This window comes from Chroococcus sp. FPU101, assembly GCF_017312365.1.
Lineage (GTDB): Bacteria > Cyanobacteriota > Cyanobacteriia > Cyanobacteriales > Microcystaceae > Chroococcus.
In genome coordinates this window covers 172,437-230,107 of sequence record NZ_BLJI01000004.1, presented here as the reverse complement: position 1 = coordinate 230,107, position 57,671 = coordinate 172,437, and the positions used below count along the sequence as shown (strand labels likewise).

Sequence of the window (57,671 nt, the reverse complement as noted above, 5' to 3'; positions counted from 1 at the left end):
GCCATAATTTAGAGGACACCATCGACGCTTCATCTAAAATCACGAGTTTGTATTTTTTGAGCTTAGAGTCTCGTCCTTCGACTAATGTACGTCCTCCTTCTTCGTCGTAGTCCAACGTTAATCCGAGAAGCTGATAAATCGTGGCAAAATCGACATTTTCAATTTTCCAAGTATCAGCCATATTTCTGAGGACTTTGACTGCTTTATGAGTCGGTGCCGCACACGCTATCCAAATATTTCTATTTTCGGTTTGCAGTTTTTGGATGAGTGCTTGGATGGTAAAGGTTTTCCCCGTTCCCGCATAACCTTTGAGCAAGAAAAAATGAGCATCAGATTTAAGAAACGCTTGCATTGCTGAAAGAGCCGATTTTTGTTGGTCATTCAATTGCGCCAACATGGGTGATTCTGGCTGTATTTTCACTCGTTGCTTTGTTTTCTGTTGTTTGAGGCTCATGCTCTTGGCAATATTTACGTTGATACGATTAACTCAATTCCAGTTTACTCTCGATCTTGACATTCCCTACATACACAAGAGTACAAATCTTAGAACAAATCAAAGTTAGTGGGGTTCAGTTGCCGTTTTCGATATATCGAGATATATTAAAAAATAACGATATATCGTTATGTATCAAATTTAGAGGAAATAAAGATGTTTCGATGTTCAAAATATTTCGCTCCAGTATGGGAGGGGGCTTATTTTGATCCCCGATTTGGAGAGTATCAATCGTTTAGACAAAGCAGAGGATCGAGAAGAGGATGGGGAGATCAACCTCGGATGCGACGCGGTGAAATCAGAATTATCTTATTGGAACTTCTATCCGAAGGGCCGAAACATGGGTATGAACTGATTAAAGAATTAGAATCACGCTTTTGTCGGGTTAGTCCAGGTTCAGTTATCCAACCCTTCAGATGCTAGAAGAGGGGAGTTATTTGACCAGTGAGGCAGTAGACGATAAACGGGTATATACCATCACAGAAAGCGGTAGACAGTTGCTTAATGAGCGTCAAAGACCCGCTACAGAGTCGATGCGCGGTCAACCTTCTGCTGAACTGATGGACTTACGAAAAGCGGTGACTGAATTAAATGATGCGATCGCAATTGTCGCTCGTAGTGGCACATCAGAACAAACCTTACAACTCCGCGACTTATTGATTCAGTTAAAGCGCGAAATTTATAGAATTCTTTCGGAGTAATTTAGAGGTTTTTGGGGTCGAGTTGAATTCTCCAAACATCCTCGGCAGTTCTTGGTGTAGGGGAACCGATCTCATTATTTGAGTCACCCGATTCTAATCCAAAACTGAAACCACGATTAATGGGGATAAATCCGATTCTCCCGTAGCCGATGATATTGTTAAGATCTGAAATACGCGGTGTTCCTAGATTTAGGATGACCTGACTATCATCAGTGAAATGGAGAATCGCTCGATTTCCTTTAAATTCCACCATTACATCATACACGCCACCAGTCTTTTGATAGTAGGCTTTTGCTGGAAACTTTTGATTATCAATGTTTTTTCCTTCGTATTCAGCCGCTATTACAGGTGTAGTCAATAATACAGTAGATAAAATGAGCGAGAATTTCATAGTGTTTTTTTCTTAGCTTATTTTTTATCTATGATATTTGCTTCTCTTAAAATGAATATTTTTTTTAAGAATTGGTTTTTAATTTTAGTCAAATCTAGGGTTTGGAGACCAAACCCCTACGGTTACCAGTAATCAGTTTGAGGGATGAAAGTTTTTTTGATTGATTACTGTTTACTGTTTATTGTACAAAACCCCTACAATTTCGGTATTATTCTTTTTTTTCACCGATATTAGGCAGTCTTCCAGGTACATTTTCAATTGCAGCCAGTGCAGCACGAGATCCCGCAAGTATATCGCGTTCCTCACCCCCTAAATAAAGTCGTCCAAAGCTTCCGACGGCGGTGACTTGTAGAATATTAATTAAAGCGGCTTTTTCAGCTTCATTGGCAGCTAATGCGGCATAGGCAGCAGGTTGGACTTCTAAGACATATAATGTTTGTCCTGCAAGTAACATTTGACCGCGACGATTTCGATTAATTAATTGACTTTGGTACGGATCTATGTTGCGGATGATTTGGCTGGAGACGACTTGCGGTTTGATACAGTCTCTGGTGGTGACTCCTAGATATTGTACGATCGCACTTCCTGCTGCTCTAACTTCCCCTTGATTGCTAGAATGAATTTCTAAGAGTCCGTACAGTCGTTCGATAAACAGTACTCCTGGACGCACGACAGCCGATTTAAGCGCGATATCTGTAATTTTATTAATTTCTATACCGGGCGAAACTTCAATCCACAGAGACGCATCCCCTGGTATGGGTAAATATCCTAGTGCAACAGTACCAATATAGGCGGCGTGTTGTTGCTGCAAGTTATCTAAATAAACGTAGCTACGAAGTTCGACACCCAAGTTAAATAATCTCCTTATTTCTCCCCTAGTTAGATTACCGTATTCTGAAGGGTTTTCGATTGAGTTGTGTTGGCAATTCACTCCACGCGATCAGATGCACTAGATTGTTATCATGGTAAGGTGATTTTTTTTAGCCGTTTGATGTAATGAAAATTCAATCCTTACCACTTGATGTCATTAATTTGATTGCTGCTGGTGAGGTAATTGATTCTCCAGTAGCAGTCGTTAGAGAATTAGTCGAGAATGCGCTTGATGCAACAGCTAATCGAATTGTGATCTCGATCTATCCTCAATTATGGCGCATCCAAGTATCTGATAATGGCGATGGTATGATCTTAGACGATTTAAAGGTCTGTAGTCAGCCACACAGTACCAGTAAGATTTATAGTCATGATGATTTATGGCGTATTACCAGTTTAGGGTTTAGAGGCGAAGCTTTACATAGTATTGCTCAAGTTGCTGAATTAGAGATTGCCAGTCGTTCGGTGTTAGATGATGATTTAGGATGGCGTGTGCGTTATACTCCACAAGGGGAAATCGAAAATCTCACAGCAGCAGCGATCGCATCAGGTACCATCATTACAGTCTCTAATTTATTTAGTAATCTTCCTGTACGTCGCAACGCTTTACCTGCAATTAATCAGCAACTCAAAGGGATACAATCTTTTATTCATCAAGTCGCGTTATGTCATCCTTGTGTCACGTGGCAAGTCTTTCAAGATGATACACCTTGGTTTAAGATTAGTCCGAGTACGAGTTCTCATCACATTTTACCGCAAATCCTCAAAAGCGTTCATCATACGGATTTACAGGCATTAATTCTAGAAATAGCAACCCCTCATGAGAATTGTTCTAATATTCAAAGAACTACCTCTAAAATTGAATTAGTGGTTGGATTACCCGATCGTTGTCATCGTCATCGTCTCGATTGGGTTAAAATTGCGGTTAATGGTCGCATGATCCGTAATTCTGATTTAGAACAGACGATTGTTACATCCTTTGCTAGAACTTTACCACGGGATCGATATCCTGTCTGTTTCCTACATTTACAAACCTGTCCCAGTTTGATTGATTGGAATAGACACCCGACTAAATCTGAAATATATTTGCAATCTCTTTCATTTTGGCAAGAACAAATTCAAAATGCGATTGATCAAGCTTTAAAAATTAGTTCGGCAACTCTTCCCACTGCTTTATACAATAGCCGTGTCAGTAATCTGATTAAAGCAGCAGAGGAAAAAAGCACTTATCACGTTGCACCCGCGCCAAAAAGCGAGACGATTAAATCTAAAGATGATTGGGGATTAATCGAATTAACAGCCGTTGCCCAAGTACGGAATACTTATATTGTAGCGGAACACGATAACGGATTATGGTTAGTTGAACAACATATTGCACATGAAAGGGTGTTATATGAAAAGTTACAGGATCATTGGGAGATTATTTCTTTAGAGACTCCAATTATTTTAAAACAACTCAATGCGCGTCAAGTTGAGCAATTAAAAGAATTAGGATTAGAAATAGAAACCTTTGGGGAACAACTTTGGGCCGTTCGTAGCGCACCGAAGATGTTAAGCGATCGTAATGATTGTCAAGAAGCGTTAATCGAATTAAGTTGGGGAGGAGACTTAGAAACCGCACAAGTTGCTACCGCGTGTCGAAGTGCTATTAGAAATGGAACTGCTTTAACTTTAGTTGAAATGCAGACGATCTTAAATCAATGGAAGATTACCCGTAATCCTAGAACCTGTCCTCATGGTAGACCTATTTACTTATCTTTGGAAGAATCTTCTTTATCGCGTTATTTCCGTCGTCATTGGGTAATAGGAAAAAGTCACGGTATTTAGTCTTGTTCTGGTTCAATTTCGTCACTTTCTTCAAATTCTACTCTAGAATATAGTTCATTAAAGGGAATTTGAAATTCAAGAGAAGATAATGTCAATATTGCTTCTTCTCCATCAAAGTAACTATAGAACCATTGTTCTTCAGTTTGTTTAACATATTTTTCAACGGAGTAACGATATTGATTAATCATAATATATTCATTTAAACTCAATAAAGAACGATACATTTTAAACTTTTCAGTTCGATCATAATCTTGTGTGGATTTAGATAAAACTTCGACAATCACTTGAGGATTTGTTACTGTTGTTTTGCTTTTGTTTGTATAATTTGGTTTTCCTTTAATAATCATGACATCAGGATAGGTATATAAATTGTAATCTGGAACTGATAACCGAACATCATTCATATAAATTTCATACTCTTGGTTATTGATGGTAATTAGAAATTTACTGTAGAAATTACCTACAATTTTATTATGATTTGTTGTTCCTCCAGTCATCGGGATGATTTCTCCATCGTGGTATTCACTTTTGTATTCTGCGGTTTCTTCGAGTACAAAGTATTCTTCTCGTGTGTAGTATTTTTTTTCGGTTTGAGTAATCATTGTTAATTTTTTGATTTTAATTGGGTTTGGAGACTAAACCCCTACATTGTTCAATTATAAAATCATTTCCCTCGATTAACCAATTAGCGAAATGTCTGGCTAATGGTGGTGCAAAAGCTAAAGTGCTGGTAAATCCTGAAAATGTATAGATTCCTGTCCATTCTTCGATTTTACCGACTAAAGGTTGTGTATTATTAGAAAATGCGACAAGACATTGTTCTAAGGTTCCTGGGATGTCTTTTAATTCTGGTAAAATCTGTCCTATTTCTTGACGTATTTCTTGTTCACTCAGTATCGAGTTAACTTTTGTATAGGGATCTGTAATAAATTGACTAATTTGACCTAAACATAAATGATTATCGATAAATTGAATTGCTCCTGCTTCACAAATGCTATCTAAAATATTTGTATTAGGATTAATCCATCGGTTTTCGTTTTCAGTTTGTGTAACTTTATTTTCAATCTCTAATCTTTTTAAAATGGCAGGCATTACTAAGGTTTTTAGTTTAATCTCAGTTGGTTTTGTCACAATAACTTGAGCGTTACTAAAATAAATTTTTAGATTGATTCCAATTTGTTTTAATAAACTACGTGTTAAACCACCCGCACAAATAATTATTTTATCTGCATAATATTTATTTTCTGATGTTTCTACACCGATAATTGTTTGCTCTTTTTCAAGAAACTGGGTCACTTGTTCATACTGAATTTTTCCACCCAAACGACAAAAAGCGTTTAAATATGCTTGATTTGTTTTTTTAGTATTTATATGTCCATGCGGTAATTTTAAAACTCCAGAAATCGCATCAGAGTTTAATAATGGTTCAATATCACACGCTTCTTGTACTGAGAGTAATTCGGGTTTTATCTCAAATTTATTATAGTTTTGTAGAATACTTTCTGGGTTAGTCTCTCGAGGAATATATAAGATTAAATCAATTTCTCTAAATTCCGTATCTGAACCTAATTCATCTGATAAGTTACGATGTATTTCTATTCCTTCTCGACAGAGTTGACGGTTTAAATCTGTAATTCCAGACCAATAGGCTAAACCACCATAACTATAGCGTGTTGCGTTATCAGAAATTGCATCTTTTTCGAGGAGTAAAACTTTAGCATTTTTTTTCGCTAATTCGTATGCTAATGCAGAACCCGTTATTCCACCACCAACAATAATAAAATCGTACATTTATTTAAGGAGAAGTCTTGAGAAAAAGTCCTATCCCATTATGAACTCTTGCTGCGGTTTGCGGATAACGATCAATTAAATTTCCCCCTAGATATAATGAAGTAGAACTCCCTCCATCTAAATTCAGTGCATTCACCGCACCTAATTGTTGTAAGATTTGAGCAAATTCTGTTAATGTTGCACCTTTTCCCGCAACACGGTTATGGACTGCGACTAGAATAATTCTATCAGATGATAGAGTAGCGATCGAACTTCGTGACGCACTTTGTTGTTGAAAGGGTTTACTGAATTTTTCTGCGTCTGGGTTTAAGACAATACGTCTATTCTGTAATAATAATGGCCCTGCACCGATAATATTAGAATATGAATCGAATTCTCTTGGAATAGTCGAACGATTAATTTTAACGGTTGTTCCTTTGGTTAAATAGGTTGCTGGAACATCATCTTTACGCAAAATAAGTAAATAGCCATTTGGGGGAATTGGAATAGAATCTTGTCCCGCTATATTTGCTTTATACTGAGCAGTAATTTGATTATTTTCTACGGTGATGATGGTTTCTTTGTCGGTGAGAGTTGTATAAGTATTTCCCCATTCCGAGGTATATCGCGCTATCCCTGTTTCTAAGTAGGCACTGTTGAGAAAATTTATCGTAAACTGTTGGTTAGGTGTAATTAGATTTTCTTGTAAAGTCAAACGATCAACTTTTATTTGTCCTTGATTGTTCCACGCAACAGCACCTCGATTTAGAATAGGACTAGAATACCATTTCCCATCGACTCGAATGGCACCTAATGGGAGTTGGTTGTTACGATTAAAAAATCCTGCGTTTATTGCTGCTATTGCTTCAGTATCTCTTCCCATTGTTGTGAGTGGAAGTATTCCTGTTAAACTTTCTTTTTTCGGTGTGATGGGTTTTAGGGTAAGTTTAGAGGAACGTAAGTCTATTTCTAACCATGTGACGGGAAAATAATCTTGCTGTAATTTAACATAACGTTGATGAAATGTGAGTCCATTTTGCCAAGTAATTTCTTTTTCTCGTAGGGTATCTGGACGAATATCAATGATTAAACGGTTAGGATTAGAAATAGTATACGCTTGTATTCCATAAGCAGTCTGTAAGTTTAATTTGAGTTGGGTTGTTGTTCCATTTTGTGTCAGTGAAAAGAGTTGCGGTTGTATTTTTGGTATTGTTGGACTTCCTAAATCATCTTCATCGATATTAGTGTTATTTTCTGTAATGATAGGTTGTGGTTGATATTGTGCGAGTAAAGTTGGGTCAGTTATTCCTTCTATATTCAAAGTTGCTTCATTTTTCACTTGACTAACTTGCCATGTCGTCGGACGATCTAAAGATAGTACCAGACGTTGTATTCCATTTTCTTGTAAGGTGTATAAATCATTAACTTGTGCTGTAGGATAATTAATCTGTAGAGTATCCCCAACGATATTAATTTCTGCTGCCATTTGTTGAATGAGTTGGGTAATATCTAAATAGCGATAAGGTGCAAGAAATTTTGTATTTAGATAAATAGGTTGATTGGGGTTTGCTAGATACCAATACACAGGTTGTTGGTTTGGGTTATTGGTACTGAGTAATTCTATTCCAAGTGTTGTACTTGCACCGATATCCGATAACCCTGTATGTGTCGTTGTTCCTTCTTTCCATTGACTCCACGCAACTGTAAATTTTTTTCCGTTAATTGATATTTCTTTTCCCTGTTGTTGGGTTGGGATGATGGTTGTATCTGAAACGAAAATAGGTTCAGCTTGTAGAGTATTAGAAAACGCTTGAGAGGTTTCTGGGGGAAAAAGGGAAAAGGAATAATAGAGAAGCGACACCACCAATGATGAAAGGGAAAATTGACTGATTAATATTAAATTCTCTCTCATTAATTGAGTCCTTTACTGTAAAGCATTGTAAAAAGACTTGACTTTTAGATCAATTCCTGTGATGGCGGTTCCGACAACAACTGAATATGCACCTAAGTCTAATGCTTTTTTTGCTTCATCGGGTGTAGCGATACCTCCTTCACAAATTATAGGAACCGATAATTGTTTGACCATTTCTGTTAATAATTCGTAACCAGGTGGGGTTAAATGTTTTGTTTCTTGAGTATATCCATAAAGCGTCGTTCCGATGATATCCGCACCTGCGTTTTGAGATACGATCGCATTCTCAATTGTATCCACATCTGCCATTACTAATTTGCCTAATTTTGTTTTAATTTGCTCAATAAGATTAGATAAGGTTTCACCGTTAGGACGGTTTCTGGATGTTCCATCAATGGCTATAATATCCGCATCCGCTTGGGCAATTGATACCGCGTGTTCAAACAAGGGTGTAATATAAACTTTACTCTCTGGGTATTGTCTTTTCCACAAACCAATAATGGGAATATCGGGTAACTGTTTTCTCACTGCTTGAACATGAGATGGGGTATCGACTCTTATTCCGACTGCACCTTGATTAACCGATGCTTTCGCCATTGCTGCTATTATTGTAGGATCATGTAGAGGAGAGTCTACAGGTGATTGACAAGATACAATTAATCCTGATTTGATCTGTTCTATGTTCATCGTTTGAGGGACTTTGGTTTTATTTATTGTAGAGACGAGATATGATGCGTCTTTACCTTACTTACTAGAATTACTTTAAATTTCTTTAAAATCCCAAAAATATATTATTTCTCAAGAAAAAAATTAAAATGCACCGCATCGCTGCTACACCTGGTGGATGGAACCCCGATACAGATGGAGTGATTATCATTGAACAAACTCCCGCTTCTATAATATTCTTATCCTCTGCTGATACAGATATTCAAACTTTAGCCGCTACTTTATCTAGTTTACCCCCACACTTTCCCTCAATTCGTGCCGTTAATCTTCTACAGTTACAGCAACCTTTTAGTATTGATAGTTATGCGGATACGGTTTTATCCAAAGCACAGATAATTATTCTTAGATTACTCGGTGGACGTTCCTATTGGTCATATGGTTTAGAAGTCGTCAAAGAAATAGCAGTAGAAAATAATATTGTCTTATTCGTTTTACCTGGTGATGATCATCCTGATACCACTTTGATGAGTCATTCCACTGTTTCTCTATCTATCGTCACTCAATTATGGCGTTATTTAACTGAAGGAGGAATTGAAAATTACTGCAACGGTTTAAAGTATATTTCTGATACTTGTTTGGAAAGTTCCTATCATCCTCCATCCCCCCAAATTGTCCCCAAAGTTGGAATCTACAAAGAAGGTAAAATCGGAAAAAGAGTCGGAATTTTATTTTATCGATCGCATTATCTCTCAGGTAACACCCTTCCCATCGATCATCTTTGTCTTGCGTTAGAAAAAAATTACTTAGCACCCGTAGCAATTTTTGTTTCATCACTCCGCGACACAGAAGTACAAGAGGAAATTTGGCAATATTTTTGTACTAACTCAGAACCCGTTCAAATTATTTTAAATACAACAAGTTTTTCTATCTCCCAACTCTCATCAGAAACCGATGTAGATCATACATATTACCAAAATTACTGGACTCGTTTTAATGTGAGTGTCTTACAAGTTATTCTTAGTGGGGGAACCGAAATAGATTGGGAAAATAGTTTAAAAGGACTTTCACCAAGGGATGTTGCGATGAATGTTGCTTTACCCGAAGTCGATGGAAGAATTATTACAAAAGCTATTTCTTTTAAGTCGGTACAAAAGGGAGATGAAAAATTAGAAACAGATGTAGTGATATATCAACCCAGAGAAGACAGAATTAAATTTATTGCCGAGTTAGCTGCAAATTGGGTCAGACTAAAAAACACTCCCCCAGAACAACGAAAAATAGCAATCATTTTAGCTAACTATCCGAACCGAGATGGAAGAATAGCCAACGGAGTCGGTTTGGATACTCCAGCAAGTTGTATTAATATTCTCCATGCTTTACAAGATGCGGGTTATTCTCTCAGTGATATTCCGAGTGATGGAGATGAATTAATCCAAAAGTTAACGACGGGTGTGACAAATGATCTTGACGCAAACGAATTAAGATCAGTCTATCAATCTTTATCGGTAGACGAATATCTAACTTACTTTCAAACTTTACCCCCAACCGTTCAACAAGAAATGACTAACCGTTGGGGAATGATTCAAGATAAAACTATTTTCCCTATTTCTGGAATACAACTGGATCATATTTTTATCGGTATTCAACCCTCTAGAGGCTATGATCTTGATCCAAGTTTGAATTACCATGCACCTGACTTAGAACCGACACACGAGTATTTAGCTTATTATTATTGGTTACGTCAAAACTTCGATGGGATTATTCATCTTGGTAAACACGGTAATTTAGAATGGCTACCAGGAAAAAGTATCGCTTTATCTGATGAATGTTATCCCGAAATTACTCTATCAACACTCCCGCATTTTTATCCATTTATCGTCAATGATCCAGGAGAAGGATCACAAGCAAAAAGACGCGCTCATGCAGTAATCATTGATCATCTTACTCCCCCGATGACACGTGCTGAACTCTATGGAGATCTACAAAAACTAGAAGCATTAATCGATGAATACTACGAAGCACAACAGTTAAATCCGTCTCGTTTGAAATTAATTAGCGCTCGTATTACCCAACTCATCACCCAATCTCATCTCAAAGAAGACCTCAACATTCAACAAATTACTTCCGAACTTCTCACCCAAGTAGATGGTTATCTCTGTGAATTAAAAGAAGCACAAATTAGAGATGGTTTACATATATTTGGTCAATGTCCCCAAAATGAACAACTCAGAGATTTAATTCTTTCAATTGCGCGTTCTCCGAGTTCTAATCGTCTTGGTTTAACTCGTGCTATTGCTCAAGATTTAGATCAGGGTTTTGATCCACTAACTGTAAAACCCGATGAACTTTTATCCCCAAGCGAAAAACTACCCAACTGTAGAACAACGGGAGATGCGATCGCTTTTCTCGAAACCACAGCAACTCAACTGATTGAAAATCTTCTTTTAGTCGATGAGTTTGAAGACCAAACCTTTGACAGTCATCAGTCATCAGTGACCAGTAATCAGTATGGTGTTGATTTGACTGTTTTACTGTTTACTGATTACTGTTTACTGAACCAAACCCCTACCGTTGGCAAAAATACACATATAGAACTGAATTGGATTAAAACTGCTTTACTTCCTGCCCTCCAAAAAACCAGCCAAGAACTTACCTATTTACTTGCAGGATTAAACGGCGAATATGTACCCAGTGGAGCATCAGGCGCACCGACGAGAGGAAGACCTGATGTATTACCCACAGGACGCAATTTTTATTCAGTTGATATCCGTGCTATCCCCACTCCTACCGCTTGGGATGTCGGACGAAAAGCAGCAGAAAACCTCATCGAAAAATATACCCAAGAACAGGGAGAATATCCCCAAACCCTAGCTATATCAATATGGGGAACCTCGACGATGCGTACAGGTGGAGAAGATGTTGCTCAAGTACTGGCTTTACTCGGTATACAACCCGTTTGGGATGGAATTTCTCGAAGAGTCGTGAATTTTGAAATTCTTACCCCGTCTGCGTTAGAGCGACCGCGTATTGATGTGGTAGTACGGGTATCGGGCTTTTTTAGAGATAGCTTCCCTAACTTACTACATATGCTTAATTCTGCCATAAATCAATTAGCCTGTCAAGAAGAAGAAAAAGAAATTAATCCATTAGCGGCGAAAGTGCTTACAGAAAGCGAGTTTTGGGAAAATCAAGGATTAACAAAAGAACAAGCGAAGGTGAGAGCAAGCTATCGAATATTTGGTTCTAAACCTGGGGCTTATGGTGCGGGTTTACAGGGTTTAATTGAATCACAAAACTGGGAAAATGATGATGATTTAGCTAGGGCTTATATGAACTGGAGTTGTTACGCATATGATGAAAAAGGTATTGGTCATCATGTACCCGAAATCTTCAAAACAAGAGTACAAGAATTACAGATTGTTTTACAAAATCAAGACAACCGAGAACATGATTTATTAGACTCCGATGACTACTATCAATTCCAAGGGGGATTAACTGCAAGTGTTAGATCGCTCACAGGAAAAAACCCGATCGTCTATTTTGGTAATAACTCCGTTCCATCTAATCCGAGAGTGAAAACATTAAATGAAGAAATTGCTAAAGTATATCGATCGCGTGTCATTAATCCCAAATGGATCGCAGGAGTCATGAGACATGGATATAAAGGAGCATTTGAAATGTCCGCAACCGTCGATTATTTATTTGCCTATGATGCTACTGCTCAATGTGTCGAAGATTATATGTATCAGGGTATTGCCGAAGCGTATCTTTTTGATGAAACCGTACAACAATTTATACAAGAAAAAAATCCTTGGGCATTGAGAGATATGGCAGAAAGATTATTAGAAGCTCATCAACGGGGATTATGGGAAAAAGTTGAACTTTCTGTTCTGGAGAAATTAAGAGCGATCGTTCACCAAGCAGAAGGTGTGATAGAAGGAAAGAATGCTTAAAATTCAAGTTTTAGGGGTAAGATAGGATTAAAAAATAATTATAAAAAGTTGTAATTATGATTTATGTATAATGAACACAATTAACTAGCTTTCATAAATCAGCAATAAAATATTAAGTTGATTAAAGTAAACACCGCTTATTCAGTCAATAAATAGTGATGTTTGAACAATTTAAAGATAGAAAGCATACTATATATCATGGCGATGCTCTGGAAATTTTGATTAAAGAGATTGGCTCAGAATCTATAGATCTTATTTTTATCGATCCTCCATACAATATAGGAAAACAGTTTTCAAATTTTTATGATAAATGGGAATCAGATAAAGATTATACAAAATGGGCTTATCAATGGCTTGATGAGTGCATTCGAGTCTTAAAGCCTAATGGAACTTTATATGTAATGGCTAGTACGCAAACAATGCCATATTTTGATATTTATTTAAGAGAAAAAATGGTAATACTTAGCCGAATCATCTGGCATTATGATAGTTCAGGAGTGCAAGCAACGAAATACTTTGGCTCTTTGTATGAGCCTATTCTTCATTGCGTTAAAGATAAGTATAATTATATCTTTAACTCAGAGGATATTAAAGTAGAAGCAAAAACAGGCGCACAAAGAAAGTTAATTGACTATAGAAATCCAATTCCAACTCAATACAATACTGAGAAAGTACCTGGCAATGTGTGGTATTTTCCTCGTGTCAGATATCGCATGAAAGAATATGAAAATCATCCTTCTCAAAAGCCAGAATCATTGGTAGAAAGAATTATTCTTGCAAGCAGTAATGAAGAGAGTATTGTACTAGATCCATTTGCAGGAACATTTACAGTTGCTGCTATGGCAAAAAAATTAGGAAGAAGTTCAATTAGTATAGAGTCACAGCAAGAATATCTTAGAATTGGGCTTAGGCGAGTTTTAGGTTGGCAGGAATACCAAGGAGAAAAGCTTGTATCTGTGCCAAAAAATAATACTATAAGAAATAAAATTGAGCAAAAGTTAGATATTAGACAGGGTAATCTTTTTAATGGCGATAGTACAGCATGAACTCACCCAGAAAATAATAGAAATTTTAAATTCTTATTTTCTTCGTCAAGGAAATGAAATTTTAAACTCTAGTGAGCTATTGCAATATCTGAACATTAAAACGAAAGCAACTAATCGAGGCTCTAAATCAAGAGCAGGCTTGGCAAATCTCTATGCAATTTATGTGCTTATTGAGGACTATTTGAATAAACAATTTCATCTACAAAATAACTATGAAGAATATGAAGGAGTTCAATTTTCTGTTCTTTTCTGCAGACAAAGAGAGCTTCCATTTGGCAGTAAATTACAAAATCATGCCCTAAATCATCGGTTGAATGAAGAATTTAAAAAATATTTTCCTATCTCAGTTTATGTTCCTATAATAAGAGATGTCAAAACAAATAGGTATTGGTTTAATGAAAATCTTATAAAGATTATTATTGAACACACAGAAATCAATCTTGCTCAAGCCATCAAAGATCTTATTGATGCGTATATAACAGCACGCCAAGAGGCATTTGATGAATTTATAGTTTATTGCCAAGAAATGCTTGTGATTCAACAACAAGAACCAACAAGGGCAATTGAATTTATTCGAGGTTTACTTAGACCAAATATAGATGCAAGAGTTTTTGAAATTGTAAGTTATGCAATTCTAAAAGAATACTATGCTGATCAACAAATATATTGGGGTTGGTCGCCCGATGAACTAAATGCTGAGTATCTTACTTTATATAAAACTGGTCGTACCAATGCAAATGATGGGGGTATAGATTTTGTCATGAAGCCACTGGGTCGTTTTTTTCAAGTAACAGAGACTATCGATGTAGGAAAATATTTTTTAGATATAGATAAAGTTCAAAGATATCCAATTACATTTGTTGTCAAAACTGAACAGCCAATTCAAAGCATTTTAAATAAGCTTATAGAACAAGCAACCATCAGATATAAAGTTAAAGCTATTGTCAGAAGATATATTGAATCCGTAGAAGAAGTAATCAACATTCCAGAATTAATGTGTCGTTTTGATTCAGTCCTTCAACAAGGTAGAGGGACAGTAGTAATTGAAGAAATAGTTTTACAAAGTTGTGTTGAATTCAATGTAGAAACAGAAGAACAGGACGTTATTATTGACGATGCTCCAATTGAAGAAGAGTAACTGTCAGTAAACTAATAATGCTTATGTTGTTTTACCGCCTGCTGCAATAAGGATAACGTGATCAATCTGAAATGATGCTTTTTGTCCAGCTTAAGATAATTGACACCGATCACTTGCTTATTATATTGGCAGAAAAATTATTCAAAGCTCATTAACAAAGCTAGAGAAAATAAGAACGATCTCGAAGAGATCCGCGAACGCGGTGCACATCATTAATATCGTACTCTAGGATCTAACCAACCATAAGCTAAATCAGCAATTAAATTAAAAATTACAATTAAAATCGCATAAATAAAAGTAATCGCCATGACTACTGGTGTATCACTACGATAAATAGAATCAATCAACAGTGAACCAATACCTGGAACTCTAAAGACTTGTTCAGTAATCAAAGCCCCTGTAAAAATCGCTGGAATATCCAAGGCAATTAATGTAACAACAGGTATCATTGCATTACGGATAATATGATTTTTAAAAACAGCAAAATAACTTAAACCTTTAGCATAAGCGGTTTTAATATATTCTTCATTGACTTCATCTAAAATTGCTGAACGAATAAAGCGCATTAACATCGCTCCTTGATAAAAAGCCAAAACCGCGATCGGCATAATTGACTGTTTAATTTGTTCAATCAAACTCGAAAAGCTATTAACGTTTAATGTGCTGTTATAAAAAGACGGCAGCCAACCAAGCTGAACATTAAAAATAATAATGAAAACTAATCCAGTAAAAAAAGTGGGTAAAGAAAAGCCCAATAGAGAAAAAGTATTAACCGCTTGCTCAATCCAAGTAAAACGTTTAACGACTGAAAGAACGGCTAAGGGAAAAGCAATCACAAGTCCTAAAAGATACGCTAATCCAACGACCCATAAAGTTGTCGGTAAACGCTGGAAAATAATCGCACTAACAGGACTTCTACTGGTAAACGAATAGCCCATATCACCCTGTAAAAAGGCAAAAACCCATTTAAGATATCTAATATAAATCGGTTGATCTAATCCTAAGCTTTTACGAATATTCTCGCGTACCGCCTCGGTCATCGATGGATTAGTCGCAAATTCACTCATCGGATCACCTGGAGCGAGCGCTAAGATCAAAAAAATAATAATACTAATCGCGATTAAAGTCGGAATGGAAAAAGCTAATCGTTTAATTAAATATTGAAACATATTAGCTATTTACTAGAAGGACGCGGAAACTTAGAAGGAGATGGGAAATATTTAACAGGTTCATTTTTCAATGCTTGTGACATAAAATCTCGCCAAATGGGAGCAACATAAACACCTCCCGTAATGCCGCGACCTAGAGGACGATTCTGATCATCACCCACCCACACCGCAGTTGCTAATTGAGGAACATAACCGACAAACCAAACATTTCTTTCTGTATCAGTTGTTCCTGTTTTTCCTGCTGCCTGACGACCAATTTGAGCCGATTTTGCGGTACCAGAAGTGATGACACCTTGTAAAACAGAAGTCAAAGATGCAGTCGCCCAAGGGTCTAAAACTAACTTCGGTTTGGGTGTATTATCGAGTAAGACATTTCCTCGACTATCGGTTACTTTAATAATCATTGTTGGGTCAGAATGCCAGCCATTACTAGCAAAGGTAGCATAAGCCCCCGCCATTTCTAAAGGGGTCACATCAACGGAACCCAAGGGCAAAGAAAGAACCGCATCTAAAGGGCTTTTAATACCCAAAGTCCGACAGACTTCAATCACTTTATTTGCTCCAACTTTGCGCCCGACAATGACAGCAGGGACATTTTGCGAGACAACAAGTGCATGACGAATTGACATCGCACCCGAATAGCCACCGCCATAGTTTTTCGGTTTGTAATAAATATCGCCATCTCTAAATCTAACGGGTACATCATTAATTACTGTATCTGGCGTAAACTTCCCACTCGCAAAAGCCGTATAGTAAACAAAAGGTTTAAAAGATGAACCAGGTTGACGACGAGATTGAGTCGCACGATTGAGTTGACTTTTTTCGTAATTAACACCCCCAACTACAGCTTTAACAAAGTGTGTCCGAGAATCAACCGCAACTAGAGCAATTTGTAAATTTTTGCTACGAAGCCCTTGACGACGAAGCCGATTATAGGCTCGATTAACCGTTGCTTCTGCCATTTTTTGAAAATTGTAATCGACGGTGGTTTGTACGCGCATTCCACCTTTAGCGACGGTTTCTTTGCCAAAACGTTCTTGCAATTCTTGTACGACTGCATCAGTAACAAAAGGTAAAGAACTTCCTTTCCAAGCAGTGGGTTTACCTAAAGCGATGGGAACTGCTTTGGCGGTTTCTTCTTCAGCAGCAGTTATCCAACCTAATTCACGCATCCTTTGTAAAACGACTGCTTGACGTTCTTTGGCTATTTTGTAGTCTCTAAAAGGACTGTAAACCTCTGGAGATTGAATTAAACCTGCCATCATCGAAGCTTCAGCGAGATTAAGTTGTGAAGCGGGTTTATTGAAATAACTAGCGGCGGCGGTTTGCGCTCCATAATTATTATGACCCCAGTAAATATTATTGAGGTACATTTCTAAAATTTTATCTTTAGGGAACACTTGTTCTACTCGAATGGCTAGAACGGCTTCAGCGAGTTTGCGAGTTACAGTACGTTGATGAGAAAGAAATATATTTTTGACAAGTTGCATCGTTAAAGTAGATGCACCTTCAACTACTTCCCCACTCTTAAAGTTAGCCAGTATCGCCCGACCAATACTATTCGGATTAATGCCTTTATGATAATAAAAATGACTATCCTCGATCGCTAAAACAGCCCGTTTCAAGTTAGGTGAAATTTCGTCGAGAGGGACAACTTCGCGGTTAGCTTCTTCATGGAGACTGGTTAGGGGTTTTCCCTTAACATCATATATATAACTTGTTTCTACTGGGGCATAACTATTAAGAATTCCAACATCGGGCAAATTCCGAAAACTAATCGCTAGTCCTACCAGTCCACCCGCTACAACCGCACTGGTAATCATCGTTAGACCTAGCATCGTTCCGCTAGTGGTTTTAGCCACTCCTTGCATAAAAGCCATCGTTGGCGAAACAGGTTTATTGTCTTTCGGTTGTTTGGATATAGCACTGGTGGACACGAGATTTTACTTCCTCAAACGGAGTTGTTCAAAGTTCAACTGAATTTTTGCTAACTTGATATTAGCTTACAAGAGTTTTATTTTAGTTAAATCAGTGACTATGCCAGTATTAAAAACAATTTAGAGTATCACGCGTGTTTCTTCCCGTTGTTGGGTTGGTACCAGTGGCGATATCACATAACTTTTGCTGTACATCTGGACGGATTAAAACATCGGTAAAATCTGCACCATCGATAATTGCACCATTAAACAGAGTGTTAATCGCAAAGGCACCCTCTAACACTGCATTTGTAAAATTAGTCCGCACTAAACGCGCTGATTCTAGGTCAGAATATCTCATATCTGCACCTTCAAAACTGGCTGATTCTAAATTAGCCGCAAAAAATCGCACACCCTGTAATTGTGCGTTACTAAAATTGCTCCCGCGTAAATTAGCATGATCAAAACTAGAATCTCTTAAATCTTGTCCCGCAAAATCGGCATCCATTAAGCTACGATTGTTATAACTCAATGCTTCAGCATTCATTGTCAAAAAAGTCAAGAAAAAAATTAGACTTAAAAAAGAGATCGCTAATGATTTTTTAACGCTCTTCAGCCCAAAGTATAAGCGTTTTTTCAGGTTCTTGAGCCACATAATCTAATCTGTAAATTGCTATCGTCTATTCCTTGATCCTATCTTGTTTTGAGCCAGCTTAACGATTAAAGGTGGGCAGCTAGACCCACCCATTCAATTTTTCGATTAAGACAGTAAAGCTTTAGTATTCGATGCACCAAGTTGTCGTAACTGACGAGACATTTGGAAACTGATTAATGATAAAGCAGTCCATTGTCCTAAAACCGATAATAGAAGCGGAAAAAGTGATGTTTGTGTTGGCACTCCTATCATGGGAAAAGCCGAGAAAAACCAAGGCCAAACTAAGTCAGTCGTCGAAAGTCGTAATACACTAAAACACAGTTGAGGTAGGGTAATTAAAGTGGCAAGTACTCCCGCAACCCAAATCGTACGTTTTTGCGATTTCTGTAATAAAATCCATTGTGCGATCGTACCATAAATCAAAATCATGTTAATAGTGATCAACAAACCGACTAAGGTCGCTATTTTGTATTCTTTGAGGGGAGATAAAAGAATAGCAGGAACTAGAATTAACATGACAATGGCTAAATTAAGGGCAAAAGCTAAGGGTGACGGACTTTTTTCCCCTAATAACAAATCATATATCAGATTTTTAGGCTTATTCAAATGACGATAGCGCATCCAATCTTGCATTGCTTGACGGTGTGGACTGATAGCTAACATCATCATCACTGAAAAAGCGACCAAAAATCCTTGAAGAATAGTATAGTTTACGAAAAGGCTTTCAGATCTTGGGGTTTGCAGCACAAATCCTAAACCCATCACAATAAAGCTACCTGTTAGCCAATAACTCTGAGATTTACTCAATAGGGTTGCTGTCGGTTGGTGGAAATATCGTTTTAAACCTTGAGCTATCCAATACGTCCACAAAACAAAATTGAAGATCATAAAACCCATACTAGCACTGGCATGACTCCAAATATTTTGACCATACCAGCTTAATTCTGACGCATTCGGTAGACCCAAATACCCAACTGCTGTGTTAGACAAAAAGGTAGATTGAACCAAATACGGTAAACTCATGGCAGGATTAAAGACCAAGAGAAAATTAAATGTTGTTACGGGGACATCTTGATTAACATCCGTATAGAACCAAAAAAGCCATAAAGTTGAGACAAAAAGAAACCATAAAATTGAACCACTCGCTAATAATCCTTGTAAATTACCGTTTTTATGACTAATTAAGCCAAATAATAGGGCAGCACTATAAAAAAAGGCACAACTCGCGATTTCTACGCCATAAAAACCTAAAATTAGATTTAAAGGAATTCTCGCGGCTAAACCTGCTATTAAATGAAAAGGTAGAGCCAAAGCCCCAACTAAATACAGTAAAATCGGAACACCTAAAATTTTACCCAAGAAAATATCTTTAGCCGATTGGGGACTTAAACGAATAAAATTTAATGTGCCTCTAGTTTCTTCTTTAGATAAATCGGCAATGAGTAAGTAAGTACCAACGACTAAAAAAGCACCAATTCCGACCAAGCTGATGAAGGTAAAAATATCCAGCCACCATAATTGATCTAAAATCATGGTGTGACCTTTAAGATCATTAATACAGTAAGCATTGTTATAGTAGTAGCCCCCTTGGTAGTTAGGTGGCGGACTGGCTGTACAATAACGGTTAAATCCTCCAGCTTTAACAGGTAAAAGACTTTTGTAGTTAAGATAGACCAGAATTTGACCAATAATCGAAATAGTCGAAGCGATTAATATATTTCGAGGTTTGAGCCGTCCTTTTAATTCTCGCACCAGTTGGGGATTCCATTCACCTATTAGATCGATTTGTTTTAATCCCATCATCTGTCATTCCTCATTTAGGGGATTCTCTATGAATTCCATGATGACTCGATTTTGAGTAATTGCCAAGTTAATTAAGATGGTGCAGGTTAAGATTTAGGATAGGTAAATACCGTAAGGGTTATCGAGTTGAGCAGTTAGCATCTAAGATAGATGTCAAAATCTAAGATTACTGGTTTAAAAATTCAATAGGTTTAGTGATTTATGCCTAAATATGCCGCTATTTTCTATAATATTGAAAATCTTCTTAAAGGATATGGTTCATCTCAAAATTTTATCAATAGTATTTCTTTAAAAGCTATTTATAGCCAGATTAAAAATACTTCACCCATTGAGAGAGTAACGATACAAAGAGCCTATGCCAACTGGAGTGATCCGAGATTAACTATTATGAAAGGTGAAATAAATGAATTAGGGATTGACCCGATTCAAATTTTTGGCTTTGGTCGAAATCAAAAGAAAAATGCAGCCGATATTCAACTCGCTGTCGATGCAATCGATATTGCTTATCTTAGAAATACAATTGATATTTTTGTGATTGTCTCTGGAGATGGAGGATTTTCTACACTGGCCAAAAAACTACATGAATATGGGAAATATGTGATTGGCTGTGCGTATAAATCTTCAACTAATAAAATTTTTGAATCGGTGTGTGATATTTTTATTGGAATTGATGAACCCGAAGAAGCCGAACCCGAAAATTTAGAGTTAGGTAAAACATTAAAAATTACTAATCCTAAAGTTTTGCGAATGTCGGAACAGATTAGCCGTTTAACGACGCAAAGCAAACCTGAAATGATTATTAAATCCAAAGAAATTATTAATTGGTTGATCAAAGATCTAGAAAGCCAAAAGGAATTATTAAAAAATGGCATTCATCTTTCTGTGATTAAAGAAGCTTTTAAATATGGGATTGAAGATTTTAATTGTTCGAGTTTAGGATTTGCTAAATTTATAGATTTTCTGAGATTTTTTTGTAGTCATACAGAAGTTCATGTTTTAAAATCAGATAATTTTGAAGTTAAAATCGCCCATCGCAAAACAGAAATAAAAGGTTTTGAGGCTTTGGAAGATCTTAGCCAAGATTATTTATATTCACCCGAAAATTATCTTTCTATCTTGTCAAGTAGTAAACCAAGTTTTAAAATTGTACATCCTCAAGATTTAAAAAGTATTTCATTAAGTTTAGCTTCATTACCGAACAATCCTTATAATTTAGATGGTCTATTAGAATACTTAAATGATTTTCATAAAGACTTAGATAGTGAAAGAATTAATTCAGTTGTTTTAACACTTATTAATGCGGATATTTTTGAGCGGGAACCAGAGAATAGCGTGCTTTCTGAGCAAACTTTAACGCTAAAAACAGAATACAATAATCCAGATTCAATTATTAAAAAAGTTAAAGAAGCAATGCAAAATAAATTATCTTCGTTTTGGGGTTCAAATTTTAGAATAGATATCTTTAATTTAATTACCGCAAATTTATAAATTAATGTCTAAAATAAAATGTATAAAAGATAATCTTTCTAAAAAGCGTCTATTGATCTTGACAAATTTAAAATAATATGTTAAGAAATTTTGATCTGATTTCCCGATGAAGGTACTCAATTGATCAAAAAATGAATAGACTAAAGATTGAGCCTGTTCAGTGATTCATTCAAACTTCATGCTTGCTTTATTGCAAATTAAAAATTTTACGTTAATCGATCAGCTAGAGTTAACCTTTAATTCAGGTTTAAACGTCCTCACGGGCGAGACAGGTGCAGGAAAATCAATTATTCTCGATGCGATCGATGTAGTATTAGGGGGTAAAGCAACTAGCCGTTTGATACGTCAAGGAAAGCACCAAGCAATGATTGAAGCTACGTTTCAAGTCAATTCATCCTTGCAAGAATGGTTAAACGCCCAAGAAATTGAACCCCTAGAAGATGGAAACTTAGTCGCGAGTCGAGAATTAACTCTCGTTGGCAACACTTTAAGATCACGTTCTAGAATTAATGGCGTTTTGGTGAACCGTCAGCAACTCTCGCAATTGCGCGATCGTCTTGTGGAAATTACGGCACAAGGACAAACCGTTCAACTCATGAACTCTACCATCCAGCGAGAGTTATTAGATTTATATGGTGGAGTAAGATTAAATCAACAACGCCAGCAAGTACAAGCATCCTATGATACATACAAAACGGCTGAACAAACGTTGAATAATCGTCGCCATTCCGAACAACAACGTTTACAAAGATTAGATTTAATTTTATATCAACTCCAAGAATTAGAAACAGTTGGCTTAAATGATCCAGATGAATTAAGTCAACTTGAACTTGAACTCGAAAGACTATCTCATGTAGTCGATTTACAGCAGTCTAGCTATCAAGCTTATCAACTTCTTTATCAAAACGATCGCGGTGAATTTTCGGTGACTGATTCTCTGGGTCAAGTAGAATCCATTCTAGTCAATATGGTTAATTATGATCCAGAAGTTGAGTCGATTTTAGAAATGGTTCATAGTGCTTTAAATTTAGTCGTTGATGCGGGACATTTAATCAATACCTACGGCGATCAACAAGAAGCAGATCCAGAACGATTAGCCGAAGTCGAGGAACGCATCGTTTTACTAAAGCGAATTTGCCGAAAATATGGCTCAACACTATCAGAAGTAATCACCTATTACGAAAAACTCCAACAAGAAAAAAACGAGTTAACCGATCAAGGTCAAACGATTGAAGAATTAGAAAAAAACTATACTGAAGCTGAAGAACGTTTAAAAGAAGCTTGTGCAAAATTAACTGAACACAGACAACAAGCCGCTAAAAAATTAGAAACACAGTTAGTCAAGGAACTACAACCCTTGGCCATGGATAAGGTCATTTTTTCTTGTCAAATTACCCCTTGTCCCCCGTCGTCTACAGGTGCAGATAGTGTGATTTTTTATTTTAGTCCCAATCAAGGGGAAAAGATGCAACCCTTGTCTAATACGGCTTCTGGTGGGGAAATGAGCCGATTTTTACTAGCCCTCAAAGCCTGTTTTTCTCAAGCCCAAGCTCAGTCAGAAACGCTGATTTTTGATGAAATTGATGCGGGTGTATCGGGAAAAGTGACCCAAGCGATCGCAGATAAACTCTACCAACTCAGTCAAACTCATCAAGTGTTATGTGTGACCCATCAACCTTTAGTCGCTGCGATGGCGGATGCTCATTTTAGAGTGGTCAAACAAATTATTGAAGAAACGTCGGTCTTATCTGAAGATTTATCAGAAATTCGGACGGTTGTTCGTGTGACTCCTCTCGATAGCCTCCAAACTCGACGGGATGAACTCGCTTTCTTAACTGGGGGACATTCGGCTGATGAAGCTCGTGCCTTTGCTGAATCTCTATTAATGAAAGCCGCGATGCAGAGAAAACCTCAATTAACTTAAAAAATAGGGGCTTGGCTCATCACCAAACCCCTACTTAATTTAAAAAACTAACACATTAGAATTTGAAAGTGGTACGGAGAACACCAACAAATAAAGTGTCATTATTTCCGCTACTTTCTGGATTAAAGATCACGTATGCGCCAGGAGTAACAAAGATATTTCGGGTGACAGGGATTCTGAAGCCAGTTTCAGCCATGTATGAAGTAGCTCCTCCTTGATAAATTTGCGGAGGCATACCACCACCAACCCAGAATAATGAGCCTTCAACAAAGAGATCGACTAAAGAAGCGTTAACGTTCCAAGTCCAAGCCTCTCTGTTATTAAAATTGACATCTTTATCTTCAGAATGAATGTTAGCGTAACCACCCCAAGCAGCTAAGTTAACAAAGGCGATTTTAGTACTGGCTTGTAGACCATAACGATCGGCATTCATCGGTGTATCAGAGAAGTATGGTAACTCTGAATTTACACTGGTAATATCACCAAACAAACCAGCATCTTGCTGATAGGAGTGAATGTAGGTCGCTGCCAGTTTCAAGTTGTTGTTGAATAAGTTCACGCCAATTTGTCCACCAGCAGAGTAGTTACCGTTGAATAAACCGTTACCTTCTGTTGGGTCAGACGCTTCACTTCCTAAATAAGCCGCCGTAATGCTAAAGATATCGTTACCAAATCGAAGAGCAGCACCAGCACCAGAAGGAGCGCGATAGAGTAGGTTGTTGTATCTTTGTCCACGAGAGAGCGCACCAATTCCGCTATCAGAGAGGAAGGGGTTACCTGTGTCAAAAACGTCATCTAGGTTTAAGCCACTCGCACCAACCCAAAGAGTGACAGGGCCAAGTCCAGTACGATACCACAAGTCATCGATCGTAACGTTATTACCAGTACCATCGTCGTAGGCGAGACGGGTCATATTAGTTCCCGTTACACCATCAGCATCGAAACGATTACCACCAAAGTTACCCGCTTGTAAACGAGTTCTTAGTAAATCTTTCCCTGTAAAGCTGGTTTCAAAGTTCAGACGAACCCGATCTTGGAATACGGTTTGACTCTTATCACTATTACTACCCACTGCATCACCAAATGTATCAGCAATACTGAAGATAACTTCCCCTTTTAGTTTGGTGGTGGTTGAGAATTGGTGATCTTCTAGGAAAGCAACGCGCTGTTCTAGGTTATCAACTCTGGCACCAAGAGCCGCTAATTCGGATTCAAATTCTTGAGCGAGTCTTTTGAGTTTATCAATGTCCTCACGTAGAACACCTACACCTTCTTGGATTAAGCGTTCCATCACGTTCAGACAAGCGTTTAAACCAGCTGCAAATTCCCAACGAGTTAAAGCACGGTTACCACGAAAAGTCCGATCGGGATAACCAACGATACAACCATAACGCTCGACTAGGCTACGGAGGGCTTCAAACGCCCAGGCGGTGGGTTCAACGTCACGTAGTTGGTTAACGCTGGTGACTTGGGACATCGGATTGTTATAGATGCCAGAATCAAAACGCTTGTTATTGTAGCGATTGATTTGATTTAATACTTCTGCTTCTGTAGCTGGAGCTTGAGGAGCCGCTTGAGCTAGTAATAAATCCTGGTTGAAAGAAACGTTATTATTCTTGACTTCTCTAGATTCACTAGGAGCCGCCAACGCATTAGAAGCCGCTAAAAATGAGGCACCTAAAACTAAGGGCGTAGCTTTGAGCAGGTTCTCTGAAAATTTGGACATAGAAAACTTAGACATAGTGTCAATCCTCACACCTAAAATGGATTGAATTTTATTTCAATTGTACGGCTTTTAGAAAAAACCATACCACTATTCTATGGGAAAACTTCCCAATTTGGATAACCTCGTTCAATTTTATGGAGTGATAACCGCCAAATCCTTATTCTACAAGCTTTTCGCCTTCTTCAAAGACTTCCTTTCTTACCTTATGCCAATTTAAAAAGTGTCACTCTTGTTTAAAATTCGTTTAACTCTTGAAAAATCTTGTATACCGTCTACACATGGCTTACTATTATTAGCTGAAGCATCATCCGAAGCATAGACCTTACTGTTAATTAATTAAGATTTTTTTAATACTTTTAACTATTTTAAAAGAGCAATCATCCATGCAAAAACCGCATCTAAGAATCGAGCAGAGGTGAGTCAATCACTTCAAAGTCTGATTCTTCTAGAGAAAGGATTAGCGGTTCGTTTGTGTTTTCTAGAGGATTATCCAGTAAACGAATTAACCAGCGTCCCGAAGACTCTTGAGCTTGGATATATCCTAAAATTCCTGCGGCATATTCAGGATGCAAAACTCGAATTAAGTTACCAACTCTGGGCATTTTGTAATTTTTTTGACAATCACTAGATTAAGCATAGATTAATAATAGGTTAAGAAGGTACAATAAAGAAAGGGATTCACAAAGGCTAACTGGGGTAGGGTCATGGACAATAAAAGAATTAAAGATGATTTTATTTGCCCAAGAAGTTCTTATTATGGGGATTTTTCTCCCGAAAACTTGGCGTTTAACGCAAATTTACAAGAATTTGCGAATCGAGTTTCGTTGATTGCGGGTTTACACACAGGCGGTAAGATGTCTACTCCAGACGCTTATCATCAAGTGAAACACCTTTGGCATGACTTAAAACGGAGCAAAAAGCATTTACAATTAAACTAAGTGTGAATCGGTCAAATAGGCACTTTCGGCTCTATTAACCCACAATGAGTAAAAAGTAGTATAATAAAAGATCATAGGTTCAGTCTATCTGAGTCAAACATTTGTGGTACCAATCTTATTGATCTAATGTAAAAAACCCTTCTTAATCCCAAGCGATTTCCAAGTCCTCAAACGACTTTAGCCTTAAGCTTTCTTTTAGTTTTTAACTTACAACAGACATCAGAATGAAAACCCCAGCAGATCAACGGTTTGACTATGTAAAAATCGGTTTAGCCTCTCCAGAAAGAATTCGTCATTGGGGCGAAAGAACACTACCTAATGGCATTGTAGTCGGAGAAGTCACCAAACCAGAAACCATCAACTACCGTACCCTGAAACCCGAAATGGATGGGTTATTTTGTGAACGGATTTTTGGCCCCTCGAAAGACTGGGAATGCTGGTGCGGTAAATATAAACGTGTACGCCATCGGGGGATAGTTTGCGAACGATGTGGCGTAGAAGTAACAGAATCTCGCGTGCGTCGTCACCGCATGGGTTTTATTAAACTAGCCGCCCCAGTCACTCACGTTTGGTATCTTAAAGGAATTCCCAGTTATTTAAGTATTTTGTTAGATATGCCTCTGCGGGATGTCGAACAAATTGTTTACTTTAATGCTTATGTCGTTCTAGAACCAGGTAACGCGGGAAATCTTCAGTACAAACAACTACTGACTGAAGATCAATGGCTAGAAATTGAAGAACAGATTTATGCAGAAGATTCGGAATTAGTCGGAATTGAAGTCGGAATTGGTGCAGAAGCGATCGAAAGACTACTTCAAGAAATCAATTTAGAAGAAGAAGCCGAAAAATTACGCGAAGAGATTGTAGACAGCAAAGGACAAAAGCGGGCTAAACTAATTAAACGCTTGCGAGTCATCGATAATTTTATCGCTACTGGCTCACTACCTGACTGGATGGTCTTAGGAGTGATTCCCGTCATTCCTCCCGACTTGCGCCCAATGGTACAACTTGATGGCGGACGTTTTGCCACCTCTGACTTAAACGATCTTTATCGTCGGGTGATTAACCGAAATAACCGTTTATCCCGTCTACAGGAAATTCTCGCCCCAGAAATCATCGTCCGTAACGAAAAACGGATGTTACAAGAAGCTGTAGACGCATTGATCGATAATGGTCGTCGAGGACGCACAGTAGTCGGTGCGAATAACCGTGCGCTGAAATCCTTATCCGATATTATCGAAGGTAAACAAGGTCGTTTCCGTCAAAACCTCTTAGGTAAACGGGTTGACTACTCTGGACGTTCCGTTATTGTCGTCGGGCCAAAACTGAAGATTTATCAGTGTGGACTACCTCGAGAAATGGCGATCGAATTATTTCAACCCTTTGTGATTCATCGCCTAATTCGTCTCAATATTGTGAATAATATTAAAGCGGCGAAAAAGATGATTCAACGAGGAGATCCAACAATTTGGAATGTTCTCGAAGAAGTCATTACAGGACACCCAGTTTTATTAAACCGCGCACCGACACTACACCGTCTAGGAATTCAAGCATTTGAACCCATTATTGTAGAAGGACGTGCCATTCAGTTACACCCCCTCGTCTGTCCCGCATTTAACGCAGACTTCGACGGTGACCAAATGGCGGTACACGTACCATTATCCTTAGAATCTCAAGCAGAAGCCCGATTATTGATGTTAGCGTGTCATAATATCCTATCTCCTGCGACGGGTCGTCCCATTGTGGCACCTTCTCAAGATATGGTGCTTGGTTGTTACTATTTGACCGCAGAAAACCCCAGTGCAACCAAAGGTGCGGGGCGTTATTTCGGTAATTTAGACGATGCCCTCAAAGCCTACGAACATGGATTATTAGAGTTACACGCTTCTGTATGGTTACGCCATGATGGGCCTGTGATGACCGATAAACCCGATACCGAAGTTTTAAAAACTGAAGAAATGACCGATGGAACCATTTGGAAGCATTATCGGGAACGCAAAGTTAGAGAAGATGAAAACGGTGAAGTGATTTGTCAATATATTCGTACTACCGCAGGACGAATTATTTACAACAAAACCGTTCAAGATGCCTTAGTTGCATAGGTATTGATTAAATATCTTAAAGACAGGGAGATCATTTCTTTCTCTGTCTTTTTTCTATGATCTTTTCTAGATATAATAGAATTCTCTAACAATAAGCGGGCGTAGTTCAGTGGTAGAACGTCACCTTCCCAAGGTGAATGTCGTGGGTTCGAGTCCCATCTCCCGCTTTTTAATCTAGTTTTGTACATTAAAGACTTATTTGTCCGAATCAGCTTTTTTAAAGACTTATTTGTCCAATCTTCAGTTAGATAAATGCTTGTAATTATGATGAATACTAGCATCAACAGATTTTAAACAAATGTTGAACAGTTAATTCTGACAGTTTTTTAAGTGCTTTAATTGAGTTTAAAGAGTTATTTGTCCGATCAGTAATTATGAACTACTTTAAGTCCATAGAATCAAAAACTGATAAGTTGCTCTTATCAGTTCAAAGAATTGGGAAGATGACGTTCCTTTCAACTTTTCGTTTGTTTTAGCGTTTGAGAGAGGATGATTGTGACAATAGTATTCAACATCTCCCAGTAGGGAAAGACGATTGAAACTGATTGAACGATAGCAGACTGGTTTTCAGTCTGAGCCTTTCAACATCTCCCAATGTGAGAAGACGATTGAAACTCAAAGTAATCACAAACGATGACGGATTCCCTCGTGTCTTTCAACATCTCCCAATGTGAGAAGACGATTGAAACACTTCCCACAAAGAGCCTTTATTCCACAATCTTTTTATCCTCATAATTGGCAGATCTCAAATTTTTGAGAATTTTCACCCCTAAAATCATGTATTGTTACATCAAGCGAACAAACATGAAATAGGCAAGACAAGGGATTTAGGCTTTTGACCAACCATCGAGCGGATTTCTCCCCCTCTTTAGGTTTGTCAGTGAACCTTAGAAAAGTTCTCCCGAAGGAGTGATTCAGTCCCGCCACTGAGAGTATGGCTCCCTCACTACCTGAGTTGAATGACATCAGATAATGATATGATCTTCGGTACGGCCTTCGTATCCTCTTCCAATAGATCTAACTGCATCTTGTCTGTGGAATCACAACGATTAACGGCTATTTTTCCTCAACGGACAAAGACTACCTTTTGCTGGGTGCAACCTATCAGCCTTATATAGAGAAATTCAGACTCAGCTTCAGGTGTGAGCAGGACTCTAGGGTTCAGAAAGTAAGATAAGCTAAGTTATCAAACAAACCCTGACTCCAAAGATGCAAATGCTTTTTACGGCATAGCTTTGGTGCTGTTATAGTTCAGATTATAGGCTCATTGGGCTGGAACCTTACTAGCTTCTTTTTGTTTTGTAATGAAGCTATAAACGAGTTCTCTGGCTTTGTGGTAGAAGTCGCCTTGAGTGGCTTGCTGAACGACTTCGATGTTGATTCCTGTAGAAATAGCTTTACTGCGAATACATTCACTCAGTTGTGCATAATTCCATTCGTTTATTTGAGTTAGGGGGGCGTTAATGTATTTTTCTTGAAGCTCTTTCTGTTTGGGAAATTTAAGTTCGGCTTTAACCTGCATTTCACACTGGATAATTTCTCGCTTGTACTTAAGGTCTGGCAGAATAATGGTACTTACTTGGTATTGTTGAGCAATTTCGATAATTTCAAGAGCGAAAAGTCGGTTAATGTATAGTCTTTGTTGAGCTTCTTCATGTAATTCTTGAAAAGCTTTGGAAGCTCCTCGTCTCTGTGCTTTATGACGTTCGTGTTGGCGACGATGTTTTTTTTGACGAAGGGCGACAAAACGTTGATAATCTGTAATTTCTTGATAATGATAGGTTAAAGCCTGTTCTTCAAATCGATTCAGAGGCGGCTGTTTGGCTTTGACTTTACGTTTCTTGCTTAAGAGTTGTCTGGGTTTTCGGTACGCTTGGACTTCGAGGGTAGAGATATCGATAATGGCAATGGTAACAACTTGTTCAAGTCCGATACTGGCTCCTAAAACGATATTAGGATTCCCCTGATAAATAGGTTTCTTGACAGGAGTGAAAACATCGTGATTTTCCAGTAGTTTGAGAGAGGTTTGATTGGATTTTAGACGAGATTGTTGTTGGGGGGATAGTCCGTTTTCTTGTAGTTTCTCTTTGGTTTCAAAGTTATCAATCGCTTTTTTCGTTTGAGCGATTTTTTGGGCTTTAACAATTTCTGTTCCTCCTTCAGTCCAGAGACGGGTATCGATAGAACAGTGCAGATGGAGATGATGGATGTTCCAAGGGCAAGTTTGAAGTAATAGAGGGTCTTTAGCTTTACCTTCCGTCCAAACTAAACGGGCAGAACGGAGCAGCATCAGACCAGTAGGGATGTGTTTCTTATGCTGCCGATAGAGTTCGGAATCTTGGACGAAGCGTTGGAAGATAGGCAGTTGTCGTCTATCGCACTGGATTTCAAATTCATAATCGTATCCTTCAATCATGCCGTGTAACTTCAGGACAATTCTACCTTGGGAATTGATAAACCATGTCAGGTCTGTATTACTGGGAAAGCTAACAGGATAGGAAAGGGGAAAGAATTTTCTGAGAATTTCTGCTTGAAGTTCTCTAAAGTCTTTGACTTCAGTGATGGGTTCTTGGGCTTTATCAAGAATATCAAACCAGTCATCAAAGTTGATACGACGACCCTTGGGAGTTTTGGCGTTGAGTTGTTCTTGCAGTTTTGCAGTGTAAATTTCTTTGCTTTTGCGTCTCTGTGCGTACTTTTGAGGGTCTTCAGGTGATTGAGGAATTTTGTAGTTATTTTTAATCAGTAGAGCGATGATACATCGTTTTAAGGGAGTTTTAGCAGTATCGTAGGCGGGGTAGAAGACATTGGACAGTTCTTGAAAGACCTCTTTATCGGTGGTGGGTGAGGGCTGGTTATTTTGCTGGCGTTCTTTCTCTAATTTTTCCTGGGTCTGTTTCAGGAGTTTTCCTGCTTTTTGGCATAGTTCGTTGAAGGTGACTCCACTTTGGGCTTGTAGTTCTTCATCGCTTTTCAATATGGCTAAGAACTGTTGTTTTTTTTCTAGGATAAATCGTTTGCGCCGTTGTACTTCAAACCACGATTGATACATCTCCTTGACCAGATTTTGGGCTGAAAGCGGAAAGCGACTGGGCATCTCCGAGTAGGGAGGCTCTTGTTTTGCGGCCTTGATGAAGGAATCGATGACAGTGGGAGGTATTCCTCCTTGGGATAACCATTTATCCCAGTCGGGATGGGCTTGAATGTGTTGTAGAAGGTTGTTGATGAGTTCAGTGGTCTGTTGCATCCAAGTCCAGAGTTGTTTTAGGGTGTCTTCGGATGCTTTGAGGAGACATTGAACGGTTCTTTCGGTGTTTTGGGATGGTTGGTCAGACATGGCTTTTTTCCCATATCCATCATGATAGTTCGATTAAACTGTTAAGTTTAATGGCTAACTTCTTTGAAAAAGCTTAATTTTTGCAGAAGTGAGCATTTTTAATGATTTTCTATTGTATGTAGCTTTTTCTGTTTTGAGAGAATAAAGCTTACCAATTCATGATATAACTTGTTCAAAGAACTTTTAGAAACATCGTTCTATAGAGCGATATCGGTGAATGTTTCACGAACAAGACAACTCTCTAGCCTGTTATTGTTGAAAGTTTCTCGATGTTATTCTCTATATGATTGTTATCAGGAAAGTTTTCGCAACCTTTGTTATAAAGCAATTGAAAAAGTTTATGTCATTGGTTTGCTAAGTAACTATATATTTTGATGGAGATATACGTAATGGCTGATGATTTTATAACTTGTAGTCAGGGGGCTTGTGAAGCTCGCTGTCGAAATGAGCCTGGGGTTGCCTGTGTGTGTGCAGGAGAGCCAGATGGAAGTTGTACATGCTACTGTGGCTATGGTTTTGCTGAACTTGAGTTAGTAAGTACAAACGAAGGAGCATCTGCACAAAATATTAATACAAAAACGGTTGACTCAGAGATTAGCATATGTATTCATGATGCTCCTCTAATAGCAGTTGCTCACCTTCTAAATAAGCAGTATTCTGGTTCCATAAAGGTTCCTGCAGAAAGAGTATTTTCAAGGACTACGCTAAGCCTGAAAAATGTATCTGTTGGTCATGTTTTAGATGCTTTAGGACTATCTAGTGACTAAAATATAAGCTCTTGTTAAATAGTGAAGTTTATATTGATACTCGCTTAAAGTGTTCAAATCATTGTAATCTGTTGAATGTTGAAACTTTAATTTTCTAAGTGACTTACCAAAGTAACAGCTTGTAACAGTATTGTAAGGTAGATGAGGGTATTGAATTTTTGCCCTCCATCACCAATTTTTAGCCTAAATCCCTTCGAGACTTGGAAGCGATATAACATAACAAAGTTCTAAATATTTCTCGAAGAAAAATTAGAAGGAATAAAGGATGAATTACATTCAGGATGTAAATGAAGATAGTCAAAGAAAAATTGTTGAGCAGAGCATATATCTACCCTGTACTAATAGCGATATTGAACGCCGAAAAATTATAAGTAATTTAATGATTAAACTTAGAACGCTATTAGGTGATGCTTGTACACAAATAAATCGTGAATTAGATTTAAGTCTACCTCCTAGTTGCTGTATTCAGAAAGTGATAGATAACTTAAAAATATCTATCACTTTTATTAAAGATCCAAAGTTAGACAATCAAGTTAAAGCTAAAATCGAAATCTTTTTAACTCAATCTATTGAAAAGCCAACTAATACACCTCCATGTTTTGGAGCATCTACCCTAAAACACCCTCAATTAATCGACCCTTTGAGTATTATTGTTGATCCACGAACAGCAGACCCCTTAGATCTTTTGAGTAAATATGTTAAAGCTTGTCAAGGAGATTAGAGATCGTGACGGCCAAAAAAGAAATACAGACAGTTTTATTTAGTTTTAAAGAAATCATTGACATAGCATACATAATCTAACAAAGCCTATGCACGTTGCTATAGAGTAATTATCTGTTAAGAGCTAAAGGTGATATATGAATAGGTGAAGGAGAATGTTAATCTCAATAACCCTTCTGCCATTTCGCCATCGACTTGAAGGGCATCCCACAACGCTTACACGCAACTTTGCCCCATTGTGACGGAATCGGAAATCGTTCTCCACAGCCAGGACATCGAGATAGCAACCTTAAGCGATGCTGTTCACACCCTGCCGTCGATTGAAACTGCCATTGCAAACGTGATAGGGCATCTCGGTATAACAAGCAGCGCATAGTCGAATCGACTCAGGATTGATAGTTTCTCCTATTGGTGGAAACAACAATCGTAACCTATCCATCTCCAAATCTATGATCTCCCCTAATCTAGCTAACTCATCCTCACTCGGTGGTGGATTAAAATAAAAACGCTCCCATCGCCCTAAAGTTGTCCCTAATTTAAGCTGTCTACTCAAAGCTGACAATTTAGCAATACTCACCGATTCCTTCCGCATCCAACGTCCTAGATAATGGCTGATACTCTCACCCTCATAATGCGGTAGATAGCGAATCGATCTTTGTAATTCTTCCTTTTCCATCGAAGTCTCCTAAAATTATCGCTAATTTATTCATGTCGCCTCGTAATCAAGACTTAGAGCCTTAGTAACGTTGAAATGATTAATTTGCGCTTTCGGATGTTTTATGTACCATGTCACCACTTCCCGCAAATTTTCATACAATAACCTCAGTTTTCCCTCGGAAGCTTGATGTAATTTTCTGACAATTTCCTGGTTCTCGGCAAGCTTCATCGGTTTTGTGCCTATTAAGGCTAAACTTTCCCACTTTTCAACAATTGTTATCGTATCTGCCAAAGATAAAGTGTAGTAACTACATCTTTGTCTAAACGTATCATTAATACAGACAAACTTTTCTTTTTGACTGACCGATTTTGGATCTAAAGTACTATCTAAACGAGGCAATCCTGCTAAAACTACCGAAATATCTAAATGCTTAAAAATCGTCATCAATTCATTAAACTCAGCATAAGATAAATAATGAGCATTATTAACGATGATATTTTTAACTTTATAGTCTTTGAGTGTTCCTCGGACTCGTTTTCTTAAATCTCGCAATGTTCCAAACAGAAAAGGATTTGATAAAAATAACAGAATGGATAACAAAATATCTTTTTCGGTAAACTTCTCTTCTGCCTCAAGATAAACCACAGAAGCAGGAACTTGAATCAATCCTCCTTTTCGTCTAGTGTTAGCTTCAGAATAAACAGCTAATGCTTTAGATAATCCTAAAGTATCCAACGTTCTGACTTTTCCACAGATTCTCAAATCTCGCCAATGATTCAAACAATCAAATAACTCTAGATCTCTTGCTAATCCCACATAAGGAGAAATTTGCCCAATTCGTTCAATCTCTTGAAGTTGCTCTAGGGTAAAATTTTGCTGCTTTCTGATAAAGTCTTGTGAATTGGCTACAGAAGACTCACTTACTTGTTTTTGTTTCGCTACCTTCGTTTGAGCCATCGTTTTTTACCAATTACTCTCGAAAAAATCATCTAAATCAGGAATGACAAACAGTACAGGACTCGCTTCAATTAAGTTTCCAGGCGCAGATGTGTCCTGTTCATAGCAGACTTCATCTTCTTCTTTTAACGACTCTACATTTTCTAATTCTTGAGCTTTTGTATTCTTAGATGGAAATGGAACAACATTAGATGAACGAGTTTCTTGATTAATTCTGTTTTGCTCTTCTCTTCGTAACTCTTGTGTTTTTGGCTTGCTTCTTTTTCTCTTTTGTGCGACTTTTTCATTAGAAAAAGACATTAAATCTTTTCTCTCTTGTAGGAGAGAGGATTGGTCAAGATTTTCCTTTCCTTCTCTTCTCTTTTTCTTGATGATTTCCCATTCCTTAAAAGAGAGTTGTTCTTCCCTTCTATCCCTGACCCGAACAGTCCCTAAATACTGAGATGGCTGACCATCAACTTCTGCCGTATAAACCAACACTTCGATGATATTGTCAGGATTGTACCTCAACACTACACTAACTCTTTGTTTTAAATAGGGTAAAAGGAAATTATCTTTCACGCTGTAATACGGTAATCCTTCCTCATCTTTGACCCATCCTGCTTGATAGATTAGTCCAAAACAGTTAATCGTTCCCCTGTCTTCTATGTTTCTGGGTTGACTTTCTTTTAATAAACAGATATCTAACTCTCTTTCATTAGGAATTTTTGGTTTTTCCTCTAACCCTTCATGCCACATCATCAAGCGCGTTTTATCTTCTTGTCGCGGATAGGAATGATAAAGGTGATGGTCAACTACAAACCGAACTAATATTTGTTCATATTCTTCAAAAGTTAGACAAGCCCATTTCTCCGCATCATGAGGACGTTCTTGAAGATTCCCCCCTTTGTATCCAGGCAGTAAAGCCGCTACTTCTGTTTTAAAATTCTTAAACGGTCGTTCTACTGCGGCTCCTTGTTCTACATACGCTCGATATCGTAGTTTAATATCTAGTTGACTGGCAATACGTTTAAGATGTTCTGAATGGAATTCTTTGGCATTGTCGGTTACAAGATATTCAGGAAGACCATACACTTCCCATTCTTTCCGAAGATTGTACTCTGAGCTATATTGCTTGGGAAGGATGGCATGACGTAAGGCTAATCCAACTTCGTGAGAACCTGCTGCATCAAATCCGAGATGAAACCCCATTACGCAACCTGAATAGGTATCGACGACAGATGTAATATTTAAACTTCCGACTCTTTCCCCATTTATATTTACTAATAAGTTATCTAAGCGGGTATGGTCTATCTGCCAAACTAAATTACTACGATTGACAACGATTTCTTCAAATATTTTCTCTTCTTTACTATGTTTGCAATAGCATTTAATAATGATGTCAGGGCCTTGACAGGGACGACGGATTCTCGGCTTTTTATCTGGTGTAAGAGGTTCTAAAATTTTGTAGACAAAGACATGAGATGGGTATTCTCCTTTCTTTAAACCTAAATCTAATTTGGCATGACTTTTCAGTAGTACGTGAACTTGATGCGCTGAAATCCGACGACTGGCTTTAATTCCATTGTTATAAGTATCCTGTATGTACCTAGTCCAATAAGCGATTGCTTCTTCTCTACTTTCCCATTCTTCTTGGCGGTTCTTTTTCCATTGAGAAGACCCCATTAATCTGCCATCATCACTACGCTTTTGACGAGCTAAAGCAGCTAGTCCTTTTTTATCGACATTATTTATGAGCCTAGTAATTGTTCTTTCGCTTTTATCTAGTTTCTTCGCCCATTGTTTGATAAGCTTTTGCTTATCCTGACGACTAGCTTGCCTGATTTCAATAACTGCTTGATATTTCATTAGAAATTCTAGCTTTTCACTCGCATCTTCAAAAGATTCTTCGAGGATAAGATAGTCTTTCTGTGATAATAATTCTTGTTCTACCTGTTCTAGGGTTGACGAAGAACTCATAAACTATACTTATGAAAAAGGAGACAGTTTTGGCAAAAAGGACAAATAAGTCTTTAAACAATTGTCCCTTACTTGGGGAAAAAGAACAAATTCGTTTTCCAACCGCTTAAATGAGTATGGGTAAACTAATTTTGCTTGTATCGTCTATACTGTAAAGGTTTAGAGTAATTTTGTCTTGGACAAATAAGTCTTTAAAAAAGGGACAATTGGACAAATAAGTCTTTAATGTACAAGTTTTGAGTTAAATCATAACATCAGATGACAAACACTGAAACATTAATATTATTGATGATTTTGTCAAAAATATGCATAAGAGCGCGAAAATAAGAATTTAGAATCTGCTACGCTACGAATAAAAAATGTCGCATTCTTTACCCGATCAACGGTGGTTCATCGCTCAAGCTAATCTAGAAGGGGTTGAACATTTAGTGCAAAGTACAGGGTTATTTCCCCTCGTCGCTCAAGTTTTATTGAACAGAGAGATCCGTACTTTAGATTTAGCGCATACTTATATTAATCCTGAAACACAAAATTTACCCTCTCCTTTAACTGAATTTCGGGATCTGAAATTGAGTGTAGACTTATTAGCTGAAGCGATCGCTACTCAAGATAAGATTATAATCTGTGGTGATTATGATGCAGATGGCATGACCAGTACTGCATTACTAATCCGAGCTTTCACCCATTTAGGGGCTGATGTTGATTATGCCATTCCCTCCCGTATGAAGGAAGGATACGGAATTAATACGCGAATTGTTGAAGAATGCGCCGATGCAGGTGTTGGAATGATTCTGACGGTAGATAATGGCATTTCAGCGTATGAACCGATCGCACGTGCTATAGAATTAGGATTAACGGTTATTGTGACGGATCATCACGACCTACCCGAAATGTTACCGCCTGCCGATGCTATTCTCAATCCTAAATTACTTTCTCCACACTCCCCATATTTAGGTTTAGCAGGTGTCGGAGTTGCATATATTCTTGCTGTCAGTACCGCGCAACACTTAGGGAAATTACAGGGATTGACAGATCAACTCTTAGAACTATATACACTAGGTACAATAGCAGATTTAGCCCCATTAATCGGGGTAAACCGTCGCTGGTTAAAACGGGGTTTAAAAAAACTTCCTCAATCTAAACTAGCAGGGGTACAAGCATTGATGCAAATGTCGGGAGTCAGTGATGAACAAAAACAAGTCAAACCCGATGATATTGGATTTAGATTAGGCCCTAGAATTAATGCTGTAGGACGTATCGGTGATCCGCAAATCGTAATCGAACTCCTGACGACTGATGAAGCTGGAATAGCCTTAGAAAGAGCGATGCAATGTGAACAAATTAACCGTCAGCGTCAAATATTGTGTGAACAAATAGAATTAGAAGCGGTTCAACTGGTCGAGGAGACACCAATACCTTGGAAAAACGATCGGGTTTTAGTCGTGGTACATCCAGAATGGCATCATGGAGTAATTGGAATTGTTGCCTCTCGTTTGGTGGAACGTTATGGGGTTCCAGTTTTTATCGGAACTTATGAAGAAGGAGATGCTACTAAAATTAGAGGATCAGCCAGGAGTATACCAGAGTTTCATGTTTTTGAAGCTTTAGAATTTTGTCGAGATATTTTGGGTAAATTTGGGGGACATCAAGCAGCAGGAGGGTTCAGTTTACCCAGTGACAATCTAAATTTATTTAAACAGCGTTTAAGTCAGTTTGCTCATCAATGTCTTAAAAGTGAACATCTCAAACCTTTAGTTAAAATTGATGCCCAAGCTAATTTTAATCAATTAAATACTGCACTCTATCAACAAATTGATAGTTTACAACCTTGGGGAATTGGGAATGATTTTCCTGTGTTTTGGACAGAAAATGTGAGAGTGACGGAACAGCGAATTGTCGGAAAGAATCATTTAAAAGTGACTTTAGCACAAGAGGATGGTAGTCAAATCAAAGCGATCGCTTGGCGTTGGAGCCAATATTTTCCACTTCCATCTCGCCTTGATGTCGCTTACAAACTCCGTGAAAAGTATTGGAATGGGAATATAGATATTGAATTAGAAATTGTGGGAATACGATTACCTCAAATCAATAATAATGGAATTCAAAAAGCAAGTTTTCAATACAAGGGACGAGCTTATAATTGTAGTCTATGGCAAGAAATAGACGAATTAAGGATTAGAAATGAGGAAGGAAAAGTTTTATCTATTCGTCGGGGACATCGTTCGGGTTTATTAGGAATGAATCGAGAAACGGCTGAATCAGTTGATGTGACACAACCTCATTATTATCAATTAATTAAAGAAGCTTTAGCCGCTTTATCCGTTTAAAAATTCGGCTATTTTTTCGATTAAGAAGACTCCTGCTACAGAATTACCTTTTTCATCCAGAGGTGGACTGTAACAAGCAATAATACCCTGTTGAGGGACAATAGATAACATCGCACCACTAACCCCTGATTTGCTCGGAAAACCCGTTTTTGAAGCAAACGTTTTTGAATCTTCATACAAACCGCAATTCAGCATAATTTCTTGTACGATTTGGCGTGTTTTGTCTTGAATTTTAGAACACTGAATTATCATCAATCCTATATTCGCTAAATCAGTAATATTTCCTGACAGACAACATATTTTTTGATAAGTATCTAGAGCATTTTCAGGATTTTTGATTGCTCCTCTTTTAAATAATTCATCTACTAAAGCTTGATTTTTAGGATTAGGTAAAGAGCGGACAGATTCAAGCATATCTTCATCTAAAAAAAGCTGACTGCCACTATAATGATTTAACCACATTAGTAAATATTCACAGCCATCAAGGGTATATTCTCCTAATAAACCCGCTAAAGTAATCGCACCACTATTAATCATAGGATTTCTGGGAAAACCTTGATCTAATTGAAGTTGACTTAAGGAATTAAACGGATAATCAGATGCTTCAGCCCCCACTCTTTGTAAAATAAATTTATTACCTAACTGATTAAGTAAATAAAGCAATAAAAATACTTTATTGACACTCATGAAAGAAAAAGTTTTAGATAAATTGCCGTTTGAAAAATGATAATTATCAAAAGTTTGGATGGAAAAAATAAATTCATTTGGATCAGCTTGACCAAGCAAGGGAATATATTTAGGTAACTTACCAAGATGTGCTTTTTGTTTAGCTTGCTCTACCCATTCATTAAGTTGCTCTTGAGGAATTGAATTAAGAGGTTTAGTCATATAATTGTGGATAAAATTAAATCGGCAATTTCACAAAAACCCTGACACTCAGCTTGATGAGTTATATATTTAGGATGATATTTCAATTGGGGTAAATAATGGACAATATTGGCGACACCGACTGAGTTTTGAAATAACACTGGATTGAATAAAGATTCATCATTGAGACTATCACCGACTGTAATAATCTCTGATAAACTTAGGTGAGGAAAATACGTTTTTAAAACTTGTATCAGACAATTTGCTTTATTTTGCTGTAGTGGTTTGATATGACATTGAATTGTACTATAAGTAAAACTCCAGTTCTGTTCTAGACAAATCTGATTAATTTTTTCCAGTTCAGATAAAGTTAATCCAGCTACTTCAAAAGTCCAGTCAGTCAGACGAAACGAATTATCTAAAGATTCTGTGAGATGGGGAAAAAATGTTTTTAATTCTTCAAATATTTTTGCTAAAGCCTGACGATGTTCGGTTAAATTTTTAAGAGAAATGTAAATCTCTGGATCATCATGAGAAGATGGATAATATAAACCGCCATTTTCTGCAATAGCACCGACAACAGGTAAATAGGTTCTGATGCCATCTACCCAACCTGCTGATCGTCCAGTAACAATTAAAACAGCAATTTGATATTGAGCCAACTGTTCTAATTTTGCTAGTAATCTTGTACTAAACTTTTCCGATTGAGTCAGTGTTCCATCTAAATCAGTAGCAATTAAACGAATTTGTTTCAAGTCAGCATTTTTGATAGACAAAGGCTGCATAAATAAAAAAATATGAATAAAATGTACTTATAAATTAGTTCGATTTAACGGGCGATGATTGCTCATGACTCGAATAAATCGGACTAGATTTTAAGTTTTGTTCACTAGAAATATCTAGATTTAATTGAGATTTAACCACAATCCAAGCCCCCGTGTTTGGATCACGGTAAGTGGTGAATGGATTAGGTTGTAGGGGTTCACTTGAGACTCTAGCCATTTTGCTCGTCAAGATATTGCCTTTATATCTATAGTAGTATGGTTAAGAATACGCAAGGTGATAAAAATGCACTCAAAACGGTGATTATTATCACTGAAAGGCTATTTGCGTAAATTTACGGATAGATCGGTATTTTCAAAAACTAAATTGTATCCATCAAAAGTAAAAAAAGCTGTAAGATAATCACAAAGTAATCTAGTCCCTATGACTCGGTTTTAAGATAACCTCTGATTGATGGAACTTCAATGGCTACTCATATCGTTACAGGTGTTGCGGGTTTTATTGGCTCTCATTTGGCAGAAACTTTGTTACAGCAAGGAGAAAAAGTTATTGGAGTCGATCAATTTAATGATTATTATGACTCCAATCTGAAGCGAAAAAATGTAACTTTACTACAGCAATACCAAGATTTTGAATTGATTGAAGCTGATATTCAACAGCTAGACTGGCTAACTCTTCTTAAGGATACTGAAACAATTTACCATCAAGCAGCCCAGGCAGGGGTTAGAGCAAGTTGGGGGATGGGCTTTCGTCATTATACCGAACGTAATATCAACGCGACACAAATTATTTTGGAAGCGGCTAAAGAAACAAAAACATTAAAACGATTGGTTTTTGCTTCTACTTCTTCAGTCTATGGCAATGCTGAAACTTTGCCCACACCTGAAACCATTTGTCCTCAACCTGTTTCACCCTATGGAATTACAAAACTGGCCGCCGAACGTTTATGCTGGCTATATCATCACAATTTTGGTGTTCCTGTAACTGCTTTACGCTATTTTACCGTTTATGGCCCGCGTCAACGTCCTGATATGGCATTCCATAAGTTTTTTAAAGCAGCTATTTTAAAAGATTCGATTCCCATTTATGGTGATGGTAAACAAACAAGAGATTTTACCTTTGTCAGTGATGCTGTAGCTGCAAATTTAGCGGCAGCAACTTGTAAAGAAGCGATTGGAGAAGTGTTTAATATTGGTGGTGGTAGTCGTGTCTTTTTATGCGATGTTTTAGATAAAATTGATGAAATTGTCGGTTATCCGATTACAAGAGATCATCAAGAGCAAGCGATGGGTGATGCACGTCATACGGGTGCAGATACGACTAAAGCTAAACAATTAATTGGGTTTAATCCTCAAGTTTCTCTAGAGGAAGGTTTAACAAAAGAATGGGAATGGATTCAAGGATTGTATCAATAATATGTTAGGGAGTTTTTTCCTCATTTATTTTCGTTTCCACAAACGCCAAATCAAACCTAAACTAACTAAAAAATAACCCGAAGTGAGTAACCCATTCAAATACAGTAATCTTAAAGTATAGGTTGGGAGTGTCAAACTAGAACTTGTCCATAATAAAATATAAGCGATCGCCCACGATAACGTTATCGTAACTGATATTCGACTAATCGACTTTTGTGCTGAATTTCCTTGACGGTGGTAAAGTGTCCATATGGCAGGTATCCAACCCACAACAGGAAGGAGATAAAGCATCAACTGGAGTTTATTAAGTTTTGTTTCGTAAAAGGGATCAGAATTATTCATCATCTTGAGTTTAAGGGTAAAAAATGACTTCCTATTCTAAGAGTTCCCTAACTGCGATCATTCTTGCAGGGGGTATCAGTTCTCGTATGGGACAAGATAAAGCTTTACTCAATATTAAGGGAATACCGCTACTGCAAAGAACTTATACTGTTGCTAGTGACTGTGCATCTGTAGTGTATGTTGTCACTCCTTGGATTGAAAAATATACCTCTATTCTTCCTCCATCGTGCCAGATGATTCAAGAAAATACACCCACTCAAGGCCCTTTAGTTGCATTTTCAATCGCTTTAACCCAAGTGAAAACAGAATGGATACTGTTACTCGCCTGTGATTTACCCTTATTAACAAGTGATGTAGTTCAGCAATGGGCAAATTTTTTACCTAGCGTATCAGATGATGCAATTGCCTATCTTTCCAAACAAGATAATCTCTGGCAACCTTTATGTGGATTTTACCGTTATAGTTGTCTTGCCTCACTCCAAAATTTTATTAAACTTAACGGACGTTCTTTTCAAGGATGGTTAAGTCAATCTAATGTACAGCATTTAATCGTAAGTGATCCAGATGTGTTACTCAACTGTAATACTCCAGAAGATTTTAACTTTATAACCAAACAATTAGAAAATAAATCATAAAAGATAAAATACTAAATGTTAAAAATACGGCTATTGGACGCGGAAGATTAGTAATTTGAGTATAACCATTTTTCAGATTATAGCCCAGATAAAGCACTAAAATAACAGTCAAAGTTAATAAAACAGCCTCGGGTAATTGAGTTGGGTTTAGATTTAAGTAAAAGATAATAGAAATCAATAAACTTGTAAAACCACCTAAAAAAACGTCACTCGCTAAATGTCCATAACTTCTTGATAGTATTCTTCCTAAATTAGATAAAACTGGAAGTAAAACAAAAGAGCATAAACCTAAAACTATTTTATTTAATGTTGGTAGAATTACAATCGCATTCCAAATCACTAGACCCATTAATCCATAAATAATACCTATCATTAAAGCTTGAGTTTTAGACAAACTCATAAAAGCTAATAATAATCCATCTAAAGGATGTTTAATGATTAACCATGATGCCGAAATAAATTTGTATAAAATCCCTAAAGTATGCTCAAATATATTTTTAATCCACTGTTTTTCCGTTTTTTCCTTCTGCTTCAGTAAACTATCGATTTTTCGTTGTAGAGTCGAAACATAATGAAACTCTTGATTTTTTTGATAGAGATTCACTGCAATTCTAAAATCATTAATGGATTGTGAGTAATTCTCTAATTCTTCATAAGCTAAACCTCGATGTTGATAAAATTGAGGCTGGTTAGATAATTGAATTGCTTTCGTATAAGCATCAATCGCAGATTGCGTATATCCCAAGCGTTGACGCGCTAAACCCAAATAATAATATGCTTGATCAGAATTTGGATTAATTCTTAAAATGGTTTGACAATCTTCTAAAACAGAACTATCTTTATATAACTGATAATAAACCTCGGCTCTTTTAAGATAAGATGGCCAATAATTCGGATTTCTTGCAATAACTCGATTATAATATTCTAGTGTATTTTCTAATTCTTGATCGTAAACTTTTTCTGGCTCAGTTTGATAATTTTCTACTGGAGTATTAATTTTTAGATCATATTCTTGACGAAGTTCTGAATCGCTTAAAATTTCGTAAGCTTGACAAATCTTTTTAAATTGTTCGGTTGCTGTTGGTTGATTAGGGTGTAAATCTGGATGATATTGACGAGCTAAACGACGAAATGCTATTTTTATTTCTTGTAACGTGGCATCTTGAGGAACTTTAAGAATTTCGTAATAATTTTGAGGGTTAGCCATCGATTTCCGTTATGCTCATTAATAAGACTTAGTAACTTAAATTAAATGGTTTAATCATTTCGCTATGAAACCGAAATTTAAAACGATTCTGGCATGGGAACAAGCGCAAATATTGATGCAACCTGCTTTTATTAGAGTAATCGATAATATTCGTAAAGAATTAGAAAACACAACTTGGCAAGGAACCTATCAAGAAATTCAAGAGCCATACCCTATATATAAATTATCTTTAACGAAAAACAGTAAATCAGTCATTGTAGATATTTGGGATCTGTGCTACCAAGTTTGTTTTCTTGATTATAATTTTAGTCTAAATCAAGAAAATCAGGATAATCCAGAGTTTAGCCAAGACGTTGATATTGATCTAACTTTACTCGATGATACTGGAGAGGTGGATTGGCAGGGTTTAGAAACCAAAGCGCAACGGATTGTAAAACAGGTTTTTTCCAGTTTACCAATTTCATAGAAAATTGGGCTTGGTAATCAAGCCCCTACATTCAATCTTCTCTATTAGACTTTAAATTTCTCAGTAATTCGTCGCATTGCTTCTTCGACATTTTCTCGACTATTAAACGCTGAAATACGAAAATAGCCTTCACCTGCTGCGCCAAACCCAGAACCAGGGGTACCTACAACATTAGCAGTATGCAGTAATTTATCAAAGAAATCCCAACTGGATAACCCGTGTGGTGTTTTGACCCAGACATAGGGTGCATTTATACCACCATAGACACTTAAACCTGCTTCTGTGAGTTTTTCCCGAATCATTTTAGCGTTGTCCATATAAAAGCGAATCAAGTCTTTAACCTGTGCTTTTCCTTCATCGCTGTAAACGGCTTCTGCGGCACGTTGTACGATATAGGATACGCCATTAAATTTAGTAGACTGACGACGGTTCCAAAGCTTCTGAAGTTCGACATCCGAACCATTTCTAGCTTTCCCTGTTAGGGTTTTGGGAACAACCGTAAACGCGCAACGAGTACCCGTAAATCCTGCGGTTTTAGAAAAAGAACGAAACTCGATCGCACAATCTCGCGCCCCTTCAATTTCATAAATCGAATGAGGTAGATTAGGATCACTAATAAAAGCTTCGTAGGCAGCATCAAAAAGAATAATTGAGTGATTCTCCCTAGCATAATTCACCCAAGCTTGTAAATGTTCTTTGGTTGCGGTTGCGCCAGTAGGATTATTAGGAAAGCAAAGATAGATTAAATCGACTTTTTGTGTCGGGAGTTGGGCGGTAAAGTTATTTTCTGCTGTAATGGGAAGATAAACAAACCCTTCATACTCTCCCTTGTCGTTGACTTCTCCAGTATGTCCCGCCATCACATTCGTATCTACATAAACAGGATAAACGGGATCAGTCACAGCAATCGTGTTATCGTCGCCAAAAATATCAAGGATGTTTCCCGTATCGCATTTTGAACCATCAGAAATAAAAATTTCATCCGCATCAACCACACACCCGCGAGAATGAAAGTCATTTTCTGCAATCTTTTCTCGTAACCAAGCATAACCTTGTTCGGGGCCATATCCTTTAAAAGTATTGCGCGATCCCATATCTTCGACAGCTTGGATCATTGCGGTTCGACACGCTGCGGGTAAGGGTTCGGTAACATCTCCGATCCCAAGACGAATAATTTTAGCATCTGGGTTCGCTTGAGCAAATGTATTAACCCGTCGTGCGATTTCTGGAAATAAATAGCCAGCTTTTAGTTTAAGGTAATTATCGTTAATCGTGGTCATGTTTTCTGTTGTACACATCTCTTATGATCAGCTTACTGGATCAGTGTGCCACTTGTCTTGACTATTGATCTAATCATTAGAGAAAAGACGATGACTCTAGATTCTAGAAGTCTACCTACAACTTTATCGGAATTACATCACGAAATTTACTGATTATCAATGTTTATCAAGATTTTTTCAGACTTTTGTCGAATTTTGCTGATTAATCTATCTCATTGTTTTTGAGCCGTGAAAGATAATTTTATTCTCCTCTCGTTTAGGAAAGGGCGTTTGGTGAGGTGGAGCGGGTTAGGAGGAAAATTCACCTCAATATCTATATTTTGTCTAATGAAATGATTTCTGAGTTAGCATGATTAAAGTAAGATTTGATACAAACTATGAACATTGGTACTCTTTATGGAATTAGTGTAGGAACAGGAGACGCAGAATTAATTACGGTTAAAGGTTTACGATTATTACAACAAGTAAAAACGGTAGCTTTTCCGTCTGGAATGAATAATAAACCAGGAATTGCAGAACAAATTATTAAATCTTGGTTACTCTCAGAACAAACTCAATTGGCCCTAGAATTTCCCTATATTCAAGACGAACATTTATTACAACAAGCATGGGAAAAGGCAGCTAACGAAGTTTGGAACTATTTAAAATTAGGACAAGATGTTGCTTTTGCGTGTGAAGGAGATATCAGTTTTTATAGCACCTTTAATTATCTTGCTCAAACGGTAGCACTCAATTATCCTGAAGTCAAAATAGAAATGATACCTGGTGTTTGTTCCCCTCTTGCTGCTGCATCTGCATTAGGAATTCCATTAACCAAACATCATGAAAAAATCGTTATTTTACCTGCCTTATACACCATTCAAGAGTTAGAATCTGTTTTATTGTGGGCTGATGTTGTAGTATTGATGAAAGTTAGTTCAGTTTATCAACAAGTTTGGACTATTTTAAAACAGTTGAATTTATTAGAGACAAGTTTTATTGTAGAACGAGCTACTTGTTCTAATCAGGTGATTTACAAAGATTTAAGCAATTATCCTGAGTTAAAATTGTCCTATTTTTCGGTGTTAATTATTAAAGGGTCTGGCAAACCAAACCCTATATCTTAAAATATTATCTAAGGTTCAACACGAACGGTATAAGGAAAAGAACCTTGCTCAACATTAAACCATTTTTTCTGTATTTCTTGATGATTTGGGCTAGTAATAACTTGATTGATAAATTGTTTCCATTTAGGATCATTTTTCGGCAAGATACAGCCATAAAGTTCTGTTGTCATCGGTTGTCTTGGTGTTAAAGCAAATTCTTTAGGATCATTGCCATTTCGCACCAGTTCCCCAATTAATAAAATACCATCACTTGCCACCGCAGCAACTTCACCCGTTTTAAGTTTTTCGACTCCTTCTGAGCGACTTTTGACGATTTTCCATTTAGCAAACGGATAAATTTGACGAATGATTTGATCAGTTGTTGTATTTGGAATATAAGCAATTGGAACATTTTCTAATGTACCATTAACATCGAATTTTGGTGCCTCTTGTAGTTTAATAAGAAACTGTGAACCAGTCATAAAATAGGGAACCGAAAAATCAATTTTTTCTAACCTCTCTTGTGTCATGGTTGTCGGATCACAAATCAAATCAACTTTTTTACTTTGAATATTATCAAAGCGGTTATCTACAGTCGATTCAGTTAATTTGAGTTTAACAGGTCGATTTAATTCTTTTTCTAATTGTTGACGAATTAATAAAATTAAATCTAAAGAATAGCCCGTCCATTGATTATTATTATCAATGTAACCAAAAGGAATCGCATCTTGGCGAGTAGCGGCGTTAAGTTCCCCAGTTCGCTTAACTTTCTCTAAGATAGTTTCAGCAAAAACTTGTAGAGGAAATAGAAATAAAATTAGAAAAGCGAGTAGAGTTTTTTGGTACATTGGGTTTGTTAAAGTATGTTAAAGTATTTCTAAAAAGTTTGAGTGGTTGCTGTCCAAATAGTCCAAGCATCGATTAAGAGTAAGAGTAAAGTAAAAACGAATAAAATTAAATACATCCAAGGTTGTGAGAGAGGGCGAATATCAGATGTATTAATTTTGGTTTTTTCTTCAACAATTTTTACTAAACGGGAAAAGCCAGCGACTCGCATTGGTAAAAGATAAGCGCGGGTCTGTTCTTGACTAATAAAATAATAAACAAGCCCTCCTTGCCCAGTTGTTCTAAGCTTTAGGTCTTTAATCTCGTTCCAATATAATGACCATCCTTTGCGTAAAAAAGAGGGAAACCAACGAGGATAAACCACACTAATTTGATCGTCATTTAAAATAACTTGTTCCCCTAATGCCCCATATAGCACAATAAAACCGAGTCCCAAACCAATCCATAAAAAAATCGAACTGATCGGTGCATTGGTAAATTTAGCCAAAAAAGGTAAGGGCAAGGTCAGCGAGATATAGAGTAGGAGTAGAGTCAGTCGAATCAGTGGAGAAATCCGAAACGTAGCGATAGGATTAGAAGACATATCAAGAAATAAAGTTCACTACAAAAACTAAAATTGTATCCAGTTTAACTGATTTTTTTTCAAGAGTTTCTATCTAACAAATTAAGCACAACTCTAAAAACACATTGGCAGAAAATATTTAATTAGCTGTATCAAAGAGTACTAAATTAGGTGACAAAATTCAGTATTGTCATAAACACGATGAAATAATGTAATTTTAGACAGAATGCGAATTGAGCAGTTACAAGCTTTTTTAGCGGTTGCTGAAACCGGTAATTTTGGACAAGCCGCCCGACAATGTGGGGTGACACAATCTACTATTAGTCGTCAGATCCAGTCACTAGAAATAGATTTAGGTTTACCGTTATTCCACCGCACTGCCCAAGCGAAGTTAACCATAGCGGGCGAAAAACTGTTATCTAGGGCCAAAAAAATTTGCACAGAATGGACAATAATTCATAAAGAAATAGAAGACTTACACTTAGGAAAACAACCTGAATTATGTGTTGCTGGTATTCATTCGGTATGTTCCCATTACTTACCCCCCGTCTTACAGCATTTTTGCCGAGACTATCCAGAAGTACAACTACGGGTGACAGCATTAGGAAGCGATCGCGCATTAAAAGTGCTACGGGATGGCTTGGTGGATGTGGCGATCGTCATGCACAACCGATTTTTAACCGCGAGTCCTGAAATGGTCGTCGAAGTCCTCTACGAAGAACAAATCGAAGTTCTTATGGCTGCTAATCACCCACTGAATCAATATTCTGAGGTGTTGTGGTCAGATTTAGTAAACTATCCCCAAGTCGTCTTTAAAGATGGTTACGGAATGCAACGCCTAGTACAAGAATGGTTTTCTCGCCAAGATGCCCCCCTGAAAATGGCCATGGAATTGAACACCCTAGACGCTTTTCGGGGAGTTGTCAGACAGGGAAATATGGTCGCATTACTACCCCAGTCGGCATTATTCGATGCTTATCAAGATGAAACCCTAGCCGTTCGTCCCATTGCGTTTCCTCCCGAATTTAACGCGAATGCAGCAACGAATGGTAAACTAAAACTCCGTCCTACCCGTCAAGTCGTGATGGTAACAACGAGCGATCGCTTACAAATCCCTCCGATTGCTCATTTTTGTGAATTAGTACGACAAGGACGCTTTCAGCCTTTTCCCTCTCTATTTGCCGAAACCTCTAAATTATTGGCAACTGAATTAATCTCTAAAAACGATCGATCATGAGTCAAACCTTTCGTGAGTTACTAAAAACCATTGGCAGTGGCGTTCATACAGGCAAAGATTTAAGCCGTTCTGAAGCAGCCGTTGCCACCCGTCAAATGTTATTAAAAGAAGCAACCCCCGCACAAATTGGGGCGTTTCTCATTGCACATCGGATCAAGCGTCCTAGTCCAGAAGAACTCGCGGGAATGCTAGATATCTATGACGAACTAGGGCCACGTTTAGAGATTGACCATTTGCCTTTTGATAAACCAGTGGTAATCTTCGGTAACCCTTATGATGGCAGAACCCGAACCGTCCCCGTCACTCCAATTACGACATTAATGCTAGTTGCTTCAGGGGTACCTGTAGTCTTGCATGGTGGGGGTATTATGCCGACTAAATACGGTGTTCCTTTGGTCACACTTTGGCAAGGTTTGGGGGTTGATTTCACTCAACAAGATTTAGCACAAACGCAACAATTTTTAGAAAAAACAGGTTTAGCTTTTATTTATATACCAAATCATTTTCCCTTGGCTGATCATTTAGTTCCCTACCGCGATCAAATTGGGAAACGTCCGCCAATTGCTACGATGGAATTAATGTGGTTACCTTGTACTGGGAATATTCATCCCATTTCGGGGTATGTTCATCCGCCTACTGAGGAACGCTTTCTTAAAACCTTTGCTCTTAAAGGAATTTCTTATTTTACATCGATTAAAGGATTAGAAGGGAGTTGTGATCTCTCTTGTAGTCGTACTGCGATTATTGGTTTTGGTCATGCAGGTGAATCTCCGTATTTTGAGCGTTTTCTGTTAGATCCGCGTGAATATGGGTTCAAACCAACAGATGTTATTCTAGAATCAACTGAACAAGCGATCGCATTAATGCAAGGGTTAATTCAAGGTCAAGATAATGAATTAAAAGATGCTGCTATTCTTAATGGTGGCTTTTATTTATGGAGATGTGGCGTTTCTGAGGATCTAAAAACAGGTTTTGAACAAGCGGAAGTCATGCTAAAAGAAGGTAAACTAGCAGAAAAGTTAAAAGAGATTTCATCTTTAGGTTAAAAATTAGTTAATCAATCAAAAATTTATCAAAAATACGTCAATTTTATTCGGTAATTAGCTTAAAGTTTCCGTAAAGTGACCTTAAGCAACTGAAGTATTATTTAGATTAATTTGAGAGAAGACAGGAATAGCATTTTATGTTGTTGGGTCAAATTCTACTGAAAAAGCGATGGGTTTCCCTTAATCAGTTAGAGACAACGGTTAACCAGCAAAAAGATAGCAACCATAAATTAGGTGAACTTTTGTTGCAACAAGGTTTCATTGCTCAAGAACAACTAGAACAAGCCCTTAAAGAGCAATACTGGCGACGTAACGGATATTGGGTAATTGATTAATTGAACGTTTAGGGTAGATTTTCTTAATCTATCCTTAAATTTAATTCAGTGTGCTTTCGGTGTCAGATTTTTGGGAATACTAAAGATAACGATCTAAAATCAGCTTGACTTTTTTCATAAAGATAACGAAAGACGGTGATGATATAGTAAGAGCTTAAAAATCGCTGAATTTATGAAAGCAAAAGCAATTAAACAACGTTCATCTCTTTTTGGTATAGCTATTAGTATTCTCCTGTTAAGTTCTTGTAATAACAATCAGTCAACACCTAATGTACAGGGATTTGAAGTTAAATTTTTAGTCGGTAGTGCATTAGAACAATATTGTAATCAAGCTGCGACTCAATTTAATCAACAGCAACCCAAATTAGATAACGGACAAGCATTTTATTTAAAATGTGAAGCAAAAGGAAGTGGTGATGTTGTTAATAGTGTTGTTACTTTGGCTAAACAGTTGCAGCAGGGAACTATTAATGCAGATGCCCCCGAATTTCCCAGTTTAATTTCAACTGACGGCGAAATCTATTACGCACAGTTGAAAGCACAAATTGATCAACTTTTTCCAGGGCAAAACTATATACCTGAAATTACAGACGCGCCTTTATTAGCAAATAGTCCAATGGTTTTTATGGTACCTGCTGAAGTAGCATCAGGACTACGCAAACAAGCTAATCTATTTAAAGAGTTGGAAACTGCAAAAACCTATCAAGATATTAATCCAAACAGTCCTAAATTACCGATTTATTACGTTCATGCTGCCCCAACACGATCTAATTCAGGTCTACAAACCCTTGTTACTCAATTTGTTGATGTATCGAGAAAACGTCCAGAACAATTAACTATAGCAGATATTCAAAAGTATCAACCCCAAGTACAAAAAATACAAAGTAAAGTTACTCGTTATGGAATTTCGACCCATTCTTTAGCGAAAGATATGGTTAAAAATGGCTTATTTTGGGCATCAATTGGCTCAGTTTATGAATCTTCTGTCATTGAAGCCAATAGCAATCAAAATACTTCACAAACTCGTTATGAGGCGATTTATCCACAAGCAACTTTTACCTCAAATATGCGGGCAATTCTTGTAGATGCACCTTGGATTAATGCTGATGAAAAAGCCGCTTCTGAAAAAGTAATTGAGTATTTACGTTCTCCAGATGGGCAAAAAATTGCAACAGATTTAGGGTTACGTCCAGGGGTTCCAGGTATCGCATTAGGGGCTAAGTTTTCTTCTCAATTTGGAGTTGATCCGAATGCTAAATATGACTCATTACGATCACCTAAACCTGAAGTTGTTAATGCCATGTTAAAATCTTGGCAAGAGTATGCTAAAAAACCTTCACAGGTGGTTATTGTTGTAGATTCATCGGGGTCGATGGAGGGAAATAAATTACCTTCTGTACAAAATACTTTGAATAACTATATCAATAGTTTGGGGCCTAAAGAAAAGGTCGCTTTAATTGATTTTGATACTGAAATCCGTCAAGCCGTAATTGTTGATGGTACCCCCCAAGGAAAAGACATAGGATTACAATTTATTTCGGGATTAAAGGCTTATGGAGGGACGCGGCTATATGATGCTACTTTAGATGCGAGAAACTGGCTACAAAAGAATTTAAAGCCTAATGCGATTAATGCTGTGATTGTTTTAACAGATGGCGAAGATTCTGGATCTAGAATTTCTCTAGAGTCTCTTAATCAAGAATTACAAAAAAGTGGTTTTAATACCGATCAAAGAATTGCCTTCTTTACGATTGGTTATGGAAAAGATGGTGATTTTAATCCAGACGTTTTAAAACAGATTTCTGAAAATAATGGTGGCTATTATCGCAAGGGAGATCCCGAAACAATTTCAACAGTGATGTCAGAATTACAATTAGAATTCTAGAAAAAATATGCTGAAACTTGTTAATCCTTTTGATTATCCGATTGCTATTTTAATAGGTGGAGTTTCTTTACTTGTTGGCGTAAGGATTTTAAGCATTCCTAATCCTCTTATTTTACCTACTGCGGCTGCGGTTGCCACAGGAAGCGCGATTTTTCTTAAATCTAGAGAACCTGATACAGAAAAAATAGCCAAACAACAACTTGAACAAGAATTAAAACAGATTAAAGTTTTAGCGCAAGCAATTGTTACTAAATCAGAAATTTTATTAAAAGAAGCCAATCAATCTTTGACGATAGGAGATTTTCAATTAGATTTATTAGTTGCTGTTCAATCAGCTTGCGATCGCATTACAGAACTTCCGCAAAAAATCGATATATTAAGTCAAAAAATTTCCTTTTCTGATTCGCTTTTTTCCCCAGATCAATTAGAAAAACAGCTTCAAGAAATACAAGCTAAAATTCCTTTCGCCTCTGGAGTGGCTAAACAACAACTAGAACAATTAGAAACAAGTATAAAACGGAACTTACAACTAACCCAAACAGGACAAGATACTCGTCAAGCACAAATTTTAAACTTACATACTTTAGTCCAAACTTCAGCAGGAGTTTTACAAGAATTACAGAATAAACTGAGAACATCTAATCTTAATAACTTTGAAGAAATAAAAGAATTACAAAAATTAAGCCAAGAACTTAATCAAGTTCAAGACAACGTTAATATTTTAATTTAGTAATTGATGATTTTATGTCAAAAGATAAAAGCCAAAAAATTCTTACTTCAGTTTTAATTTCAGCAACATCATTAGGATTAGCTTATCTTCCTTTACCTGGAGTTAATCAAATAATTTATGTTGTCAGTGGAACAGAATTAACTGAACCCTTAAAACAAATAGAAACAAAATTCGAGCAAGAAAATCCTAATACTAAACTTGAATTAAAATTTCAAGGCTCACAGGATATCGTTAATAATTATATCGATGAAAAAAATGATTTTAATCCGACTGTTTTAATTCCTGCTTCTGCCGAATTTTTAGATGAATTAGAACAACGTTGGCGAAGTCAGAATCAAAGTGATGCTTTTTATGAACAACCTGAAAAAATTGCTAAGACCTTTTTAGTGGGTATTGCTTGGCCAGAGCGAGGAAAAATCATATTTCCTGATGGTCGTTTTGATTGGAAGAAATTAGAAAAAGCGATGGAAGATGGCAATTGGCAAAAAATAGGTGGTCAAAATAATTGGGGAAGCTTTGATTTTTTAACCACTGATCCAACTCGTTCTAATAGTGGTCAAATCACTCTAAATTTATGGGTAAAATCGAAAGGTAAAAATTTGAATGATCCACAAATTGAAGAATTATTTAGAACAATTAAAAATTCAGTTTATCTCCCACCTCGTTCTACTGATATTTTGTTACAAGAATTTATTACTCGTGGGTCAAATGATGCCGACGTTGCTACTGTATATGAAAGTAATGCACTTTATCGCTATTCACAATCTAGTTTAAATCAAGGAAAACCTTATCAAATTTATTATCTATCTCCTACGGTTGAAACAGTAGCTACGGCTGCAATTGTTCGTCGTAATGTCGGAAATCAAAAAGCTAAAGCAGCGCAAAAATTTATTAATTATTTACAAGAACCCGAACAACAAAAAGTTTTTATTCAATATGGATTTAGACCAGTTATCAATGGAATTGATTTACAATCTGTTCCTAATAGTCCTTGGTCACAAAATATCCCAGGTTCTGAAATTAATCCCCCAGTCAATACCATTGAACCCCCAAAACCTCAAACCATCGGCGAAATACAACGTTTGTGGGAACGAGCAAATTAAGTTAAAATAATGAAAAAGAATCTAGAAAATATTACACTATTATGCCTGAAATATAAGCAACAGAAGCCGATTGAATTTGGGAGTATTTAACAAGATAGTGGACTCCTTAAAAGCAACTTTTAAAAGCTTTACGGAAATATCAAAAATGGCAAAAAAAACAGCTTTTCTAGCTCATATTATTAAACAGTTGTATGTATTACAACATCGTTTTTGGAGTGTAGTAGCTGGTGCTGATATTCCCCTTAATTGTCAGATTGAAGGAGGGCTATTAATGCCTCATCCGATAGGAATTGTTATTCATCCCTCAGCAGTTATCGGCTCTAACTGTTTAATTTTACAGCAAGTAACAATTGTGGGAGATGTACAAATTGGGGGTCACGTTGATATTGGCGCAGGGGCTAAAATTATTCGACCTATTAAAATTGGCAATCATGCTAAAATCGGTGCCAATGCTGTAGTTTTATCAAATGTTCCTGAAGGTGCTACGGCTGTTGGTATTCCAGCTAGAATTATTTCTCAATCTCCAGAGTCAATTTTATTTTAAGCTTAGAGCAATCTATCTACGTTAAAAGTATTTAACATATGAATTCATATCTCTCTCGAATGGAAGATGTACAATCTCCGATTATTCCTGTAGTGGGACAGTTAATTAGAGAGAATGTTGGTACAATTTCACTCGGTCAAGGTGTTGTTTCTTATAGTCCTCCTGTAGAGTCAATAGAGACTTTATCAGCTTTTTTAGCCGATGCAGAAAATCATAAATATAAAGCTGTCTATGGAATACCGACACTATTAACAGCAATTGAAGAAAAATTACAAGAAGATAATCATATTCATCTGACCAAACAAAGAATTATCGTCACAGCAGGCGGAAATATGGCTTATATGAATGCCATCCTAGCTATTACATCAGTTGGTGATGAAATTATTCTCAATACGCCTTATTATTTTAATCATGAGATGGCGATTATGATGGCGGGTTGTCATCCAGTATTAGTAAAAACGGATGAAAATTATCAACCTCGTCCTGATGCGATAGAAGCAGCAATTACTGAAAAAACAAGAGCAGTTGTTACAATTTCACCAAATAACCCGACAGGTGTGGTTTATTCCGAATCTCTGATTAGAGAAGTAAATGAAATTTGCCAAAGAAAGGGAATTTATCATATTAATGATGAAGTCTATGAATATTTCACCTATGACGGGATTAAACATTTTTCTCCCGGTTCAATCTCAGGCAGTCAAGATTATACTATTTCGCTTTATAGCTTATCGAAAGCCTATGGTTTTGCAAGTTGGCGGATTGGTTATATGATTATTCCAGAACATTTATTTGTCGCGATTAATAAAATTCAAGATACGATCGTTATTTGTCCTCCCGTCATCTCTCAATATGCAGCATTAGGCGCGTTGAAAGCGGGTAAAGCTTATTGTCAGGGACATTTAGAAAAAATTGCTCTTGTCAGAAAAATTGTTTTAGAATCCTTGCAATCTATTCAAGATTTATGTACGATTACACCTGCTGATGGGGCGTTTTATTTCTTTCTCAAAGTTAATCGAGATCTAGATGATTTCTGGTTAGTCAAAACATTAATCGAAAAACATAAAATAGCGGTTCTCCCTGGTTCAACCTTTGGGATGACGGATGGGTGTTATTTACGGTTAGCTTATGGTTCATTGCCACCTGAAACCGCAGCAGAAGGGATGGAAAGATTTGTTAAAGGTTTACGAGACATTTTAAGTTAATACTCAATTCACCTCACTCTAGCCCCCTCTACCTCACCCTAACCTTTTCCTGCGAGGAGAGGGAATTATGAGGAATACTTTTGATACATTGAGGGGGAATGATCAGGAATACTTTTTAACTCAATGATAATCACTGGTTAATGTTGGTATGGAATCTTACTAAAGATTGTTCTTTTAGCAGAAGAATCATTTTCCTACTCAACTATTGATTATTTCAGGTTGCTAATAGTAATTCCATGTTTACCTTCCAACTTTTACACGCTTCGGACTTTGAAGCGGCTATCCCTGCCCTACAAGATGCGCCCCGTTTTAGCGCGGTACTAAATGCTTTAAGAAATCAAGATAATAACGGTGATGGTACTCCAGATTATACGAATACTCTAACGCTTTCTTCAGGCGATAACTATATTCCAGGGGTTTGGTCTTCTGCAAGTAATAGTATCTATGGTTCAGCAGGACGCGCCGATATTAAAATCCTTAATGAGTTAGGCATTCAAGTTAGTACATTAGGTAATCATGAATTTGATTTTGGAACAAGCGTTCTAAAAAATATCTTTACACCAGATCCGACTCTAAATTATGAGGGGCTAAATTTTCCCTATCTGAGTGCTAACCTAGATTTTAGTCCAGAAGCAAATTTAAGTGGTTTTGTAACCGCAGACGGACAAGAAGCCAGTACCATTCCAGGGAAAATAGCGAAAAGTACGATTATCACGGTTAATGGCGAAAAAATTGGGATTGTTGGCGGTACAACACCGATTTTAAAATCAATCTCCTCAACTGGAAATGTCGGTGTTTCTCCTGCTGACTTTGATGAAAATGATCCTAATGATCTTCAAGCCTTAGCCAATATTTTACAGGCATCGGTCGATCAACTGCTCCAAACGA

The 57,671-nt window shown here is 37.2% G+C and carries 51 protein-coding genes and 1 tRNA gene (2 of these 52 cut by a window edge); 27 read left to right on the top strand and 25 right to left on the bottom strand.

What is annotated here, in order from left to right; genetic code table 11:
* Window positions 1-454 carry the 5' end (the start) of an ATP-dependent RecD-like DNA helicase gene (locus CFPU101_RS07040; RefSeq protein ID WP_206814607.1) on the bottom strand. 917 nt of this gene lie to the left of the window's left edge, so only the first 454 of its 1,371 coding nucleotides appear in the window; the start codon lies at window positions 452-454; the stop codon falls past the left edge of the window.
* A gap of 195 nt (window positions 455-649) precedes the next feature.
* On the opposite strand from CFPU101_RS07040, the gene CFPU101_RS26140 reads away from it, so the two are divergent.
* Together CFPU101_RS26140 and CFPU101_RS07035 are read left to right on the top strand one after the other, a co-directional pair.
* On the top strand, window positions 650-916 hold the full coding sequence (locus CFPU101_RS26140) for a PadR family transcriptional regulator (RefSeq protein ID WP_307730436.1): 267 nt from the start codon (window positions 650-652) through the stop codon (window positions 914-916).
* Window positions 910-1,194 (top strand): hypothetical protein, encoded by a 285-nt coding sequence (locus tag CFPU101_RS07035; protein ID WP_307730435.1) that lies wholly within the window; start codon window positions 910-912, stop codon window positions 1,192-1,194. The genes CFPU101_RS26140 and CFPU101_RS07035 overlap by 7 nt, the downstream gene beginning before the upstream one ends.
* Window position 1,195: 1 nt before the next feature.
* Here CFPU101_RS07035 and CFPU101_RS07030 read toward each other — a convergent pair whose 3' ends face one another.
* Entirely contained in the window at window positions 1,196-1,585 is a 390-nt protein-coding gene (locus tag CFPU101_RS07030; RefSeq protein ID WP_206814606.1) for a hypothetical protein, read from the bottom strand.
* A 208-nt stretch (window positions 1,586-1,793) separates the two neighbouring features.
* Entirely contained in the window at window positions 1,794-2,435 is a 642-nt protein-coding gene (locus tag CFPU101_RS07025) for a hypothetical protein (protein ID WP_206814605.1), read from the bottom strand.
* 146 nt (window positions 2,436-2,581) lie between these two features.
* Between CFPU101_RS07025 and mutL the strand changes: the two genes are divergently transcribed.
* The gene (gene mutL / locus CFPU101_RS07020; protein ID WP_206814604.1) at window positions 2,582-4,282 is read left to right on the top strand and encodes a DNA mismatch repair endonuclease MutL; all 1,701 of its coding nucleotides are present in this window, start codon (window positions 2,582-2,584) and stop codon (window positions 4,280-4,282) included.
* On the opposite strand, the gene CFPU101_RS07015 is transcribed toward mutL, so the two are convergent.
* The 4 genes from CFPU101_RS07015 to CFPU101_RS07000 are packed head-to-tail and all read right to left on the bottom strand — an operon-like array spanning window position 4,279 to window position 8,651.
* Window positions 4,279-4,884 (bottom strand): Uma2 family endonuclease, encoded by a 606-nt coding sequence (locus CFPU101_RS07015; RefSeq protein WP_206814603.1) that lies wholly within the window; start codon window positions 4,882-4,884, stop codon window positions 4,279-4,281. The two genes, mutL and CFPU101_RS07015, sit on opposite strands and share 4 nt — an antisense overlap.
* A 16-nt stretch (window positions 4,885-4,900) precedes the next feature.
* Window positions 4,901-6,073: an FAD-binding oxidoreductase gene (locus CFPU101_RS07010; RefSeq protein WP_206814602.1), complete on the bottom strand. Its 1,173-nt coding sequence runs from the start codon at window positions 6,071-6,073 to the stop codon at window positions 4,901-4,903.
* Window positions 6,074-6,077: 4 nt separating this feature from the next.
* Complete coding sequence (locus CFPU101_RS07005; RefSeq protein ID WP_206814601.1) at window positions 6,078-7,964, bottom strand: phosphodiester glycosidase family protein; 1,887 nt, start codon at window positions 7,962-7,964, stop codon at window positions 6,078-6,080.
* 12 nt (window positions 7,965-7,976) lie between these two features.
* Window positions 7,977-8,651 (bottom strand): N-acetylmannosamine-6-phosphate 2-epimerase, encoded by a 675-nt coding sequence (locus CFPU101_RS07000; RefSeq protein WP_206814600.1) that lies wholly within the window; start codon window positions 8,649-8,651, stop codon window positions 7,977-7,979.
* A 128-nt stretch (window positions 8,652-8,779) separates the two neighbouring features.
* Here CFPU101_RS07000 and cobN point away from each other — a divergent pair, with 128 nt between their 5' ends.
* From cobN to CFPU101_RS06985, 3 genes are all read left to right on the top strand, one after another.
* On the top strand, window positions 8,780-12,583 hold the full coding sequence (gene cobN / locus CFPU101_RS06995; RefSeq protein WP_206814599.1) for a cobaltochelatase subunit CobN: 3,804 nt from the start codon (window positions 8,780-8,782) through the stop codon (window positions 12,581-12,583).
* Between the two features lie 158 nt (window positions 12,584-12,741).
* The gene (gene yhdJ, locus CFPU101_RS06990; protein ID WP_206814598.1) at window positions 12,742-13,629 is read left to right on the top strand and encodes an adenine-specific DNA-methyltransferase; all 888 of its coding nucleotides are present in this window, start codon (window positions 12,742-12,744) and stop codon (window positions 13,627-13,629) included.
* On the top strand, window positions 13,610-14,767 hold the full coding sequence (locus tag CFPU101_RS06985) for a restriction endonuclease (protein ID WP_206814597.1): 1,158 nt from the start codon (window positions 13,610-13,612) through the stop codon (window positions 14,765-14,767). Before yhdJ ends, CFPU101_RS06985 begins: the two co-directional genes overlap by 20 nt.
* A gap of 212 nt (window positions 14,768-14,979) precedes the next feature.
* Here CFPU101_RS06985 and CFPU101_RS06980 read toward each other — a convergent pair whose 3' ends face one another.
* From CFPU101_RS06980 to CFPU101_RS06965, 4 genes are all read right to left on the bottom strand, one after another.
* Window positions 14,980-15,936, bottom strand: coding sequence for an ABC transporter permease (locus tag CFPU101_RS06980; protein WP_206814596.1), 957 nt, complete (start codon window positions 15,934-15,936; stop codon window positions 14,980-14,982).
* Between the two features lie 5 nt (window positions 15,937-15,941).
* Window positions 15,942-17,873 (bottom strand): transglycosylase domain-containing protein, encoded by a 1,932-nt coding sequence (locus CFPU101_RS06975; protein ID WP_206814595.1) that lies wholly within the window; start codon window positions 17,871-17,873, stop codon window positions 15,942-15,944.
* 109 nt (window positions 17,874-17,982) lie between these two features.
* A complete protein-coding gene (locus tag CFPU101_RS06970) occupies window positions 17,983-18,399 on the bottom strand; it encodes a pentapeptide repeat-containing protein (protein ID WP_242577806.1) in 417 nt (138 codons plus the stop codon).
* 213 nt (window positions 18,400-18,612) lie between these two features.
* Window positions 18,613-20,307: a hypothetical protein gene (locus CFPU101_RS06965; protein WP_206814638.1), complete on the bottom strand. Its 1,695-nt coding sequence runs from the start codon at window positions 20,305-20,307 to the stop codon at window positions 18,613-18,615.
* Between the two features lie 204 nt (window positions 20,308-20,511).
* Between CFPU101_RS06965 and CFPU101_RS06960 the strand changes: the two genes are divergently transcribed.
* The gene (locus CFPU101_RS06960; protein WP_206814593.1) at window positions 20,512-21,798 is read left to right on the top strand and encodes an NYN domain-containing protein; all 1,287 of its coding nucleotides are present in this window, start codon (window positions 20,512-20,514) and stop codon (window positions 21,796-21,798) included.
* Window positions 21,799-21,976: 178 nt separating this feature from the next.
* Window positions 21,977-23,722 (top strand): DNA repair protein RecN, encoded by a 1,746-nt coding sequence (gene recN / locus CFPU101_RS06955; RefSeq protein ID WP_206814592.1) that lies wholly within the window; start codon window positions 21,977-21,979, stop codon window positions 23,720-23,722.
* 55 nt (window positions 23,723-23,777) lie between these two features.
* Here the strand turns inward: recN and CFPU101_RS06950 are convergent, their stop codons facing one another.
* Entirely contained in the window at window positions 23,778-25,448 is a 1,671-nt protein-coding gene (locus tag CFPU101_RS06950; protein ID WP_206814637.1) for an iron uptake porin, read from the bottom strand.
* A gap of 398 nt (window positions 25,449-25,846) precedes the next feature.
* Window positions 25,847-26,050: a hypothetical protein gene (locus CFPU101_RS06945; protein ID WP_206814591.1), complete on the bottom strand. Its 204-nt coding sequence runs from the start codon at window positions 26,048-26,050 to the stop codon at window positions 25,847-25,849.
* Between the two features lie 102 nt (window positions 26,051-26,152).
* Between CFPU101_RS06945 and CFPU101_RS06940 the strand changes: the two genes are divergently transcribed.
* From CFPU101_RS06940 to CFPU101_RS06930, 3 genes are all read left to right on the top strand, one after another.
* Window positions 26,153-26,386: a hypothetical protein gene (locus tag CFPU101_RS06940; protein ID WP_206814590.1), complete on the top strand. Its 234-nt coding sequence runs from the start codon at window positions 26,153-26,155 to the stop codon at window positions 26,384-26,386.
* Window positions 26,387-26,610: 224 nt separating this feature from the next.
* Complete coding sequence (locus CFPU101_RS06935; RefSeq protein ID WP_206814589.1) at window positions 26,611-28,488, top strand: DNA-directed RNA polymerase subunit gamma; 1,878 nt, start codon at window positions 26,611-26,613, stop codon at window positions 28,486-28,488.
* Window positions 28,489-28,583: 95 nt separating this feature from the next.
* Window positions 28,584-28,655: transfer RNA gene (locus CFPU101_RS06930), tRNA-Gly, on the top strand.
* Window positions 28,656-29,752: 1,097 nt separating this feature from the next.
* Here CFPU101_RS06930 and cas12k read toward each other — a convergent pair.
* Complete coding sequence (cas12k, locus tag CFPU101_RS06925) at window positions 29,753-31,825, bottom strand: type V CRISPR-associated protein Cas12k (RefSeq protein WP_206814588.1); 2,073 nt, start codon at window positions 31,823-31,825, stop codon at window positions 29,753-29,755.
* Window positions 31,826-32,214: 389 nt separating this feature from the next.
* Between cas12k and CFPU101_RS06920 the strand changes: the two genes are divergently transcribed.
* Both CFPU101_RS06920 and CFPU101_RS06915 read left to right on the top strand, forming a co-directional pair.
* Window positions 32,215-32,592 (top strand): hypothetical protein, encoded by a 378-nt coding sequence (locus tag CFPU101_RS06920; RefSeq protein WP_206814587.1) that lies wholly within the window; start codon window positions 32,215-32,217, stop codon window positions 32,590-32,592.
* 265 nt (window positions 32,593-32,857) lie between these two features.
* The gene (locus CFPU101_RS06915; RefSeq protein ID WP_206814586.1) at window positions 32,858-33,313 is read left to right on the top strand and encodes a hypothetical protein; all 456 of its coding nucleotides are present in this window, start codon (window positions 32,858-32,860) and stop codon (window positions 33,311-33,313) included.
* A 288-nt stretch (window positions 33,314-33,601) separates the two neighbouring features.
* Here the strand turns inward: CFPU101_RS06915 and CFPU101_RS06910 are convergent, their stop codons facing one another.
* Genes CFPU101_RS06910 through CFPU101_RS06900 form a run of 3 tightly spaced genes read right to left on the bottom strand, consistent with a single transcriptional unit; the run spans window position 33,602 to window position 36,886 of the window.
* Window positions 33,602-33,988, bottom strand: coding sequence for a hypothetical protein (locus CFPU101_RS06910; RefSeq protein ID WP_242577805.1), 387 nt, complete (start codon window positions 33,986-33,988; stop codon window positions 33,602-33,604).
* 30 nt (window positions 33,989-34,018) lie between these two features.
* A complete protein-coding gene (locus CFPU101_RS06905) occupies window positions 34,019-34,927 on the bottom strand; it encodes an AAA family ATPase (RefSeq protein WP_206814585.1) in 909 nt (302 codons plus the stop codon).
* A gap of 6 nt (window positions 34,928-34,933) precedes the next feature.
* Entirely contained in the window at window positions 34,934-36,886 is a 1,953-nt protein-coding gene (locus CFPU101_RS06900) for a DDE-type integrase/transposase/recombinase (protein WP_206814584.1), read from the bottom strand.
* 359 nt (window positions 36,887-37,245) lie between these two features.
* Between CFPU101_RS06900 and recJ the strand changes: the two genes are divergently transcribed.
* Window positions 37,246-39,213, top strand: coding sequence for a single-stranded-DNA-specific exonuclease RecJ (gene recJ / locus CFPU101_RS06895; protein WP_206814583.1), 1,968 nt, complete (start codon window positions 37,246-37,248; stop codon window positions 39,211-39,213).
* On the opposite strand, the gene CFPU101_RS06890 is transcribed toward recJ, so the two are convergent.
* The 3 genes from CFPU101_RS06890 to CFPU101_RS06880 are packed head-to-tail and all read right to left on the bottom strand — an operon-like array spanning window position 39,202 to window position 41,082.
* Entirely contained in the window at window positions 39,202-40,101 is a 900-nt protein-coding gene (locus CFPU101_RS06890; protein ID WP_206814582.1) for a glutaminase, read from the bottom strand. The two genes, recJ and CFPU101_RS06890, sit on opposite strands and share 12 nt — an antisense overlap.
* Window positions 40,098-40,865 carry an HAD family hydrolase gene (locus tag CFPU101_RS06885; RefSeq protein WP_206814581.1) on the bottom strand — a complete coding sequence of 256 codons (768 nt, stop codon included), beginning with the start codon at window positions 40,863-40,865 and terminating at the stop codon, window positions 40,098-40,100. Before CFPU101_RS06885 ends, CFPU101_RS06890 begins: the two co-directional genes overlap by 4 nt.
* Window positions 40,866-40,899: 34 nt before the next feature.
* The gene (locus CFPU101_RS06880) at window positions 40,900-41,082 is read right to left on the bottom strand and encodes a hypothetical protein (protein ID WP_206814580.1); all 183 of its coding nucleotides are present in this window, start codon (window positions 41,080-41,082) and stop codon (window positions 40,900-40,902) included.
* Window positions 41,083-41,327: 245 nt separating this feature from the next.
* Between CFPU101_RS06880 and CFPU101_RS06875 the strand changes: the two genes are divergently transcribed.
* Window positions 41,328-42,278 carry an NAD-dependent epimerase/dehydratase family protein gene (locus tag CFPU101_RS06875; protein ID WP_206814579.1) on the top strand — a complete coding sequence of 317 codons (951 nt, stop codon included), beginning with the start codon at window positions 41,328-41,330 and terminating at the stop codon, window positions 42,276-42,278.
* 24 nt (window positions 42,279-42,302) lie between these two features.
* Here CFPU101_RS06875 and CFPU101_RS06870 read toward each other — a convergent pair whose 3' ends face one another.
* Window positions 42,303-42,623 carry a hypothetical protein gene (locus CFPU101_RS06870; RefSeq protein WP_374191934.1) on the bottom strand — a complete coding sequence of 107 codons (321 nt, stop codon included), beginning with the start codon at window positions 42,621-42,623 and terminating at the stop codon, window positions 42,303-42,305.
* 20 nt (window positions 42,624-42,643) lie between these two features.
* Here CFPU101_RS06870 and CFPU101_RS06865 point away from each other — a divergent pair, with 20 nt between their 5' ends.
* On the top strand, window positions 42,644-43,255 hold the full coding sequence (locus CFPU101_RS06865; protein ID WP_206814578.1) for a molybdenum cofactor guanylyltransferase: 612 nt from the start codon (window positions 42,644-42,646) through the stop codon (window positions 43,253-43,255).
* On the opposite strand, the gene CFPU101_RS06860 is transcribed toward CFPU101_RS06865, so the two are convergent.
* The gene (locus CFPU101_RS06860; protein ID WP_206814577.1) at window positions 43,224-44,462 is read right to left on the bottom strand and encodes a J domain-containing protein; all 1,239 of its coding nucleotides are present in this window, start codon (window positions 44,460-44,462) and stop codon (window positions 43,224-43,226) included. The genes CFPU101_RS06865 and CFPU101_RS06860 overlap by 32 nt on opposite strands.
* Window positions 44,463-44,526: 64 nt before the next feature.
* On the opposite strand from CFPU101_RS06860, the gene CFPU101_RS06855 reads away from it, so the two are divergent.
* On the top strand, window positions 44,527-44,928 hold the full coding sequence (locus CFPU101_RS06855; protein WP_206814576.1) for a hypothetical protein: 402 nt from the start codon (window positions 44,527-44,529) through the stop codon (window positions 44,926-44,928).
* Between the two features lie 44 nt (window positions 44,929-44,972).
* On the opposite strand, the gene CFPU101_RS06850 is transcribed toward CFPU101_RS06855, so the two are convergent.
* Window positions 44,973-46,208 carry an LL-diaminopimelate aminotransferase gene (locus CFPU101_RS06850; protein WP_206814575.1) on the bottom strand — a complete coding sequence of 412 codons (1,236 nt, stop codon included), beginning with the start codon at window positions 46,206-46,208 and terminating at the stop codon, window positions 44,973-44,975.
* Window positions 46,209-46,585: 377 nt separating this feature from the next.
* Between CFPU101_RS06850 and CFPU101_RS06845 the strand changes: the two genes are divergently transcribed.
* Window positions 46,586-47,314 carry a precorrin-2 C(20)-methyltransferase gene (locus CFPU101_RS06845; protein ID WP_206814574.1) on the top strand — a complete coding sequence of 243 codons (729 nt, stop codon included), beginning with the start codon at window positions 46,586-46,588 and terminating at the stop codon, window positions 47,312-47,314.
* A gap of 8 nt (window positions 47,315-47,322) precedes the next feature.
* On the opposite strand, the gene CFPU101_RS06840 is transcribed toward CFPU101_RS06845, so the two are convergent.
* Both CFPU101_RS06840 and CFPU101_RS06835 read right to left on the bottom strand, forming a co-directional pair.
* Entirely contained in the window at window positions 47,323-48,141 is an 819-nt protein-coding gene (locus CFPU101_RS06840) for an amino acid ABC transporter substrate-binding protein (protein WP_206814573.1), read from the bottom strand.
* Window positions 48,142-48,170: 29 nt separating this feature from the next.
* On the bottom strand, window positions 48,171-48,722 hold the full coding sequence (locus tag CFPU101_RS06835) for a hypothetical protein (protein ID WP_206814572.1): 552 nt from the start codon (window positions 48,720-48,722) through the stop codon (window positions 48,171-48,173).
* Between the two features lie 205 nt (window positions 48,723-48,927).
* On the opposite strand from CFPU101_RS06835, the gene CFPU101_RS06830 reads away from it, so the two are divergent.
* From CFPU101_RS06830 to CFPU101_RS06790, 9 genes are all read left to right on the top strand, one after another.
* Entirely contained in the window at window positions 48,928-49,938 is a 1,011-nt protein-coding gene (locus CFPU101_RS06830) for a LysR family transcriptional regulator (RefSeq protein WP_206814571.1), read from the top strand.
* Window positions 49,935-50,984, top strand: a complete 1,050-nt coding sequence (locus CFPU101_RS06825; RefSeq protein ID WP_206814570.1) for an anthranilate phosphoribosyltransferase family protein — start codon at window positions 49,935-49,937, stop codon at window positions 50,982-50,984. Before CFPU101_RS06830 ends, CFPU101_RS06825 begins: the two co-directional genes overlap by 4 nt.
* A gap of 137 nt (window positions 50,985-51,121) precedes the next feature.
* Entirely contained in the window at window positions 51,122-51,319 is a 198-nt protein-coding gene (locus tag CFPU101_RS06820; protein WP_206814569.1) for a hypothetical protein, read from the top strand.
* Window positions 51,320-51,491: 172 nt separating this feature from the next.
* Window positions 51,492-53,204 (top strand): VWA domain-containing protein, encoded by a 1,713-nt coding sequence (locus CFPU101_RS06815; RefSeq protein WP_206814568.1) that lies wholly within the window; start codon window positions 51,492-51,494, stop codon window positions 53,202-53,204.
* Between the two features lie 7 nt (window positions 53,205-53,211).
* Window positions 53,212-53,934, top strand: a complete 723-nt coding sequence (locus CFPU101_RS06810; protein ID WP_242577804.1) for a hypothetical protein — start codon at window positions 53,212-53,214, stop codon at window positions 53,932-53,934.
* Window positions 53,935-53,948: 14 nt separating this feature from the next.
* On the top strand, window positions 53,949-55,037 hold the full coding sequence (locus tag CFPU101_RS06805) for a substrate-binding domain-containing protein (protein ID WP_206814567.1): 1,089 nt from the start codon (window positions 53,949-53,951) through the stop codon (window positions 55,035-55,037).
* A gap of 145 nt (window positions 55,038-55,182) precedes the next feature.
* Window positions 55,183-55,581, top strand: coding sequence for a serine O-acetyltransferase (locus CFPU101_RS06800; protein WP_242577803.1), 399 nt, complete (start codon window positions 55,183-55,185; stop codon window positions 55,579-55,581).
* Between the two features lie 38 nt (window positions 55,582-55,619).
* Window positions 55,620-56,783, top strand: coding sequence for a pyridoxal phosphate-dependent aminotransferase (locus CFPU101_RS06795; protein WP_206814566.1), 1,164 nt, complete (start codon window positions 55,620-55,622; stop codon window positions 56,781-56,783).
* Between the two features lie 236 nt (window positions 56,784-57,019).
* Window positions 57,020-57,671: the 5' end (the start) of a bifunctional metallophosphatase/5'-nucleotidase gene (locus CFPU101_RS06790; RefSeq protein WP_206814565.1), read on the top strand. Its footprint extends 2,030 nt past the window's final position; the window shows 652 of its 2,682 coding nt (coding positions 1-652); it begins with the start codon at window positions 57,020-57,022; its stop codon lies off the right edge, out of view.

Coding starts and splice junctions, on each gene's coding strand:
- CFPU101_RS06945 (WP_206814591.1), bottom strand. CDS start 26,050: ATGCCCAGAGTTGGTAACTTAATTCGAGTTTTGCATCCTGAATATGCC.
- CFPU101_RS06840 (WP_206814573.1), bottom strand. CDS start 48,141: ATGTACCAAAAAACTCTACTCGCTTTTCTAATTTTATTTCTATTTCCT.
- CFPU101_RS06865 (WP_206814578.1), top strand. CDS start 42,644: ATGACTTCCTATTCTAAGAGTTCCCTAACTGCGATCATTCTTGCAGGG.
- CFPU101_RS07005 (WP_206814601.1), bottom strand. CDS start 7,964: ATGAGAGAGAATTTAATATTAATCAGTCAATTTTCCCTTTCATCATTG.
- CFPU101_RS06845 (WP_206814574.1), top strand. CDS start 46,586: ATGAACATTGGTACTCTTTATGGAATTAGTGTAGGAACAGGAGACGCA.
- CFPU101_RS06795 (WP_206814566.1), top strand. CDS start 55,620: ATGAATTCATATCTCTCTCGAATGGAAGATGTACAATCTCCGATTATT.
- CFPU101_RS07010 (WP_206814602.1), bottom strand. CDS start 6,073: ATGTACGATTTTATTATTGTTGGTGGTGGAATAACGGGTTCTGCATTA.
- CFPU101_RS06900 (WP_206814584.1), bottom strand. CDS start 36,886: ATGAGTTCTTCGTCAACCCTAGAACAGGTAGAACAAGAATTATTATCA.
- CFPU101_RS06935 (WP_206814589.1), top strand. CDS start 26,611: ATGAAAACCCCAGCAGATCAACGGTTTGACTATGTAAAAATCGGTTTA.
- recJ (WP_206814583.1), top strand. CDS start 37,246: ATGTCGCATTCTTTACCCGATCAACGGTGGTTCATCGCTCAAGCTAAT.
- CFPU101_RS06985 (WP_206814597.1), top strand. CDS start 13,610: ATGGCGATAGTACAGCATGAACTCACCCAGAAAATAATAGAAATTTTA.
- CFPU101_RS06910 (WP_242577805.1), bottom strand. CDS start 33,988: ATGGAAAAGGAAGAATTACAAAGATCGATTCGCTATCTACCGCATTAT.
- CFPU101_RS06885 (WP_206814581.1), bottom strand. CDS start 40,865: ATGCAGCCTTTGTCTATCAAAAATGCTGACTTGAAACAAATTCGTTTA.
- CFPU101_RS06830 (WP_206814571.1), top strand. CDS start 48,928: ATGCGAATTGAGCAGTTACAAGCTTTTTTAGCGGTTGCTGAAACCGGT.
- CFPU101_RS06950 (WP_206814637.1), bottom strand. CDS start 25,448: ATGTCCAAATTTTCAGAGAACCTGCTCAAAGCTACGCCCTTAGTTTTA.
- cobN (WP_206814599.1), top strand. CDS start 8,780: ATGCACCGCATCGCTGCTACACCTGGTGGATGGAACCCCGATACAGAT.
- CFPU101_RS06980 (WP_206814596.1), bottom strand. CDS start 15,936: ATGTTTCAATATTTAATTAAACGATTAGCTTTTTCCATTCCGACTTTA.
- CFPU101_RS06940 (WP_206814590.1), top strand. CDS start 26,153: ATGGACAATAAAAGAATTAAAGATGATTTTATTTGCCCAAGAAGTTCT.
- CFPU101_RS06820 (WP_206814569.1), top strand. CDS start 51,122: ATGTTGTTGGGTCAAATTCTACTGAAAAAGCGATGGGTTTCCCTTAAT.
- yhdJ (WP_206814598.1), top strand. CDS start 12,742: ATGTTTGAACAATTTAAAGATAGAAAGCATACTATATATCATGGCGAT.
- CFPU101_RS06815 (WP_206814568.1), top strand. CDS start 51,492: ATGAAAGCAAAAGCAATTAAACAACGTTCATCTCTTTTTGGTATAGCT.
- CFPU101_RS06810 (WP_242577804.1), top strand. CDS start 53,212: ATGCTGAAACTTGTTAATCCTTTTGATTATCCGATTGCTATTTTAATA.
- CFPU101_RS06835 (WP_206814572.1), bottom strand. CDS start 48,722: ATGTCTTCTAATCCTATCGCTACGTTTCGGATTTCTCCACTGATTCGA.
- CFPU101_RS06915 (WP_206814586.1), top strand. CDS start 32,858: ATGAATTACATTCAGGATGTAAATGAAGATAGTCAAAGAAAAATTGTT.
- CFPU101_RS06855 (WP_206814576.1), top strand. CDS start 44,527: ATGAAACCGAAATTTAAAACGATTCTGGCATGGGAACAAGCGCAAATA.
- CFPU101_RS06870 (WP_374191934.1), bottom strand. CDS start 42,623: ATGATGAATAATTCTGATCCCTTTTACGAAACAAAACTTAATAAACTC.
- CFPU101_RS06805 (WP_206814567.1), top strand. CDS start 53,949: ATGTCAAAAGATAAAAGCCAAAAAATTCTTACTTCAGTTTTAATTTCA.
- CFPU101_RS06965 (WP_206814638.1), bottom strand. CDS start 20,307: ATGGGATTAAAACAAATCGATCTAATAGGTGAATGGAATCCCCAACTG.
- CFPU101_RS06860 (WP_206814577.1), bottom strand. CDS start 44,462: ATGGCTAACCCTCAAAATTATTACGAAATTCTTAAAGTTCCTCAAGAT.
- recN (WP_206814592.1), top strand. CDS start 21,977: ATGCTTGCTTTATTGCAAATTAAAAATTTTACGTTAATCGATCAGCTA.
- CFPU101_RS06960 (WP_206814593.1), top strand. CDS start 20,512: ATGCCTAAATATGCCGCTATTTTCTATAATATTGAAAATCTTCTTAAA.
- CFPU101_RS07015 (WP_206814603.1), bottom strand. CDS start 4,884: ATGATTACTCAAACCGAAAAAAAATACTACACACGAGAAGAATACTTT.
- mutL (WP_206814604.1), top strand. CDS start 2,582: ATGAAAATTCAATCCTTACCACTTGATGTCATTAATTTGATTGCTGCT.
- CFPU101_RS06970 (WP_242577806.1), bottom strand. CDS start 18,399: ATGAATGCTGAAGCATTGAGTTATAACAATCGTAGCTTAATGGATGCC.
- CFPU101_RS06850 (WP_206814575.1), bottom strand. CDS start 46,208: ATGACCACGATTAACGATAATTACCTTAAACTAAAAGCTGGCTATTTA.
- CFPU101_RS26140 (WP_307730436.1), top strand. CDS start 650: ATGTTTCGATGTTCAAAATATTTCGCTCCAGTATGGGAGGGGGCTTAT.
- CFPU101_RS07000 (WP_206814600.1), bottom strand. CDS start 8,651: ATGAACATAGAACAGATCAAATCAGGATTAATTGTATCTTGTCAATCA.
- CFPU101_RS06880 (WP_206814580.1), bottom strand. CDS start 41,082: ATGGCTAGAGTCTCAAGTGAACCCCTACAACCTAATCCATTCACCACT.
- CFPU101_RS07030 (WP_206814606.1), bottom strand. CDS start 1,585: ATGAAATTCTCGCTCATTTTATCTACTGTATTATTGACTACACCTGTA.
- CFPU101_RS07035 (WP_307730435.1), top strand. CDS start 910: ATGCTAGAAGAGGGGAGTTATTTGACCAGTGAGGCAGTAGACGATAAA.
- CFPU101_RS06825 (WP_206814570.1), top strand. CDS start 49,935: ATGAGTCAAACCTTTCGTGAGTTACTAAAAACCATTGGCAGTGGCGTT.
- CFPU101_RS06890 (WP_206814582.1), bottom strand. CDS start 40,101: ATGACTAAACCTCTTAATTCAATTCCTCAAGAGCAACTTAATGAATGG.
- cas12k (WP_206814588.1), bottom strand. CDS start 31,825: ATGTCTGACCAACCATCCCAAAACACCGAAAGAACCGTTCAATGTCTC.
- CFPU101_RS06905 (WP_206814585.1), bottom strand. CDS start 34,927: ATGGCTCAAACGAAGGTAGCGAAACAAAAACAAGTAAGTGAGTCTTCT.
- CFPU101_RS06800 (WP_242577803.1), top strand. CDS start 55,183: ATGGCAAAAAAAACAGCTTTTCTAGCTCATATTATTAAACAGTTGTAT.
- CFPU101_RS06875 (WP_206814579.1), top strand. CDS start 41,328: ATGGCTACTCATATCGTTACAGGTGTTGCGGGTTTTATTGGCTCTCAT.
- CFPU101_RS06920 (WP_206814587.1), top strand. CDS start 32,215: ATGGCTGATGATTTTATAACTTGTAGTCAGGGGGCTTGTGAAGCTCGC.